At 37.5% G+C, this 45,289-nt stretch carries 52 protein-coding genes and 1 pseudogene (1 of these 53 only partly in view); 24 read left to right on the forward strand and 29 right to left on the reverse strand.

Annotated elements, in window-relative coordinates:
• Positions 1-538, reverse strand: partial view of a leucyl aminopeptidase gene (locus MNY27_RS04190; protein ID WP_346391910.1) — the 5' end (the start) only. Its footprint begins 869 nt before the window's first position; 538 of the gene's 1,407 nt are visible here — the first part of the coding sequence; the start codon lies at positions 536-538; its stop codon lies off the left edge, out of view.
• Positions 539-642: 104 nt separating this feature from the next.
• On the opposite strand from MNY27_RS04190, the gene MNY27_RS04195 reads away from it, so the two are divergent.
• Positions 643-1,545, forward strand: coding sequence for a diguanylate cyclase (locus MNY27_RS04195; protein ID WP_346391911.1), 903 nt, complete (start codon positions 643-645; stop codon positions 1,543-1,545).
• Here MNY27_RS04195 and trpB read toward each other — a convergent pair whose 3' ends face one another.
• Genes trpB through folD form a run of 7 tightly spaced genes read right to left on the reverse strand, consistent with a single transcriptional unit; the run spans position 1,546 to position 6,410 of the window.
• The gene (trpB, locus tag MNY27_RS04200) at positions 1,546-2,742 is read right to left on the reverse strand and encodes a tryptophan synthase subunit beta (RefSeq protein WP_152182959.1); all 1,197 of its coding nucleotides are present in this window, start codon (positions 2,740-2,742) and stop codon (positions 1,546-1,548) included.
• On the reverse strand, positions 2,742-3,293 hold the full coding sequence (locus MNY27_RS04205; protein WP_152182958.1) for an adenine phosphoribosyltransferase: 552 nt from the start codon (positions 3,291-3,293) through the stop codon (positions 2,742-2,744). The genes trpB and MNY27_RS04205 overlap by 1 nt, the downstream gene beginning before the upstream one ends.
• A 10-nt stretch (positions 3,294-3,303) precedes the next feature.
• Positions 3,304-3,636 (reverse strand): hypothetical protein, encoded by a 333-nt coding sequence (locus MNY27_RS04210; RefSeq protein ID WP_152182957.1) that lies wholly within the window; start codon positions 3,634-3,636, stop codon positions 3,304-3,306.
• 2 nt (positions 3,637-3,638) lie between these two features.
• Positions 3,639-4,070, reverse strand: a complete 432-nt coding sequence (gene rpiB, locus MNY27_RS04215) for a ribose 5-phosphate isomerase B (protein WP_152182956.1) — start codon at positions 4,068-4,070, stop codon at positions 3,639-3,641.
• Positions 4,071-4,079: 9 nt separating this feature from the next.
• Positions 4,080-4,757, reverse strand: a complete 678-nt coding sequence (locus tag MNY27_RS04220; protein WP_152182955.1) for a site-2 protease family protein — start codon at positions 4,755-4,757, stop codon at positions 4,080-4,082.
• Entirely contained in the window at positions 4,744-5,553 is an 810-nt protein-coding gene (gene lepB / locus MNY27_RS04225) for a signal peptidase I (RefSeq protein ID WP_152182954.1), read from the reverse strand. The genes MNY27_RS04220 and lepB overlap by 14 nt, the downstream gene beginning before the upstream one ends.
• Positions 5,553-6,410 (reverse strand): bifunctional methylenetetrahydrofolate dehydrogenase/methenyltetrahydrofolate cyclohydrolase FolD, encoded by an 858-nt coding sequence (folD, locus tag MNY27_RS04230; protein WP_152182953.1) that lies wholly within the window; start codon positions 6,408-6,410, stop codon positions 5,553-5,555. Before folD ends, lepB begins: the two co-directional genes overlap by 1 nt.
• Before the next feature lie 60 nt (positions 6,411-6,470).
• Here folD and MNY27_RS04235 point away from each other — a divergent pair, with 60 nt between their 5' ends.
• Positions 6,471-6,821: a cytochrome c gene (locus tag MNY27_RS04235; protein ID WP_152182952.1), complete on the forward strand. Its 351-nt coding sequence runs from the start codon at positions 6,471-6,473 to the stop codon at positions 6,819-6,821.
• On the forward strand, positions 6,811-7,737 hold the full coding sequence (locus tag MNY27_RS04240) for an aldolase/citrate lyase family protein (protein ID WP_152182951.1): 927 nt from the start codon (positions 6,811-6,813) through the stop codon (positions 7,735-7,737). Before MNY27_RS04235 ends, MNY27_RS04240 begins: the two co-directional genes overlap by 11 nt.
• A 1-nt stretch (position 7,738) precedes the next feature.
• On the opposite strand, the gene MNY27_RS04245 is transcribed toward MNY27_RS04240, so the two are convergent.
• The 4 genes from MNY27_RS04245 to MNY27_RS04260 form a co-directional block, all read right to left on the reverse strand.
• The gene (locus tag MNY27_RS04245; protein WP_346391912.1) at positions 7,739-9,037 is read right to left on the reverse strand and encodes a TolC family protein; all 1,299 of its coding nucleotides are present in this window, start codon (positions 9,035-9,037) and stop codon (positions 7,739-7,741) included.
• Positions 9,038-12,184 (reverse strand): efflux RND transporter permease subunit, encoded by a 3,147-nt coding sequence (locus MNY27_RS04250; RefSeq protein WP_346391913.1) that lies wholly within the window; start codon positions 12,182-12,184, stop codon positions 9,038-9,040.
• 3 nt (positions 12,185-12,187) lie between these two features.
• Positions 12,188-13,354, reverse strand: coding sequence for an efflux RND transporter periplasmic adaptor subunit (locus MNY27_RS04255; RefSeq protein WP_152182948.1), 1,167 nt, complete (start codon positions 13,352-13,354; stop codon positions 12,188-12,190).
• 62 nt (positions 13,355-13,416) lie between these two features.
• Positions 13,417-14,295: an energy transducer TonB gene (locus tag MNY27_RS04260; protein ID WP_152182947.1), complete on the reverse strand. Its 879-nt coding sequence runs from the start codon at positions 14,293-14,295 to the stop codon at positions 13,417-13,419.
• A 117-nt stretch (positions 14,296-14,412) separates the two neighbouring features.
• On the opposite strand from MNY27_RS04260, the gene hemL reads away from it, so the two are divergent.
• Genes hemL through MNY27_RS04275 form a run of 3 tightly spaced genes read left to right on the forward strand, consistent with a single transcriptional unit; the run spans position 14,413 to position 16,517 of the window.
• Positions 14,413-15,705, forward strand: coding sequence for a glutamate-1-semialdehyde 2,1-aminomutase (gene hemL / locus MNY27_RS04265; RefSeq protein WP_152182946.1), 1,293 nt, complete (start codon positions 14,413-14,415; stop codon positions 15,703-15,705).
• On the forward strand, positions 15,698-16,027 hold the full coding sequence (locus tag MNY27_RS04270; protein ID WP_152182945.1) for an AtpZ/AtpI family protein: 330 nt from the start codon (positions 15,698-15,700) through the stop codon (positions 16,025-16,027). Before hemL ends, MNY27_RS04270 begins: the two co-directional genes overlap by 8 nt.
• Complete coding sequence (locus MNY27_RS04275; RefSeq protein WP_346391914.1) at positions 15,981-16,517, forward strand: hypothetical protein; 537 nt, start codon at positions 15,981-15,983, stop codon at positions 16,515-16,517. The genes MNY27_RS04270 and MNY27_RS04275 overlap by 47 nt, the downstream gene beginning before the upstream one ends.
• Here the strand turns inward: MNY27_RS04275 and MNY27_RS04280 are convergent.
• Entirely contained in the window at positions 16,514-17,200 is a 687-nt protein-coding gene (locus MNY27_RS04280; RefSeq protein WP_152182944.1) for a hypothetical protein, read from the reverse strand. The genes MNY27_RS04275 and MNY27_RS04280 overlap by 4 nt on opposite strands.
• A 6-nt stretch (positions 17,201-17,206) precedes the next feature.
• A pseudogene (gene rpoD / locus MNY27_RS04285) lies at positions 17,207-19,063 on the reverse strand (RNA polymerase sigma factor RpoD); the annotation flags it as partial.
• A 166-nt stretch (positions 19,064-19,229) separates the two neighbouring features.
• On the opposite strand from rpoD, the gene MNY27_RS04290 reads away from it, so the two are divergent.
• Both MNY27_RS04290 and flgG read left to right on the forward strand, forming a co-directional pair.
• Positions 19,230-20,051, forward strand: coding sequence for a flagellar hook-basal body protein (locus MNY27_RS04290; protein ID WP_346391915.1), 822 nt, complete (start codon positions 19,230-19,232; stop codon positions 20,049-20,051).
• A 23-nt stretch (positions 20,052-20,074) separates the two neighbouring features.
• Complete coding sequence (flgG, locus tag MNY27_RS04295; RefSeq protein ID WP_346391916.1) at positions 20,075-20,863, forward strand: flagellar basal-body rod protein FlgG; 789 nt, start codon at positions 20,075-20,077, stop codon at positions 20,861-20,863.
• 5 nt (positions 20,864-20,868) lie between these two features.
• On the opposite strand, the gene MNY27_RS04300 is transcribed toward flgG, so the two are convergent.
• Complete coding sequence (locus MNY27_RS04300) at positions 20,869-21,873, reverse strand: DUF1566 domain-containing protein (protein ID WP_346391917.1); 1,005 nt, start codon at positions 21,871-21,873, stop codon at positions 20,869-20,871.
• Between the two features lie 221 nt (positions 21,874-22,094).
• Here MNY27_RS04300 and MNY27_RS04305 point away from each other — a divergent pair, with 221 nt between their 5' ends.
• From MNY27_RS04305 to MNY27_RS04350, 10 genes are all read left to right on the forward strand, one after another.
• Positions 22,095-23,342 carry a diguanylate cyclase gene (locus MNY27_RS04305; RefSeq protein ID WP_346391918.1) on the forward strand — a complete coding sequence of 416 codons (1,248 nt, stop codon included), beginning with the start codon at positions 22,095-22,097 and terminating at the stop codon, positions 23,340-23,342.
• Between the two features lie 71 nt (positions 23,343-23,413).
• Positions 23,414-23,920 (forward strand): 3-isopropylmalate dehydratase small subunit, encoded by a 507-nt coding sequence (locus tag MNY27_RS04310; protein ID WP_152182938.1) that lies wholly within the window; start codon positions 23,414-23,416, stop codon positions 23,918-23,920.
• On the forward strand, positions 23,921-24,988 hold the full coding sequence (gene leuB, locus MNY27_RS04315) for a 3-isopropylmalate dehydrogenase (RefSeq protein ID WP_346391919.1): 1,068 nt from the start codon (positions 23,921-23,923) through the stop codon (positions 24,986-24,988).
• A gap of 12 nt (positions 24,989-25,000) precedes the next feature.
• Positions 25,001-25,249: a tetratricopeptide repeat protein gene (locus MNY27_RS04320; protein ID WP_152182936.1), complete on the forward strand. Its 249-nt coding sequence runs from the start codon at positions 25,001-25,003 to the stop codon at positions 25,247-25,249.
• A complete protein-coding gene (locus MNY27_RS04325; RefSeq protein ID WP_152182935.1) occupies positions 25,240-25,575 on the forward strand; it encodes a hypothetical protein in 336 nt (111 codons plus the stop codon). Before MNY27_RS04320 ends, MNY27_RS04325 begins: the two co-directional genes overlap by 10 nt.
• The gene (purU, locus tag MNY27_RS04330) at positions 25,575-26,411 is read left to right on the forward strand and encodes a formyltetrahydrofolate deformylase (protein WP_152182934.1); all 837 of its coding nucleotides are present in this window, start codon (positions 25,575-25,577) and stop codon (positions 26,409-26,411) included. The genes MNY27_RS04325 and purU overlap by 1 nt, the downstream gene beginning before the upstream one ends.
• Entirely contained in the window at positions 26,411-26,878 is a 468-nt protein-coding gene (locus MNY27_RS04335) for a tRNA (cytidine(34)-2'-O)-methyltransferase (RefSeq protein WP_152182933.1), read from the forward strand. The genes purU and MNY27_RS04335 overlap by 1 nt, the downstream gene beginning before the upstream one ends.
• Positions 26,879-26,880: 2 nt before the next feature.
• Entirely contained in the window at positions 26,881-27,027 is a 147-nt protein-coding gene (locus MNY27_RS04340) for a hypothetical protein (RefSeq protein ID WP_188109404.1), read from the forward strand.
• Positions 27,028-27,252: 225 nt separating this feature from the next.
• Positions 27,253-27,909 carry a LexA family transcriptional regulator gene (locus MNY27_RS04345; protein WP_152182932.1) on the forward strand — a complete coding sequence of 219 codons (657 nt, stop codon included), beginning with the start codon at positions 27,253-27,255 and terminating at the stop codon, positions 27,907-27,909.
• A gap of 9 nt (positions 27,910-27,918) precedes the next feature.
• Positions 27,919-29,247 carry an SH3 domain-containing C40 family peptidase gene (locus MNY27_RS04350; protein ID WP_152182931.1) on the forward strand — a complete coding sequence of 443 codons (1,329 nt, stop codon included), beginning with the start codon at positions 27,919-27,921 and terminating at the stop codon, positions 29,245-29,247.
• Here the strand turns inward: MNY27_RS04350 and MNY27_RS04355 are convergent, their stop codons facing one another.
• The 3 genes from MNY27_RS04355 to MNY27_RS04365 form a co-directional block, all read right to left on the reverse strand.
• Entirely contained in the window at positions 29,248-29,553 is a 306-nt protein-coding gene (locus MNY27_RS04355; protein ID WP_152182930.1) for a flagellar basal body protein, read from the reverse strand. It lies immediately after the preceding gene.
• A gap of 38 nt (positions 29,554-29,591) precedes the next feature.
• On the reverse strand, positions 29,592-30,275 hold the full coding sequence (locus MNY27_RS04360) for a hypothetical protein (RefSeq protein WP_152182929.1): 684 nt from the start codon (positions 30,273-30,275) through the stop codon (positions 29,592-29,594).
• A gap of 103 nt (positions 30,276-30,378) precedes the next feature.
• A complete protein-coding gene (locus MNY27_RS04365) occupies positions 30,379-31,578 on the reverse strand; it encodes a tetrahydrodipicolinate N-succinyltransferase N-terminal domain-containing protein (RefSeq protein WP_152182928.1) in 1,200 nt (399 codons plus the stop codon).
• Positions 31,579-31,654: 76 nt separating this feature from the next.
• Between MNY27_RS04365 and MNY27_RS04370 the strand changes: the two genes are divergently transcribed.
• Positions 31,655-32,158, forward strand: a complete 504-nt coding sequence (locus MNY27_RS04370) for an ankyrin repeat domain-containing protein (protein ID WP_152182927.1) — start codon at positions 31,655-31,657, stop codon at positions 32,156-32,158.
• A gap of 15 nt (positions 32,159-32,173) precedes the next feature.
• On the opposite strand, the gene MNY27_RS04375 is transcribed toward MNY27_RS04370, so the two are convergent.
• Genes MNY27_RS04375 through MNY27_RS04390 form a run of 4 tightly spaced genes read right to left on the reverse strand, consistent with a single transcriptional unit; the run spans position 32,174 to position 33,907 of the window.
• Entirely contained in the window at positions 32,174-32,365 is a 192-nt protein-coding gene (locus MNY27_RS04375; RefSeq protein WP_152182926.1) for a hypothetical protein, read from the reverse strand.
• An 8-nt stretch (positions 32,366-32,373) separates the two neighbouring features.
• Positions 32,374-32,985: a DUF6166 domain-containing protein gene (locus MNY27_RS04380; protein WP_152182925.1), complete on the reverse strand. Its 612-nt coding sequence runs from the start codon at positions 32,983-32,985 to the stop codon at positions 32,374-32,376.
• A gap of 12 nt (positions 32,986-32,997) precedes the next feature.
• Complete coding sequence (locus MNY27_RS04385; RefSeq protein WP_281346792.1) at positions 32,998-33,126, reverse strand: hypothetical protein; 129 nt, start codon at positions 33,124-33,126, stop codon at positions 32,998-33,000.
• Positions 33,127-33,175: 49 nt separating this feature from the next.
• Positions 33,176-33,907, reverse strand: coding sequence for a molybdopterin-binding protein (locus MNY27_RS04390; protein ID WP_346391920.1), 732 nt, complete (start codon positions 33,905-33,907; stop codon positions 33,176-33,178).
• A 47-nt stretch (positions 33,908-33,954) separates the two neighbouring features.
• On the opposite strand from MNY27_RS04390, the gene MNY27_RS04395 reads away from it, so the two are divergent.
• Positions 33,955-34,245, forward strand: coding sequence for a hypothetical protein (locus MNY27_RS04395; protein ID WP_152182923.1), 291 nt, complete (start codon positions 33,955-33,957; stop codon positions 34,243-34,245).
• 53 nt (positions 34,246-34,298) lie between these two features.
• The gene (gene adk / locus MNY27_RS04400; RefSeq protein WP_152182922.1) at positions 34,299-34,949 is read left to right on the forward strand and encodes an adenylate kinase; all 651 of its coding nucleotides are present in this window, start codon (positions 34,299-34,301) and stop codon (positions 34,947-34,949) included.
• A gap of 18 nt (positions 34,950-34,967) precedes the next feature.
• On the opposite strand, the gene thiI is transcribed toward adk, so the two are convergent.
• From thiI to aspS, 3 genes are read right to left on the reverse strand one after another with little or no spacing between them, the layout of a single operon-like run.
• The gene (gene thiI / locus MNY27_RS04405) at positions 34,968-36,416 is read right to left on the reverse strand and encodes a tRNA uracil 4-sulfurtransferase ThiI (protein ID WP_346391921.1); all 1,449 of its coding nucleotides are present in this window, start codon (positions 36,414-36,416) and stop codon (positions 34,968-34,970) included.
• 14 nt (positions 36,417-36,430) lie between these two features.
• The gene (locus MNY27_RS04410) at positions 36,431-37,003 is read right to left on the reverse strand and encodes an adenylate kinase (protein ID WP_152182920.1); all 573 of its coding nucleotides are present in this window, start codon (positions 37,001-37,003) and stop codon (positions 36,431-36,433) included.
• A gap of 3 nt (positions 37,004-37,006) precedes the next feature.
• Positions 37,007-38,764, reverse strand: a complete 1,758-nt coding sequence (gene aspS, locus MNY27_RS04415) for an aspartate--tRNA ligase (protein ID WP_152182919.1) — start codon at positions 38,762-38,764, stop codon at positions 37,007-37,009.
• Between the two features lie 89 nt (positions 38,765-38,853).
• Between aspS and MNY27_RS04420 the strand changes: the two genes are divergently transcribed.
• The gene (locus tag MNY27_RS04420; RefSeq protein WP_152182918.1) at positions 38,854-39,708 is read left to right on the forward strand and encodes an NAD(+)/NADH kinase; all 855 of its coding nucleotides are present in this window, start codon (positions 38,854-38,856) and stop codon (positions 39,706-39,708) included.
• Here the strand turns inward: MNY27_RS04420 and MNY27_RS04425 are convergent.
• A complete protein-coding gene (locus MNY27_RS04425; RefSeq protein WP_152182917.1) occupies positions 39,705-40,295 on the reverse strand; it encodes a hypothetical protein in 591 nt (196 codons plus the stop codon). The two genes, MNY27_RS04420 and MNY27_RS04425, sit on opposite strands and share 4 nt — an antisense overlap.
• Positions 40,296-40,354: 59 nt before the next feature.
• On the opposite strand from MNY27_RS04425, the gene MNY27_RS04430 reads away from it, so the two are divergent.
• The gene (locus MNY27_RS04430) at positions 40,355-41,389 is read left to right on the forward strand and encodes a polysaccharide deacetylase family protein (RefSeq protein WP_152182916.1); all 1,035 of its coding nucleotides are present in this window, start codon (positions 40,355-40,357) and stop codon (positions 41,387-41,389) included.
• A 4-nt stretch (positions 41,390-41,393) separates the two neighbouring features.
• Here MNY27_RS04430 and amrB read toward each other — a convergent pair whose 3' ends face one another.
• The 3 genes from amrB to MNY27_RS04445 are packed head-to-tail and all read right to left on the reverse strand — an operon-like array spanning position 41,394 to position 44,135.
• The gene (amrB, locus tag MNY27_RS04435; protein WP_152182915.1) at positions 41,394-42,191 is read right to left on the reverse strand and encodes an AmmeMemoRadiSam system protein B; all 798 of its coding nucleotides are present in this window, start codon (positions 42,189-42,191) and stop codon (positions 41,394-41,396) included.
• Entirely contained in the window at positions 42,188-43,180 is a 993-nt protein-coding gene (amrS, locus tag MNY27_RS04440; protein WP_152182914.1) for an AmmeMemoRadiSam system radical SAM enzyme, read from the reverse strand. Before amrS ends, amrB begins: the two co-directional genes overlap by 4 nt.
• Before the next feature lie 28 nt (positions 43,181-43,208).
• The gene (locus tag MNY27_RS04445) at positions 43,209-44,135 is read right to left on the reverse strand and encodes a 5'-nucleotidase (protein WP_152182913.1); all 927 of its coding nucleotides are present in this window, start codon (positions 44,133-44,135) and stop codon (positions 43,209-43,211) included.
• A gap of 312 nt (positions 44,136-44,447) precedes the next feature.
• Between MNY27_RS04445 and MNY27_RS04450 the strand changes: the two genes are divergently transcribed.
• On the forward strand, positions 44,448-45,017 hold the full coding sequence (locus MNY27_RS04450) for a class I SAM-dependent methyltransferase (protein WP_152182912.1): 570 nt from the start codon (positions 44,448-44,450) through the stop codon (positions 45,015-45,017).
• Positions 45,018-45,289: the final 272 nt, after the last annotated feature.

A 45,289-nucleotide genomic window follows, 5' to 3' on the forward strand; every position in this document is an offset into this window, starting at 1 on the left:
TCTCACGTGCAAGTTTTTTAGCAACTTTCGCCATTACTTCTGGGTACATATCATCTGGTGCAGTATTTACTAAATCACGTGTGAAACATGTAGCTTCTGCAACAATGAGTGCTTCTTCAAAAAGTGCTGAAAGTTCTTCAACATTCTCACATGTAAGATAGAGATTTTTAATCTTTATCTTTTTTGCCTTTGATTTGTAGTTGTTAAACTCATATCCACCTAGAACAAATCCTTCAATGATCGCTTGAATACTGTTTTTATCTACATTAACTGAAATTGATTTGTAGTCATAACTTTTTATTGCTTTTACAGTTGTAGCTGCTGCAGTACGTAGGTTTTCAGCATCATAGTTCTCTAAACCACAAAAAAGAAGTGATTTACCATGCATTGCACAAAGAGAATCCTGTTCTGCTTGAAACCCTGCTTTTTTCAGTGTTTTTTTGAATTTTGCCTTCTCAAGTCTCTCTGCTGTAATCAGTTTCAGAGTAAGATTGTTTTTTGTATCAAATACTTTTTTATTGATAAGTTGTATATTCATCTTTTTTGTTCCATTTAGTAATTTATTTTTTATATAGTAGCAAAATAATAGAAACGAAAGTGATTTAACTTCATAAAAAAATTATTTATGATAAAATCTTTTTTATGATAAATAAACAAATTTTAATAATAGAATTAAATGAGCAAAATTTTGAGGTATTAGACACGATTCTTTCCAAAGTAGGATATGCTTGCAAAGCTATTTTAGATACAGAGAGCTTTAAAAGTCTAGAGCTTCAAGTAGATGAATTTGATTTGATTTTGGTTAACTCTTATATCAACTATGTCGCAGTAGAAGATGTGCTACAGCTTTCTGAGGTGGATATGGTTCTTAAAATACCTGTTGTCTATATGGACAGTTCTAAAGAGCATAGTCGAAAAATGTTAGAAGAGTGCTTTAGTACGGGTGTTTCTGATTATATTAAAAAACCTTTTGACTCAAAAGAGATTATTGCTCGGGTTGATTATCATTGTGAACAGCTTTCTAAGCTGCGTGAGTATAAACTGCGTGTTGATAAACTTGCAAATTTGGCAACAGTTGACCAACTCTCAAAATTAACATCAAAAATGCATATGCAGGCTATTTTACGCCATCAAATAAATTATTTTAATAGATATAAAACAGATACGACACTTATTTATCTCAGTCTTTTAAATATCGACAAACTCATAGGTACCTTTGGACTTGAAAAGGGTGAGAAGGTTATCTCACAGTTTGCAAAGGCTCTTAAGTCATCTATTCGTGAGTCGGATGTACTTGCACGATGGGCAGGGTCTGATTTTATCATTTTACTGACAAATACAAGTGTCTCTGCCTCTGAATTTATTACGAAAAAACTCAAAGCCAAACTTGCAAATGTGGAAGTAATGAAGGGAATTAAACCTGAGTTGGCATTTGGTATAACCTCTTTTACTGAAGATGATGATGTAAAAGAGGTTATAGAGAGAGCAAAATATGCTCTTGGCGAAGCGAAAAAACAGACCTATGGAAAAATCCATATAGTCTAGTTAGTCAAAGTGTAGTAGATCTTTGGCTTGAATCATATCTTTATCTCCACGACCTGAGAGGTTTACGATGATAAGTTTATCTTTGATATTTGGCAGTTTTTTAAGATATGCTACTGCGTGAGATGATTCAAATGCAGGAATGATTCCCTCTTTTTGACTCAGCCATACAAAAGCATCAAGGGCTTCTTGATCTGTGATATAGTCATATGTAACAGATTTATTGTCATGATGAAAAGCATGTTCAGGGCCGATTCCTGGATAATCAAGACCTGCTGATATAGAGTGAGCCTCTAAAATCTGTCCATCTTCATCTTGAAGTAGGTAGCTCATCTGTCCATGCAGTACTCCTGGACGTCCTTTTTGAAGACTACATCCATTTTTATCATCAATCCCAAGTCCACCGGCTTCAATTCCGATACACTCAACACCTTCATCTTCTAAAAAGTGCTGAAACATTCCAATAGCATTAGATCCACCGCCAATACACGCTATTATATGATCAGGCAGACGATTCTCTTTTTCAAGTATTTGAGCACGTGCTTCCCAACCGATGATAGCTTGAAAATCTCTTACCATCATAGGGTAGGGATGTGGTCCTGCAACAGTACCGATAATATAAAAGGTATCTCGTGCATTTGTTACCCAGTGTCTTATTGCATCATTCATTGCATCTTTTAAAGTACGGCTTCCACTCTCTACAGAATTTACCTTTGCACCAAGAAGTTTCATTCTAAAAACATTTAACTCTTGACGCTCAACATCTTTTGCACCCATAAAGATTTCACACTCTAAGTCTAAAAGAGCTGCAATTGTAGCAGTTGCCACACCATGCTGACCGGCACCGGTTTCTGCAATAACTTTTTTATAGCCTAATCTTTTCGCCATAAGTCCTTGGGCGATCACATTATTTACTTTATGAGCACCCGTATGATTCAAATCTTCTCTTTTTAGGTAAACTTTTGCACCAAGCTCTTTAGAGATATTTGCTGCATAGTAAAGTGGAGAAGGACGACCGACATAATCTTTTAGATAATAGTCAACTTCAGCCCAAAAATCTTTATTAAAACGTATTGCATCATACTCCTCACGCAACTTTAAAAGTGCAGGCATAAGAGTTTCTGGGACATAGCGTCCACCGAAAATTCCAAAGTGTCCGCGCTCATCCGGATCAAATTTTGAAGCAGTTGGTATATACATTAATTAACCTCTATAAGTGAATAAACTTGCGTTTTTTCTTTTAATTTTTCGATGCCATCAAGAAATGTCAGCCCTATGACAAAACAGCACTCAACACATGTCGCACCTGTTTGATTGATAAGTGTAGCAGCTGCATTGGCAGTACCACCGGTTGCAATCAAATCATCCATAATAAGCACACGGGCATCTTTTTTCTCACCAAAAGCATCGATATGTACCTCTATCTCATCAAACCCATACTCCAAAGAGTACTTTTCACTAATAGTCGTGTATGGGAGTTTTCCTTTTTTTCGAATAGGAACAAAACCAAGACCAAGCATCTGTGCAAGTGCGGCACCAAAGATAAAACCACGTGCATCAATACCTGCAATGTAGTCTAGATCATACTCTTTGTAACGTTCATACAGGTGCTTCATTAAAGCACCATAAGCCTCTTTATTATTGAGTAGGGTAGTTATATCTTTAAAGATAATTCCAGGTTTTGGAAAATCTTTAATATCACGGATGGAATTTTCTATTATTTGTCTCTCTTTTTGCGTGAGTGTCTTCATCTTTTCTTCCTTAGAGTAGGGCATCAATTCTGCTCTCTAATGCTTTTATTTTGGCATTGAGACGATCAACTTCTTGTCTATGTTTAGAGTTTCTCTGTTTAAGTACTTTAAGTTCATTTCTAAGTTTGGTCAGCTCTTCTGTTAAAATATCAACATTCCCAAGTGCACGTTGGAGTTGAATCTGATATTTACGAATGAGTATCTCAGCCTCTTGAAGCGTGAGCTTCATCAGATCATTACTTCTTTGTTCTTTGTTTGTAATACTTTTAAAGTAAAACATCTTTACAAAGAGATAGATTGAGACAATTGAGAGAAGTGTTAAAAGCGACCATTCCCAAAACATACTTAAATTGCCTCTATCTTCTCGACTCTTTGAATGTGGCGTCCACCCTCAAAGCCATTTGTAAGCCATGCATCAATGATGGACTCAGCAACACCCTTTCCTACAATGCGTTCACCAAAGCAAAGAATATTTGCATCATTATGTTCACGTGCGACCATCGCCGTATAGGCATCGTGGCAAAGTGCAGCACGAATGCCTGCATGACGGTTCGCTGCCATGCTCATACCAATTCCGCTACCACAGATTAAAATCCCTTGAGACTCTTTATCCGCTAGTACTGCAGTTGCCACTTTATGTGCATAGTCAGGGTAGTCAACTCTATCTTTTGTATAAGGGCCAAAATCTTCTACCTCATGGCCTTTTGCACGTAACAGCTCAACAGTCCAGTCCTTAAGCTCAATTCCGGCATGGTCTGTTCCAATATAAAATTTCATTCTCTCTCCTTATGATAGTAATAGACTAATAATAAACTGTACGGGCATAAACAGCACGTATTGACTGAGTGGTGTCATTAAAAGAACAAGTACAATAATCATACCATATCTGTCATATTTATAGTAAAACTCTGCAATAGAGTTTATTTTGTATTTTAACGCAAGATGCATTAAAAAGTGCCCACCGTCAAACTGTGGAATAGGAAGTAGATTGAAAACTCCCAGTACAATATTGATAATAAGCAGTTGATAGATAAAAATATAGAAAAATATATAGAATAATGAGTCTGCACTTGTTGGTGCGCTCATTGCTGTAAGCCCAATAGCTACAAAAGCTCCAAGTGTAAAGTTGTAAACAATTCCTGCTAAATCCACTTGTATGGCAGCATTGTAGCCACCACGCTGGATAACTTTGTACATATCAATCGGTACAGGTTTGGCCCAACCAAATAAAAATCCACCTCCACTACCCATAAGCAGTGGTAAAAAGTAGAGTGCCGCAGGGACAATGATAGTACCAACCAGATCGATATGAGAAAGTGGGTTAATAGTAAGACGTCCTGCATTTTTAGCCGTTGAGTCACCATACATATAGGCAACCCAACCATGCATAATCTCATGACCGATAATGGCAATAGCAAGTGCTAAAATAGCACCTGCAATTTTGAATATATCAAGTAATTCCATAATACTCTTTGTATTCTCTTTCTCTTTCTTGAATCGCTTTTTTCAGGTAAGGTTCTTGTTCTAGATCCATAGGAGTTTTACCCACTCTGTCCCATCTTATCTTCCAGTTCTTATCAATTGAGAAGTAGATAAACCATGGTGTACCCTCAATGTTCTCGTACGGAACGGAACCCCAAAAACGGCTGTCATTAGAGTGGTCACGATTATCACCCATCATAAAGTAGTGATCTTTTTCTACTTTGATAGGGTTCATGTAGAAGATAGGAATTGGAAAATTTCCATCATTGATGATCTTTGCATCATGATGAATACCTGGATGCTTTTTCATATAAGGGTTTTTCACCCAGAGTTTTCCTGCAAAAAGTGCTATTTCATAACCTTTGTAGTGTTCTTTAATCCACTCATCACCTTCATGGAAGTGGATAAAAAGATTTTTCTCTGCTACGAAAAGTTCATCATCAGGTAGAGCAACACAGCGTTTTACAAAGTGCTGTTTGATATTGCCAGGATAGCGAAAAATGACAATATCGCCACGTTTTGGAGTGTCACCATTAAGAATTTTAAGCTCTTTGCTCCATGGAATGACAGGAATCTCTAAAAATGGGATATACGGCATAGGGATTCCGTAAGCAAACTTCTTTGCAAAAAGATGGTCTCCAATGAGTAAAGAGTCTTTCATACTGCCACTAGGAATTCGAAATGCCTGTGCAACAAAGAAGATGATGAAAAGGACAATGATAATGGTCCCTGTCCATGAGTTAGACCATTTGTATGCTTTATGTAAAAAGTTCTTCATTAAGCATTCTTATCTGCATGTAATTTTGCCGCTTTTAGAGTGTTGCTCAAAAGCATTGCAATTGTCATCGGTCCGACACCACCAGGGACAGGTGTAATATAAGAGCATTTTGGTGCAACATTTTCAAAATCGACATCACCGACTAGCTTACCGTTCTCTGTACGATTGATTCCGATATCTATGATGATAGCATCCTCTTTTAGCATATCTTCTTTAATGAGGTTGATAACACCAACACCTACAAAAATGATGTCTGCTTGAAGTGTATGCTTTTTGAGATCATCTGTAAAGATATGGCAGATCTCAACGGTTGCATCTGTATTTAAAAGCAGTGATGCCATAGGTTTTCCTACAATGTTTGAAGCTCCAACTACACAGCAGTTTTTACCCTTTACGTCGATGTTATACTCAGCTAAAAGCTCCATTACACCAAGTGGAGTACATGGAACAAAACCATCAAGGTTTGTAACGAGACGCCCAACATTGTATGGATGGAATCCATCAACATCTTTACTAGGATCAACCAACTCTAAAATTTTTGTAGTATCAATTTGTGGAGGAAGAGGGAGTTGTACCAAGATACCGTCAATGTTTGGATTTTGATTCATCATTGTGATAGTGTTTTCAATTGCTTCTTGTGAGATATCTTCAGGCATCTCATGTGTTACAGAGTAAAAACCAACACGGTCACATGCTTTTTTCTTCATATTTACATAAGCTGCACTTGCAGGGTCCTGTCCGACTAAAATTACTGCTAAACCAGGTGTTCTTCCTGTGTTTTCTTTTAATTTAACAACTTCAGAAGCAACATTTTTTTCTATTTTTTGCGCAAGAGCTTTACCATCAAGAATCTGCATTTAAACCTCATAAATAATATTTTTGATATTATACCTTTTTAAAATAATATTAGGCTAATAATGAAATATATTCTCTTTTTACTTTTAAGTATACCTCTTTTTGCCACAAGCAGTTTTATTACACAGTCTGAATATGCAGAACAACTCTATAAAAATCCACGGGGTATTGCATGTGGGCTCTGTCATGGCAAGAACGGTGAAGGAAAGATCATTGCAAACTATGTCCATAAAAAGAAAAAAAAGAGCTTTATCGGCCCGAAGATAAACAACATCAAATACACAGAGTTCTATAAGGCGCTCACGACACGAAAAAAAGGAATGCCTCGTTATTATCTAACTCCAAAAGAGATAGAAGCACTCTATTTTTATCTGCATGAAAATGATGCAAAAAGGGCAAAAGATGTTCAATGAGATAGAAAAAGCATATGAAGCAAGAGATTTAACTGCTTTGGATGCATTGGCAAAACCGACATTCAGAGAACAAAACAGAAGTAAAAGGTTCACAGCACCATTGATGCTCTCAGCAAATAAGATAAAACATCTTAAAAAGATAGAGTCTTTAGAGTGTGATGCAGTAATCTTGAATCTTGAAGATGGTGTCTCACAGGAGGAGAAACCTTTTGCACTTGTTTTGGCAGCTATCTTTTTAAGCAGGCTCAAAAAATGTGACAAAAAGCTTATAGTACGAGTGAATGCCCTTGATGAAGGAGGCTATGAAGAGATAACCTACTTAAATCAGTTTATGCCTGATGCTATTCGTGTACCAAAGATTAAAAATGAGAAAGAGGTACGGGATATTCTACATCTTTTAAATGATGATATAGAACTGCATCTCTCCATCGAGACAGCTGAGGCTTGGCATAATCTCTCCACTTTGGCAGTCAATAAAAGAGTAACAAGTTTTTATCTCGGCATATTGGATCTTTTTACTGATATGGGACTGCCTCAGAGCATTATCACACTTGAGAATCCGACAATGCACTATATGCTTTCACATTTTCTCATTAGCTCACGTGCTATGGGTGTCAAACCTGTCTCCTTTGTTTTTCAGGAGTACCAGGACCTGGATACATTTGAAAAATGGCTTGAGCTTGAACAGAGTATGGGCTATGATGCAAAAGGATGTATCTCTCCAAAACAGGTGGATTTAGCGAGAAAAACATTTGTCAATAAAGAAGAAGAGATAAAAAGAGCGCAGGTCATTGTCAAACTTTTTGAAATGCATAGAGATGAGAGAATAACCGGTTTTAGTGATGAAGAGTATGGGTTTATTGATGAGCCCATCTACAAAGGGGCTCTAAAACTGCTCGAGAGTGAAGGGAAATAACTTACATCCCTATCACATTATACATTCTTGCCAAAGCATCATAGTAGTTGTAATAGTCAATTACCAAAGATGATTTTGCATCGATGTAGCTTTGACGTGCCTGTTGGAGTTCAATATAGTCAGAAAGACCATTCGCATAACGTTTTTGTGCCTGATTAAACTTCTCTATGGAAGCTCGTAGGAGTGCTTCTGAGAGTTCTACTCTGTCTTTTGATTCATTGAGATTGAGATAGACCTCTGTTACATCTTTTTTTATCTGCAGTTTTAAAAACTCCAGCTTTGCCTCTGATATCTGTTCCTGTATGCGCTTTTCTTCAATGTTGGCACTGCTTGAACCACCTTGGTATAGATTCCAGTCAAGGTTTACAAGTGCTTGCCATTGTGTTTGTGGAAGAATTGTTTTTGGATCACTCAGTTCTTGTCTTGTGTAGTTTACACTTGCATAGAGTGATGGAAAATATTCTGATTGTGCTGTACGTATATTTTGGCTTGATGCTTTGAGTGTAGAGCTAAGCTGTTTTATGCTGTATCTGTGTTCATAAGCATAGGCAACCGAGTCTTTTAAATCCATATCATAAGGTGTCAGCGTTGCAAAGATATCATCAAGATTAAGCTTTTGTTCTTGGATGACATACGGTGTTTCAATATCTGTAATACCAATAACCTTATCAAGGTTCTCATACGCAAGTTTTCTTTTATAGTGGACTTTTTTGAGATCTATCTGTGCTTGGATAACATTGACTTTTGCATCAGAGATATCAATTTTTGTTCGGATACCTGCTGCATAGTATTTCTTTGCACGATAGAGTTGTGATTCGTTAAGTTTGAGATTCTCTTGCGCAACGTTCATGAGTGCCATTGCTCGCAGTACATCATAGTAAGCACTTTTTACTTCTCTGATCTTATCAGATATGCTTTGTAGATTGTTCATACTGTAAGACTCTTGCATATATTTTGAACTCTCAAAACTGCCACCGGTCTTTCCAAAATCATAAATGAGCTGTTTGAGTGAAACAGTTCCCATAAGCAGTGTTTCTTGCTGTTTATAATTTGGAAAGATTGGAATGTCTCCTGAAGATATCTCTCCGGCAGCTGCGTGAATATCTACTTTTGGCAGATAGTAACCAAACATCTTGTCTGTTCGTTTGCGTGAAGCTTCATACTCTTTCATCTTGATTTGTAAATCTGGAGACTTCTCTAGTGCCTGCTTTATAAGCTGATCAAGATTATAGACCTCTTTTGCCTGTAATGATGCAACTATGAAAAGAAGCAGTATAGCTTTTATGACAGTAAATTTCATTTAAAGTGACTCCCTTCTTGCTATTTCATCTTCAATACTGACAAATTTCTCACGCATCGTCTCCAAAAGTACATAAAGAACTGGAACTATGAGTGTTGATATGAAAGTGGCAGCTATCATACCAAACATCAAAACAACACCGATAGATATCTGTGTAATCGCACCGGCACCTGTTGCAAAAGCAAGTGGAAAGATACCGAATAAAAATGACAAAATCGTCATCATGATGGCACGAAAACGGAGTTTTCCTGCATTGATAGCTGCCTCAGTAATGTTGTTGCCTTTCTCACGCAGCTCTTTTGCAAACTCGACAATAAGAATAGCATTTTTGGCAGCAAGAGCTACAAGCAGCACTAGTCCAACCTGTGCAAAGGTATTGAGTGGGATGCCCATGAAAATCAGCCCTGCAACGGCACCTGCGATTACCATAGGCACGGAGAGTAAAATCATCAGCGGTAATATCCAACTTTCATACTGGGCTGCGAGTACCAAAAATACAACAAGTGTTACAAATATGACGACATAAATCTGTGCATTGCCTGCGAGTTTTTCCTGATAACTCATTCCTGACCATTCGTAACCATAGGTGGATGGCAAGACTCTTTGTGCAATCTCTTCCATCGCCTGCATCGCTTCACCTGAAGAGTAGCCAGATGCTGCTTCACCATTTATCTGAATACTTCTGTACATATTATAATGAGAAAGATTTTGTGGACCTATAATCTCTTTTACTTCAATCAGAGCGTTCAGCGGCACCATTTTATTGTTGATGTTTTTTACAAAGAGCTTATCGATATCCTCTTTTGCACTTCTGTACTCTTTGTCAGCTTGAACAAAGACACGGAAAACCTTACCAAACTTTGTAAAATCATTCACATATACAGAACCAAGATAGATCTGCATCGTCGTAAAGAGGTCTGATATATTGACACCTAAAGCATTGGCCTTTTCTCTGTCGATTTTAATATCATACATTGGGTAGTTACTTGAGAAGGTTGTATAGGCATAAGCAATTCGAGGATCTTTGTAAGCTTCTTTTATGATCTCATCTGCATAATGTTTTAAGTTGGTTATATCTCCTGAGAGATAATCCTGCAGTCTAAAATCAAATCCGCCAACTGCACCGATGCCAGGAATTCCCGGAAGATTAAATGCTGCAATATTTGCATCATTTATATCCATAGTAATTTTTTTAATTTTAAAAATAATGGCATCAACACTTTGGTTGGGTTTTGTTCTCTCTTTCCAGTCTTTTAAAGATACAAACATGGCAACTGAAGAGCTGTCAAGTGAAGATGTAATGATATTATATCCATCTACGATGATAACGTTTTCAATCTCATCTATAGTATAGAGTCTTTTTTCTACAATTTTTCTCAGCTTTGTGGTTTGTGAGAGGGAGGTTCCCGACTTTAAATTGACAGATACAATACATACCCCTTTATCTTCTGAAGGTACAAATCCTGTAGGAATAAGTGTAAAAAGATAATAGGTTAGATAAAAAATTCCAACGATCAAGCCAAGCATAATGTAGCGAATTTTGATGAAAAAGGTAATGATTACTTTATATTTATTGGTAATCTTGTCAAAAATATCGTCGAATTTTTGGAAGAAGATAAACTTCTTTTCGCCTTTTTTTCTTCTTTTGATAATGATAGAGCTCAGTGCCGGTGAGAGGGTCAGTGCATTGAGCGAAGAGATCATTACAGAAAAAGAGATAGTCAGGGCAAACTGTTGATAGAGAGAACCAGTGATACCCGGAAGCATAGAAACAGGCACAAAAACAGCAACTAAAACAAGAGTTGTTGAGATAATCGGACCAATAAGCTCAATCATTGCTTTTTTGACAACCTGAGGGACTGTTAAATCAGGCTCTTTTTCTAAAATGACCTCAACATTTTCAACAACCAAGATAACATCATCAACAACAATACCAATGGCCAAGATAAGTCCAAAAAGTGTTAAGAAGTTGATGGAAAAGCCGTTTGCTAAATACATAATGGCAAAAGTACCAATCAGTGAAACCGGTATAGCAACAGAAGCGATAACTGTAGGTCTCCAAGATCCCAAAAATATAAAGATGATGAGAATTACAAGACCAACTGCCATAAAAAGATTGGTTACAACATTGTTAATAGCCACTTTGACATATTTTGTTGTATCGTATGGTACATTCCAGTGAACTCCATCAGGAAAGCGACGCTCAAGTCGCTCCATCGTCTCTTGAAGCTTTTCTCTAATCTCAAGGGCATTTGCATCACCTAGTTGATATACACCGATAAGACCAGCCGGTTTTTTATCTGATATGGCATTCCAATCATAACTCTCACTTCCCAAGATAACACGTGAGACATCACTAAGGTAGACTAAAGAGCCATCATCTTTGCGTTTGAGTACGATATCTTTAAACTCTTTAACATCAGAGAGACGACCTTCTGTTGTAAGGGTAAATTCCTGTTTTTGATTGTCATATGTTGGCATACCCCCAATTTTACCGATGGAAGCCTGCTTGTTTTGGCTCTTAATGGCATTGATTACATCCATAGGAGTAAGAGCGAGGGCTTTTATCTTGTCAGGATTGAGCCAAACACGGATAGAGTACTTTTTCTCTCCCATATTTTCAGCTTTACCAACACCTGGGATACGCTTGATTTCATCAAGAACATTGATATTTACGAAGTTAGATAAAAAAGCTGCATCATACCTCTCATCTCCGGTAATTGTAATAAGACAGACAATAGAAGGGCTTTTCTTATCAACAATAACACCCTGTGCGACAACCTCTGGAGGCAAAGATGCAGTGGCAGTGGCAACTTTGTTCTGTACATCAACTGCACCAATATCGATGTCATAACCAGGTTGAAAGTAGACATTAATGTTCGCACGACCATTTGATGTAGAAGATGAATCCATATAGATAACACCTTTGATTCCATTGAGTTTATCTTCAAGAACACGGGTAACGGTATCTTCAACCACATAGGCATTGGCACCTGTATAAGTAGCACTTACACTGACAGTAGGAGGCGCAACATCCGGATATTCTGAAATTGGTAGAATTTTGAGTGAGACAAGACCGGCTATAATAATGATCAGAGAGATGACAATGGCTAAAATAGGCCGTTTTATAAAAGTTACTGAAAACATTTGTTATCTCTTTTTTGGAATCAGATTGTTTTTTTCTAAAATTGCATTAATACCTTCTTCTTTTGTCGCATCAAGTGCTTCAACTTTTCTGCCTGGTTTTAGTTTCATAAATGCTGAGATGATAACTCTGTCTCCATCTTTTAGGCCTTTTTCTATACTGACATAGTAGCGATTTGAATAACCGGTGCTAATGTCAGCTCTTTTTATAGTGGAGTTATTGTCCACAATATAAACATATTTTCCAAGTTGGTCATTAAAAATTACTTCGGGTGGAATCATTTTAAACTTATGCTGGTCTGTGATGAATACATTGACATATACAAAGGTACCAGGAAGGATTTTTCCTTCTTGGTTGTTAATTGTTGCTCTCATTGTAATCGTGGATGTAAGTGGGTCCACAATATTGTCTGAAAAGTCTACATATCCATCAAGACGAATGTTCCCTAAAGAACTCTCAACCTCAATAAAAGCATCAGGATTCTGTTTGTCACGGTATTTTTGCATAACTCTGACATCATTTTGAGAAGGGGAGAAGTAAGCATAAATCGGATCAATACGCATGATGGTGGTCAGCAGTGTTGACTCACCTTGACCTACAAGGTTGCCAACATCGATCATTCTTGCACTTACGCGTCCAGAGATTGGGGATCTTATGATTGTGTAGTCAAGTTGTATTTTCGCTTCTTTTATCTTTGCTTTGTCACCCTCTATGGCAGCTTTTAAAGAGGCAAGTTTTGCCTGATACTGTTCAAGTGTAGCCCGAGGAGCAAGCCCCTCTTTTACAAGTGGTGTATATCTTGCAACATCGGCTCTTGCCAGTGCGAGCGCTGCTTCATCCTGTGCCTTTTGTGCTTTTGCGGCATTAAGTGCAGCGATATACTGGTCTTGTTCGATCTTAAAGAGCTTTTGTCCTTTTTTTACAGTTTGACCATCCTGAAAATAGACTTTTTCCAAAACACCAGATACACGAGCACGTACTTCCTGGTGTGAACTTGCTTTTGTCTTTCCCGTAAAACGTGTCCAGATAGGCACGCTTTTCGTTTCAATGGTAATTGTTTTTACTTTAAGAGGAGGGAGCTCTTGTTTCTTTGTCTGTGTTGCTTCTTGGGAACAACTGCTTAGAAGCAGAACCGTAGCTATGAACAGGGATGAAAGAGTTTTTCTAGTCATTAAAAAGTAACCTTATAGGAGTAATTATGTTATTATAGCCCAATTCCTCTTTTTTTAAGTTATTAATATCTGGCTAAATTATAAAATACATTGTAGCGAATAAGTGTTGTCTCTTTTGGACGTGGGTATCTGCTGTATGCATACTCTATCGTCTCTTTTGTTGTGTCATCTAAGATATAGTAACCACTTTTTGAGAGAAACTTAAAATCTGTCATATCACCGTTTGGATGAAGTTTAAACTCTATAACATTATGTCTGTTAACATTTAAGTCTCTGGGAATATTAACCCGTGCTACACGGATAAGTACCTGCTGTGTGATACGGCGCATAATCTCTTGATTATCCAAGATATATTGCTGTTGCCCAGGTGAGAGTTTTCCAAACTCTTCTCCATAAAGCTCTTTGATATCTTGGGAGATACTGCTGCCGTTTTGTGTAGACTTTTTCTTTGTCTTACTCTCTTTTTCAGAGACATCTTCATAGAGCCATGCAAGTGCTTCTTTTTTCTTTGGCTCTTTTTTGACAGGTTTTGTAATATTATGATCTTTTTTCTCTGCTAAAAGTGGAATGTATGGCTTTTGAGGCGGTAAAGGTTCTACTTTAGGCTTTGGCGGCTTTTTCTTCGTTACTTTTTTAGGCTTGTTGAGTTTTGGTTTTTTAACAGGTTTGCTTGGTTCGTACTTGACAGCTTTTACAATTTTTTTCAGTTGTGAGCCTTTTGGCATCGGCGGTGCTATTTTTGGCTCGGGAATTTTTTTCTTTGTCAGACCGGATTTTTTGTGCTTAATAGGCATCTCTTTAAGTGAGATTTTTATCTTTTTCTCTTGAGGCTTTAGCTGTTTAGTTGTCGTTGAAAGTGTAGCAAAGAGAATCCACAGCAGTAAAAAGAGTACTAAGTGAATGAGTAAGGCAACAAAAAGAGCAAAGGTAGATCTATTCACAAGCATCCATAATGATTTATTTTCAAGATTATAACAAATCAATATTAACGTAACGTTGGATATAATTAGAAATATAGACTTCTACAAGAAGTTCTAATATCATCTATAAGGTTTTTAATGAATACAGAAGCATCAAAAAAAGCGTTTAATGAAGCACAGGAATTGATTCCGGGGGGTGTTGATTCACCGGTTCGTGCATTTAAAAGTGTAGGGGGAACACCTATTTTTATCGCAGCAGGTGAAGGTGGATATCTTCAAGATATTGATGGAAACAAATATGTGGACTTCGTACAGTCTTGGGGACCGCTTATCTTTGGGCATCGTGATGAGACGATTGAAAATGCTGTTATAGATGCTGTGAAGCATGGTTTGAGTTTTGGAGCACCGACATTAGCAGAGACCGAGCTTGCAAAGCTCGTAGTTGATCTGTTCGATTCAATTGACAAAGTTCGTTTTGTAAGTAGTGGAACAGAGGCTGTAATGAGTGCTATTCGTCTTGCTCGTGGATTTACAGGACGTGATGATATTGTAAAGTTTACGGGGTGTTATCACGGACACTCTGATTCGCTTTTAGTTGAAGCCGGAAGTGGTGCTGCAACATTTGGAAACCCAAGTAGTCCAGGTGTGCCGGCTGACTTTACAAAACATACACTCTTGGCAGAGTATAACAACATTGAAAGCGTGAAGCAGTGTTTTGCAGACTCAAACGATATCGCTTGTGTAATCATCGAGCCGATTGCCGGTAATATGGGACTGGTACCTGCAGATAAAGAGTTCTTACATGAGCTGCGTGAGCTTTGTGATGCCAATGGAGCACTGCTTATCTTTGATGAGGTGATGAGTGGTTTTCGTGCAACACTGCATGGGGCTGAGAGTATTACGGGTGTAAAACCTGACCTTGTAACGCTTGGCAAAGTTATTGGTGGCGGTATGCCGGTTGGTGCTTTTGGAGGTCGTCGTGACATCATGGCAAAACTCTCTCCTGAAGGTCCGGTTTATCAAGCAGGAACACTCTCTGGAAATCCAGTTGCAATGGCAGCAGGATATGCAGCACTGACAAAGCTCAAGCAGAATGCAAAAATCATCGATGTTTTAAACACTCGTGCAAAGAGACTTGTAGAAGGTATGCGTGAGGCTGCAGGTGAGCATGGTATTGCAATGCAGATAGATACACGTGGGTCTATGTTTGGGTTTTTCTTCAATGAAAATCCGGTCAAAAACTTTCATGATGCAACAACATGTGATGCAGAACTATTTGCGAAGTTTCATGCAGGAATGCTTGATGAAGGTTTCTACTTCGCCTGCTCACTTTATGAGACAGGTTTCATCTCAACTGCTACAACAGATACTATGATTGAAGATACTATTGAAGCAAGTAAGCGAGTATTTAAGGCAATAACAAATGGCTGAGAATGAACAAGAGGAACACAAGCCTCGTGTAAAACCTATTATAGAAGCAGCAGACAGCCTCTCTTTAGGAATCTCCATGGTTGTTGCTGTCATCATTGGTGTTGGAATAGGGTGGCTTTTAAAAAATGTTACAGGTGTAGCGTGGACTTTTTGGATAGGTGTATTCATTGGAATTGCAGCAGCGATTTTAAATGTTTACAAGGCCTACTCAAAGCAGTACAAAGAGTTCGAGGAGCTCTCCAAGCAGCCTCGTTATGCTATCAAGAAAAAGATAGATGATGATGAAGATGATGATGAGGATTATGGTGAAAAAAGCTATTAGTCTATTTGTAATTCTTCAGGCTGTCATCTTGATCTCTTACTTTTTTTCATCAAAAGTATTTGCTAATGTTGAGACAGCCTTTTTATCTGCACTTTTTATCATCATAGGCGCTTCGTATGCTTACAAAAGAATGGTTTTGGCAAAAGTAGAATCTGGTGAGTATGTAGAGGAGAGAGATCTCCTTGACAAAATAGAAGACCCTCATGAACTGTATGATGATATAGAGATAAATGATGCTCCACCAGAAGAGTTAAACCTTAAAGAGATAGTCAAAGAAGAAAAAGCAAAAGTCAAACCGCTCAATGTGAAAAATATGAAGTATGGTGTAAAGGGTGGGATTTCACTCTTTCGACTTGTTCCGTATCTTTTTTTAGTTCTTGGATTTATCGCACTCAAAAACAATAATATTTTGGAGTTATGGTATTATCTGCCATCTCTTTTTATAGGTATTATAGCAGGCTCTTTCATCTCAAAAGAGATTTTTGCTTAAGAAGTTATCATCGGAAGGTTGATGGTAACTTGTTTATCGTTGATATCGATATAGAAGTTACTGTTTTTGGCAAGAATTTCCAGTTCATTTGCTCTGTTTTCATCTGAATGCTCTGCTTTTACAGCAATAGAGAAGATACTGTATTTTTTATCTTCAAATTTAATATGCTCCCCAATTCTGAAAAATACTCTTGTTAGTATCGTATCATTGGCTTTAAAGTACTCATAAATTTTATTAAGCAGTTTTATGAGATTGTTCGAGTTTACAATAACATCAGGAATGGTCGGGTCAAAATCTTTTTTAAATAAAATATCAGAGTTGATGGAGTTTGTAGCAATACAAAGATCGATGATAGTAAAGATATTTGTAAGTTCACCATTTGGTTTTGTAGTATTGAGTTTGTATGATGGAGCCTGATAGAGCTTTATTCCGATCTGTTCTTCATCTTCGTAGCCGACAGTAAGACCAAAGAATTTGTAACGGCCATACTCTAGTTCAATAAATGTTGTCTTAAAACCAAAGTTGATACTTGCATAGGTTTTTGCTAGTTCAAAGAGTTCATGTGCAGTAGTGGAGCCTAGTAAGAATTGTGCTTCAGAGTTAAGTGAAACTATCTTTCCGTTACTGTTAAAGAGTATGAAAGGGTTGTAGTCATACTCTATCCACTGCTGCTCTAGTGTCATTTGCGTTTACTCTTCTATATAGTTTTTCAGTCTACGACCAACTTTAGGGTGCTTGAGCTTTTTAATCGCAGATGATTCAATCTGACGAACTCTCTCACGTGTAACGCTGAGCTCTTTACCAATCTCTTCTAAGGTTCTGTCACTCTCATCATCCATAATTCCAAAGCGGAGTTTGATAACGGCTTTTTCACGCTCATTGAGTTGCTCTAAGACCTGTTCAATTTGGATGCGTAGGTCATCTTTAAGAATTGCATCTGATGGAGAGAGTGAAGTTTTATCTTCGATAAAATCACCAAAACGACCATCTTCCTCACTACCGATAGGTGCTTCAAGAGAAATCGGCTCTTTTGTTATTTTGATAACGTTCTTAACTTTTTCAACTGAGAGACCGACCTCCTGTGCAATTGTTTCAACATCCGGCTCTTTACCATGCTCTTGGAGGTGTTTACGCATGATTTTATTGATACGGTTAATTGTCTCAATCATATGAATAGGAATACGAATCGTACGAGCCTGGTCAGCAATAGCACGACTGATAGCCTGACGAATCCACCATGTAGCGTAAGTTGAGAACTTATATCCTTTTTGGTATTCAAATTTATCAACAGCTTTCATCAGACCGATGTTTCCTTCTTGGATTAGGTCAAGGAAAGGAAGCCCACGGTTTGTGTAACGTTTTGCGATAGATACAACAAGACGCAGGTTAGATTTTGCCATCTTTGTTTTAGAGATTTCAGAGATATTCTTTCCACGCTTAATCTGTTCTAAAATATCAGCAAGTTTTTCAGGTTCCATATCAAAAGAGTTTTTTGATGCCTCTTTTGTCTGAACAAGTTTTTTAATCTCCATATATGTTGAAACCATTGTCGCTTCTGGAACCATATTTGCGATATCTTCTTTTGTAAGGTCCTGAATCTTCTCAACAAGTACTTTATGGTTTGCTTTGAGTGTTGCATTAAAGAGTGGAAGTTTGTACTCAAGACGTTTTAGCTCTTTGTCATATCCTTCATCAGATTTGAGTGCAGTCTCCATAGCTTTTACAAGTTCATTGATAAGCTTTGAAGTTGGACCCAAATCAAGAAGCTTCTCTTTTAAAACAGCTTTTTTGTATGTTACAGTTAAGTAGTAGTGTACTATCTCTTCTGTAAGCTCTTGGCTGTCAAGATTTTCAGGAGCTTTATCAAGTGCTTTCATCCAATCTTTTTTAGCTTTTTCAAGGGCTTTGAAGCTTGTTGTGACTTTTTCTACTCTGCTTTTGTCTTTTGCAGAGAGTGCTTTTTCTTCACCATCATCACTATCATCACCGTCATCATCATCTTTTTCGTCTTCAAATGATTTAAAAAGCTCTTTAACACGTCTTTCACGGTTGATAAGCGGCTCTTTATAGTCTAAGATAAAATCAATGAGATACGGAACAGAACAGATAGCATCAATGATAATGCTCTCACCGGCTTCAATCTTTTTAGAGATCTCAATCTCTTCTTCTTTTGTAAGCAGTGGAATTTGCCCCATCTCACGCAGGTACATACGAACAGGAGAGTCTGAACGAGACCACTCAAGAAGTTCATGCTCTTTTAAGATGTCAAACTTGTCCGTTTCATTGTCTTCAAGCATCTTTCTCTGTGCATCACGACGAGCTTCTGCTTCTTGATCGTTGAGTTTTTTTGCATGTTCACTTGCTGTATAGAGACATTTATTGTATTTATTTGCAAGTTTTAAAATATTTTTTGCCTGTGCGGCTGTAGGTTGCTTTTCAAAAAGGTCAATGATTGATTCATAAGTGACACAATCTTTTGACTTATGTTCCTGGAAAAAGGTCTCCAGGGCTTTGTTGAGTTCTTTTGCTGTCATATCGGAGGTTGCTCCATTGCTTTTAAGGTTTTTAAAAGGTGGATTATACCGAAATTATCTTAAAAAGCTCTTGTTTTTATTTTATATGATGTTATCTATAAAGTTATATGTTGGCTCTTGCTTAACTGGAACACCCTTTGCTTTTAGTCTTGAAAATAATGCAAAACAGAGGTGATAGATGCAAACAGGCTATTATAGTTCTGCTGCTGGAATGGTGACTCAGTTTAACAGACTTGACACCATTGCGAACAATCTGGCAAATGTAAATACAAACGGTTATAAAGAAGATAATCTCATTATTGGTGATTTTATGCGTCTTTATCAACAAAAAAGAGATGAACTGCCAAATGAGAACAATACAAAAGAGGCTGCAAAGTTTTTAAACAGGACTATGACAAAAGCTCCTCAGGTTGTAGATGAGTATACAAACTTTTCAGTCGGTAATCTGCAAAAGACTTCAAATCCTCTCGATGTGGCACTCTCACGTGAGAATCTTTTTTTCGCTGTAAAAACTCCAGAAGGTGTCCGTCTGACACGTGATGGTTCCTTTTCACTGGATGATGAAGGAAAACTTGTTACAAAGCAAGGATACGAAGTCCTTGGCGATGATTACTTTAAAAGTAAAGAGGGTATCAGTTTCTCTACAGTTGACAGTGTGATAGATATTGACAAGAATGGTCAGATTTATACAAATGTACCGGGTTCCGTAACACTTACACAGAATAAAAAACTCTTTATAGCCAATGTGGATAATCTTCGTTATCTCAAAAAAGAGGGAGATAATCTCTACAGACTGGATGATATGAAGCGTTTGGAGATAAGCGAAGAGAGTGGTGCTGTTAACCAAGGCTTTTTGGAGAAGAGCAATGTCAATGCTGTAAAGATGATGACACAGCTCATAGAGACAAACAGACTTGTTGGTATGTATCAAAAAGCGATGGATACACAGATGAATGAGATGAACAGAGATGCAATTGAAAAAATTGCTAAAAAAGCATAAAGTAAAGGGAGAATAACAAAGCCATGATGCAATCACTATATACTGCTTCAACAGGAATGTTGGGAATGCAGACACAGATCGATACAACAGCTAATAATATCGCCAATGTAAATACTATCGGGTTTAAAAAAGGACGTGCAGAGTTCGCAGACTTAATGTACCATGTAATGGAATATGCAGGGACTTCTACAAGTGATACTACAAAGTCTCCAACAGGAATCGAAGTAGGGCTTGGTGTACGTTCAACTGCTATCAATAAAATCTTTTCAGAAGGAAGTCTGAAGCAGACGGATAATCAGCTTGACATTGCCATTACCGGACGTGGTTTTTTCAAGCTTGAACTTCCTGATGGAACAGAAGTCTATACAAAAAATGGTGCTTTTAAACTCGATCAAGACGGTGCAATAGTAAATAGTGACGGCTATTATCTCATCCCTCAAATCGTTGTTCCACCTGATGCAACAAGTATCAGTATCGGTACAGATGGGACAGTTACTGTTGTCCAACCCGGTCAAACACAAGCCACTCAAATCGGTCAGATTCAGACAACAAACTTTATCAATCCTGCAGGATTGCACTCTATGGGAGATAATATTTACCTAGAGACGGATGCTTCAGGACAGCCAGTTGAGAGTATTCCAGGTGTTGACGGACTCGGAACATTGCGTCAGGGTTTTGTTGAACTCTCTAATGTGGAACTTGTTGTTGAACTTACAGACCTGATCACTGGACAACGTGCATATGATGCCAACTCAAAAATCATTACAACAAGTGATGAAATGCTTCAAACGACAAATAATCTGAAGCGATAAGCTTCCTACTTAATCTCTCTGAATACAAGTTTGTCATTAATAATTTCAAACTTGATATCAGGGTCTCTTATGATCTTCTTACTCTCTTTTACCGTATGGTTTTTATAATAAAAATAATTTTTATCTTTGTCATATTTCTGTGAGCGCAGTGTAAACTCTATCTTATGGTCATTTCGCTTGACAACATGTTTTATGATTGGTTTTCCGTATTTTAGATCAACTGCAAATTCATAGGCCTCTCTATATTTGTAATGTTCATGTTTTGTAAGATATTTTACAAGTTGATGCAAGGAGAGCTCTGTAGGGTAGTTTTTTCTGGAGATACAACGCACATAGGTCTTCCCGTTTTTATCATACCAGCCACTTTTGTCTTTGTTTATATAGACATATTTTGCAAATTGCGGATGCTGTTTGTCAATAGTTGATGACCAGTAAATCGTTCCAGAATAGTCCAGATAGCTGTTGTATTTTCGCAGTTCAAGCAACTCCTGCTCGGTTGGCAGGCGAAACTCATTTAATGTGATATCTCGATTTACAAAGACAGAGAGTTTTTTACAGTATTTTTCAGCACTTTTCCAATTCATTTGTGATTGTTTGTTCTTTACCATATCTTGCCAAAAAGCACCGTTTATATATTTTACACTTTTTATCTCATGCCAATAAATATAGCCTTGAGAGATGTTCTTCTTGCGCTTAAGAGCGATGCTCAGGTGTCTGTCTTCTTTCAGCGTTATCCACCCTTTATGAGTATAGTGCTTTGGTGCCGTGAGCTCTATGTGATATTTTCCAGCTTTAAGCCAAATACCATTTTTATATTTTGGTTTAATGTTGAGAATACGGATACGTGTTGCATTTGGAGATTCTATGAAAAGTTGAAATTCACTTCGCTCTTTTTCAAGTTTACTATGCTCTATATTCCCTTTTGATGTTTTGGCAATACCGTTTTGAAGCCCATAAACTTTGACTCTCTCTCCTTTTTTAAATGGATTTTGGTCAGTAGTTACAAACATATATGTAAAAGGAGGCTCTTTAATGGGTTTTCCTTCTATTATGATGGAAGCTGGCTTTTGTGATAGTACACAAGCGGAGAAATAAAGTATAAAAAGAGTAAAAAAAATTGTTTTTATCAATTGAAAACTTTCATTATAATTATTTTTTAAGGCTGATTATAACACATCTTATGATATTATATGAAAAATTTTAAATATTTTGATAGGGACAACAAAAAAAGATGTTGCAGTTTTACAATAATCTCAGTATCGCAAAAAAGCTCAATTTTATGAACCTTTCTGCAGCAATTATTGCAGGGGTTATCGCAATCATCTTTATTGTTCTTTATCAATATATCGATGGCACAAAAATTGTCAAATATCAAAATCGAACATTTGCCAAAGTCCTGGCAAAAAACATTGTTCCGGCAATGTTGTTTAAAGACACAAAAAACATTCAAGACTCCCTCTCTTCACTGAAACATGCCAAAAACATACTCGAAGCGTATGCTTTGGGAAAAAACGGAGAGCTGCTTGGTATGTATGTCAAGAGTGAGCCATACAAAGAAAACAAACTGATTAAAACTCTTAAGCTTCAAGAAAAACAGTTCTGGAAAGGTTTGGAACTATACACAGTAATGCCGGTGATTGCCGATGAGAAAACGATTGGTTATCTTGTCCTTATACACTCTATGGATAAATTCATTGAACATCTTTTAACACAGACTTTTGTCATCACATTGATTATTATTATTGCGATTCTTCTTACTTCACGCTATTATAAAATACTAAGTCGTAAAATACTTATTCCGGTTTCCGAACTTAATAAAAGCACAACAAAAATCATTAATACAAAAATGCTTGACACACATGTAAAGGTTTACAATAGCGATGAGATAGGTGAACTTGCCAAAAATTTCAATATGATGATGTCTGAGCTCTCGAACTATCAAAAAGAGCTAACAAAGCAAAAAGACCTGCTTTCATATAAAGCGAACCATGATGAACTCACCGACCTGCCAAATAGAGCACTATTTAATGACAGACTGAGTGTAGCGATGAAAAAGGCGGATAGAAATGAGAATGCCATTGCAGTCTTTTTCCTGGATATCGACTTTTTTAAACAGATCAATGATCAATATGGTCATGATGTAGGTGATGCGATTTTAAAACGTTTTGCAGAGCGTCTGCAAGAGTGTCTGCGTGCTGCTGATACTTTGGCACGCATAGGTGGTGATGAGTTTATGATTATCTTAGAAGAGAACAAAGAACTGACAACTTCTAAAACTGTTGCCCACAAAATCATTACTGCAATGCAAGAGCCTATAGAGCTCGGAGAATCTTCACTGAGTATCAGTACAAGTATTGGTATCGCTATCTACCCTAAAGATGCAAAAGATGCTGAGGAGTTGATAAAAAATGCTGATATGGCAATGTACAGAGCCAAAGAAGTAGGCCGCAATAATTTTAAATTTTTCAGTGAGAATTAAAGGCTTTATAAAACTACAATCACTTTTTGGATATAATCGCAAAATTATTTAGTAAAACATTAGGATTTTATATGCAAAAAGCAAACATAAACGGTAAAGTTTGGAGATTTGGAAAAGACATCGACACAGACTTAATCATAGCTGCACGTTACTTAAATACTTCGGTTCCGGAGGAGTTAGCAAAACATGTTATGGAAGATGCCGACCCAGAGTTTGTAAACAAGATGACTCCAGGTGATATTATCGTTGCTGATGAGAACTTTGGTTGTGGTTCAAGCCGTGAACATGCACCAATCGCTCTTAAGGCTGCGGGTGTTGCAGCAATTGTTGCACCGACATTTGCACGAATTTTTTATAGAAATGCTTTCAATATGGGACTGCCTATTTTTGAGCTTAAAGAGGCAAGTGAAATTAAAGAGGGCGATGAGATCAGCATCGATATGAATGCGGGAACAATTACAAATAAAACAACGGGTAAAACATATAATTTTACTCCGATTCCTGAATTTATGCAGGAACTGATAGATGCAGGCGGACTTATGAACTTTGCACAAAATGAGATAGAAGGTAAAAAATAGATGAAATCATATAAAATAGCACTTATTAAAGGGGACGGAATTGGTCCTGAGATTATTGATGAAGCAGTGAAAGTACTTGATGCGGTAGCTTCATACAGTGGTTTTCATTTTAATTATGAAGAGTTACTGATGGGTGGAATCGCTTACGATATCACAGGTGATCCATTGCCACAAGAGACAATCTCTGGTTCATTAAACTCTGATGCTGTACTTTTTGGAGCTATCGGTGGAGAAAAGTGGGATAATCTTCCACGTGAAAAGCGTCCTGAAAGCGGACTTTTACGTTTTAGAAAAGAGCTTGGTGTTTATGCAAATCTACGTCCTGCTGTGGTTTATGATGAACTTGCAAATGCATCGTCACTCAAGCCTGAAATCGTTAAAGGTGTTGATTTAATGGTAGTGCGTGAGCTTATCGGTGGGATCTATTTTGGTGAGCCAAAAGGCCGTACTGAAGATAAAGGCTGGAATACAATGGTTTACACTCGTGAAGAGATTATTCGTATTGCACATCAGGCGTTTAAAATTGCGATGACTCGTAACAAACGTGTTTGCTCTATTGACAAGGCGAATGTTCTTGATGTTTCGCAACTGTGGCGTGAGACTGTTGAGGAGGTAGCCAAAGAGTACCCAGAAGTTGAACTTTCACATATGTATGTAGATAATGCTGCAATGCAGTTGATTCGTGACCCAAAACAGTTTGATGTAATGCTTACTGGAAATATCTTTGGAGATATCTTAAGCGATGAGGCTTCTATGCTTTCCGGTTCTATCGGTCTTTTACCATCAGCTTCTGTCGGTGCTAAAATCGGTGTTTATGAGCCGATTCATGGTTCAGCTCCTGATATTGCTGGTCAAGGGATTGCAAACCCGATTGCTACTATCTCTTCAGCTTCTATGATGCTTCGTTATGCACTTGGTGAAAATGATGCGGCAGATAAGATTGATGCAGCGATTAAACGTGCTCTTAGTGAAGGGTATAGAACTCAGGACTTGGCACAGTTTGATGCTAAAGAGATTTGCTCAACAAGTGAAATGGGTTCAATTATTGCAAACTACATAGAGAAGTAGAAGGCTTTTTTAATGCAGACACTCACTTTGGCAAACATCTATGAACTGCAAGGTTTAAAAGAAGAAGCATTAGAGATTTATAAGGAGATCTTGAAAAAAGACCCAAATAACTCTGATGCAAAGATTGCCATAAGAAGATTGTCTGGTATGCGCAAAAAATTCTTACGGGTTAACACTCAGATGAAAGAGTTCTTTGTCAAGATGGATACAGATGTAGAGTTTAAAGAGTTTGAAAGGTGGTTACTAAAAGCATGGAATTAAAAGATGTAATACTCTCAACATTAGCTGAGATGGAAGATGACACCCAAAATACGCAGCAGCCCTCTGCCGAAGAAATTAAAGATACATTTGTACCAAAACAAGAAGAGTCTCTTATAAAAGAAGAGAGTGTGAGCCCGTCAAACATAGAGAGTGAACTTATCTATCTCAATTCTATACGGGAACGTCTTTTAGTGCTTTTTGAAGGTTTTCAGGCACCAAATAATGTCAATATTGAAGCAAAGATAGATATGACACTTAACTTTTTAGAATATACACTTGCAACGATTGATGCAAGAGTTGAAAAGTTAGAAAAAGGAAATATATAGTGAGTCAATACCGTGTTTTAATAGATGCAAATGATGAAAAAGGTTTGGTTCATAAGATTTCAAGTGTTTTTTATAACTATGACCTCAATATCCTCTCAAACAGCGAATTTGTTGATAAAGAGAGCAATAAATTTTTTATGCGTTCTGTTGTTGATGGCAATGTAGACAAAAATGAGCTGACAGCCGCGATTCGTGATGTTTTGCCAATAAGTTCGAGTATAAAAGTCATTGAACCGAAAAAGAAAAATATTATTCTTATGGTGACAAAAGAGCTGCATGCACTTGGTGATATCCTTATCCGCCATGAAGCAGGGGAATTGGATGCAAATATTTTAGCTGTAGTATCGAACTATGACAAGCTTGAGTCCTTAGTGAAAAAGTTTGATATCCCTTACATTACAATCTCACATGAAGGCTTGGAACGTGCTGAGCATGAGAGCAAAATTATAGAGTGTATTAACGGTTTTTCTGATGTTGATTATATTGTACTTGCTAAGTATATGCGTATTTTAACACCGCGATTTGTTGAAGAATATGAGGGAAAAATAATCAACATTCATCATTCGTTCTTACCTGCATTTATCGGTGCAAATCCGTATAAACAGGCATATGACAGGGGTGTTAAAATTATCGGGGCAACTGCACACTTTGTTAACAACAATCTTGATGAGGGTCCGATTATCGCACAAGATGTTAAACACATTGACCATGCATACTCTTGGAGAGATATGCAAAGACTCGGACGTGATGTTGAAAAGGTTGTTCTCTCACGTGCACTTAAACTTGCCCTTGAAGACAGAATCTTTGTCTATGCAAACAGAACGGTCATCTTTTAATGTTTAACCTTGTTTTGGTTCATCCAAAAATTCCTAACAATACGGGAGCAATAGGCAGACTCTGTGTCAATGCCGGAGCTTCACTACATCTTATCAAACCGATTGGTTTTGATATCGATGAAAAAGCTGTTCGCCGTGCGGGACTTGACTACTGGGATAAGCTTGATTTACATGTATGGGAATCTTTGGATGAGTTTTTTGAAAAAAATGAGATAACAGATAATGCCTATTTTGCAACGACAAAAACAGATAGACCTTATTTTGATGCTGCATTTAAAGAGGGTGATTTTATCTTCTTTGGCAGTGAAACAGCAGGTATCCCTGAAGAGATTTTAAATCGATACAAATCGCAAAATATTACCATTCCAATGACAAAAGACGGTAGAAGTCTAAACTTGGCAATATCTACAGGTATTGTACTCTATGATGCTATCCGTCAAAATTACACTACATTTAAGAAGGCATAATAATGAACTCATTTGTTGATACGATAATGCTTATACTTTTTTTCTTATTTATGATCTTTATCTTCGGTGGATATCACAAGACAAAATCAGCCGAGCGTGAGGCAGAACGGGAAAAAGAAGAGAATCGTAAAAAAGAACAGGATTCTTAAAAAAGTTTTTCTGCCCATAACTCCATTTTACTTTCAAATCTTTCAAAGAGTGTTTCTGCATTTTTAATAATAAGTGACATTTTGTATCCTTTATTCTTTGTAATTGTAAAAATATTACATAAAAACAGATTTTTTTGAAAAAATATGACAAATTGTCAAATAATTATTGATTTTCTTTCAAAATTTAACTATACTTTGATATATTTACTGAAAAAAGGGGTCAAAATGAATAGTTTTTCAGATATTGTTGAAGAGATTAAAAGTATCATCTCTCCTGAGTTTGCGCCAAAAAAAGTTTTTGACAAAGATGTAGCAGAGGTTCTTGGCATCTCACAAATGAATTTTGCAACAATGAAAAAACGTAATAAAATACCTTTTACAGAGTTGCTTGATTTTTGTGCCAAGAGAAGCATATCTATTAACTGGATGCTTTATGGACAGTCACCTGAGAGTTTGGTAGAAGCTACAAATAACTATATGATAAGATATTTCAGCGATATCAATGCAAGTGCTGGTGGTGGAGCTGATAGTGAGTTTGAAGCCATAGAAGAGCTGGAAATTCCTGAACAGTTTGTATTTATGCTTGGAGGAGAGCGTGAGCTTAAAAATATTGAAGCGATTAATGTCTCTGGGGACTCAATGGAGCCTACTTTTAGTTATAATGACATTGTATTTATAAACAGAGCAAAAACTGATCTAAATCGTGGTGGTATTTTTACCATTCGAACAGAAGCCGGACTCTTCATCAAACGTGTACAAAAAAGAATGGACGGAATGATAGATGTTATCTCTGATAACTCTGTCTATCCTACACAGGTGTTAAATCCGAATGAAATAGAAGTGATTGGCAGAGTCATCAGTAGATTTGGGGATGTTGATTAAAGGGAAAGATTGAAGTATATCTATTTTATTGGTTTAGCACTCCTTTTTGTAGCATGTACATCTAAAAGTGAACCAAAACCTGATGAGAACCTCACACAGGAAGTAAAACAGGAAGTGTTGGAAGATTTACTCTCTGTAGATCAGAATATCTCAAGCTATGTAAATGGCTTAGATGCGCACTATATCGCAAAACTTGAAGATTATGAAGCATCTTATTTTAAGCCATGGAATATTGATAAAATCGATATCTCTGTTCATGAAGCGATGTGGGCATACCGTGCTTTTAGAATTGACAACAGTTACGGAGAAAACCTGCAGCCATTAGAGGCCTCTTTTTTCAAAGATATCTATGCACGATCCAATTTTAAAGATTTTGCAAAACTCAATAAACCTGCCATTACACTCAAAGCTCTTGATATCCGAGCATTTCCAAGTGAGAAGCCACTCTTGATGGACCCCAAAAAAGCAGGGGAGGGTTTTCCGTTTGATTATCTGCAAAACTCCAGTATAGCTCCCAACAAACCTGTTTTGGTTTCACACTATTCACGAGATAAGGAGTGGGTTTTTATACAGGCTAGTTTTGCATATGGTTGGGTAAAAGCACGTGATATAGTCTTTATCCCAAAAAAATATGCAAAACTCTATCAGGCTGCACAAAAAGAGTTTTTTATAAAAGAGGGAGCAGCTGTTTATGACAGTGAAGGTAATTTTCTTTTTCGTTCGCGTATAGGAATGATGCTTCCAGAAATTGATGATGCATTTTCTGATTATAAACTTTTAACTGTTTCGAACTATAAAAACAATCAAGCATACTATATAGAGTCAAAGATATCAAAAGAGCTATTGCATAAAGGAGTTTTGAAGTTCAATCCTCCAAATATTACCATGATTTTCAATGAAGTCTCAAAAGTAAAATATGGTTGGGGAGGGATGTATGGTCAACGGGACTGCTCTTCGATACTACGTGATTTTTATGCACCTTTTGGTCTTTGGCTGCCACGAAACTCCTATGAGCAAAGTAAAATAGGCAAAATCATCTCTTTGGAAAATCTAAATGATGAAGAAAAGATTGCAAAGATTAAAGAGAGTGCCATTCCTTTTGAGACACTGCTTTATAAAAAAGGGCACATTCTTCTTTACGTTGGAGTAAAAGAGGGTAAAGTGATTGTTTTTCATAATACATGGGGTGTAAAAACAAAAAAAGATGGAGTAGAAGGGCGTTTTATCGTAGGAAAACCTATCTTTAGTACTTTAGAGCTAGGAAGCAATTTAGAAGATTATGATCCAGATGCTTCCATTCTCCGTAATCTCAAGAGTATGAATATACTCACCCACTAGTTAGGCTTTTATATCTAAGAGTGAGCCAAACATTTCATCTTGAGTTTTGATAGCAGCAACATTTGCTTCTGCTACACCACCGATTGTAATTTGGTCAGGCAGCTCTTTGGCTAAATCTGTCTGGCTTTTTGTAGAACCGTTATCATCGGCTAGTCTCGTTGTTGCACGAACAGAGGTCTTTTCATCAACCATACGTGTATTAGTAGGGATAAAACCGTCTGTATTTACATTGGCAATATTATTTGCATTTGTATTCATAAATACTTGATTTGCCTGTAGGGACGACACATTGTTTGAAATACTCATAGTCAACTCCTCATCTATTTACAATTATAGCATAAATGCTAATGCATTGGAATTGTTGCTTGCGATGCTTGTTGTGACTGCATTTGATTAATGTTCATGTTCATATTTGACATGCCTGCGTTCATATTATTATGTACATTATCTCTTGTAGCCGTTGCTTGTGCATCAGTTAAAGTCATTGCGTATTGTGCAAGTTTTTGTGTTGCTATAAGGTTTTTAGATTGAATTTCTTGCGTCTCTACTATTCTGTCTGCCATGATACCTATCTCTTTTGCCATCAGTAAAATTCTGTCTGCCATAACACCAATATCATCTGAGAGTCTTAAAATTGTTTTTGATGTAGTCTGAATTGTATTGTTGTAACTCTCATTCGCATTATCAGCTTGGTGGGAAGCAAGGTAGGTAACAGTTTTTGCCAAAACTACACTTTGCAAAGAAAGCTCTTCAAGTTTATTAAGTGCTTTTTGTGCATCCCCTTTTGATTCAAAGCTTTCTTTTGTCTGACTCTCTAAAAAGCTAGATATTTTAGCTTCATAAGACTCTAATTTTTTGCTGTATGCTTGTAACTTATTGTCACTTTGTGCCATCTGTTCCATTTTTTCTTTAGAATAGTTGTGAATATCATAAGCATCCTCTACAGCAGTGTTTAAAAATTGTGTATATGTCTCTGCCCCAAAGAGTAGTGAAGAAACCAAAATTGATATGCTAATGAGTTTTTTCATTGTAAGTCCTTTTATTTTTTGTTTGTAGTGAAAGTATTGTATAAAATAGTTAGTAGAGTGTTAGTAGTAAAAAGAGCCACTCACAAAGAGCAGCTCAAAGGTATTAGTGAAGTTCAGCGTTAAGTTTTACTTCTCTTGTGGAACGAGAAGCCGTGATCTCACCTGTTAAAGAGTTTTGTCTGAAGTGAAGACCATTAAGGCCTGCGAGCTGTTTTCCTTTGAAGATTTCACCTTCGATAGACACACCACTGTTTACCTCTTTGATCTTCTCTAGTTCAGCAGAGTAGATACCGATTTTTGTTCCTTCGAGTATTGCAAGACCTGCATCAATGATACATGCATCACCTAAAGGAATACCACATACAGAATTTGCTCCTAATAGGCAGTTCTTACCAACACTGATTGGATTTCCATCAGTTCCAGAAAGTACACCAAGGATTGAAGCACCACCACCAACATCACTACCATCACCAACGATAGCAGATGAAGAGATACGCCCTTCAACCATACTTACACCAGTAGTTCCGGCATTGAAGTTGATGTATGAAGCACCCGGCATTACAGTAGTTCCCGCTGCCAGTTGTGCACCAAAACGAACTTTAGCAGTATCTAAAATACGTGTATTGTCCGCTGGGATGATGTGCTGTAGGAATCTTGGAAATTTATCTACAAAGTCAATATGTGGATACTCACCAGAGAGTTTTAACTCAATCTCAAACTCACGCAGGTAATCAAGCTCAATTGGCTGACCGTTCGACCATGCAACATTTGGTAATGCTCCAAATGCACCGTTTAGGTTGATCTCACGCAGACCAACTTTAGCCTGAGAAATCGCATAAAGTTTAAGATATGTCGCTTCTACAGACTCTAAAGCTGCATCTTCGAAGATGAAACATACTTTGAACTCACCCTCGAATGAACCGTTATTTACGATTTGAGAATAAAGAGCTGATACAACCTGAATATTTTTGTGTGCATCACCGTATGCTTCATCACTGTAAGGAGTAAATGCATTAAGACATGATTTTAAAAACTCTAAGTTGATGTTACAAACAACTTCATTTTGAGAGAAGTCTACCTCTATACCTTGTTCTGCAAGTGCTCTTATGAAAATTGCCGCACTACCAAAGTTCTCATCCCAGTTGATAAGTGGATATGTAGCCTGAAGAGATTTATCTACGTTTAATTGACCTAAATCTACACGACAGATACCAAATGCTAAAGGGTCTTTATAATTTGGTGTATCTGTTTTTATATTTTCTATGAGTGCTTTAAAAGCATCAGTTGTTTGAATGACTTCCATTGAATTCTCGCTTAATTAATTTGTTATGCGAATTATACATAAAAACAACTAATAAAAATTTTACTATACTGTCATTATGAATAAATGGCTGGAACTTTTAAAAAATAACGACTATCTTGGTATTAAAAAATATATTAAAAACGGTGCAGACCTGCAAGAGACAAACGAGGCAGGGGAATCTGTACTTGCATGTGCTTTACGTGCAGGATGCGATGAAGAGGTACTTACTCTGCTTATTGAGAGCGGAGCAGATATCTTTGACTTTGATGATGAGGGTGTGAGTATCTTCGATATGGCGATCACTTATGATAACCGATGGATGGTTGCATATCTGCTTGAAAAAGGCTTGGATGTTAACAAGACAAATAGAAAAAGTGGCTTTACAGCTTTAATGGCTGCTGCATGCTATGGAAGAGTAGAGATAGCAAAGCTCTTGCTTGAAAAAGGTGCAAATCAACATGCTAAAGACACAAAAGGTTTTACAGCTATTGACTTTGCAAGAAAAATGAATAAAAAATCTGTTTTAGAACTTCTTGATTATGATCCTGAAGCTCCACAAAACACAAACTATGCAAGATAGTAGATAAAGCGAAAGCTATTCGAAAAACTTTGCCTGTTTTGAGTTGTCAAGTGGTTTACGTTTCTCTTTTATAAGCCACTCCTGCAGAAGTGATTCTATAACTTTGGAGAGACTCATCTTGTAGCGCTCACGTGAGTATCGCATCGCATCATCCCATGTTTCTCTGTCTATCAGCAGACTTCTTGTTACTTCATCTTTTGGTTTCATTTTTGTCCTTATGATGCTTGCAGAAGCTCTATAAAACTTCTGTAGCTGTCAACTATTTTTTGATTTTTACGATTTTGGATGTAGAATTCTATGGCTTTTTTCCCAAGACGTGGTATTTCATTTTTAACAGCCCAGCTACTTACAGTCCCTTCCGGTACTTCAAGGATTTCTGCGAGTTGCTTTTGTGTGATATCTAGCTCTTTACAGATATCTTTTACAACATTTGATTTACTCTTTTTGGCTTTTTTTATGTTGTTGGCAGCTTTGACTTTTACTTTTGGCTCATTACGTTTCTCTTTAGGAAGTTCACAATGCTTCTCTATCCACTCCAGTACATCAGAAGCACTCAAAACCCAGTCTCTTGTATGTAGACCTCTGACTACATCACGCATAAACTGCTCGGCATATTTTTCTGCTAACTCTTGAGAGCTGAGTTGAAAGAGCATAGAAAAAGCCAGTTGATTAGACCCAAGAGAGCTGTTGCCCCAGTCAAACCCGCTTTTAGAAGTAGGATAGATATCAAAACGTGTTGGAAGTTCAAGTTCACCATAGGTTACAAATTTATTGCCTAAAAGTGTTCTGTGCCCTTTAAAGACATGGTTGTTCATTGCAATTGCCATGAGTTTTCTCGCTTATATTTTAAAAGTATAGTGGTGTTCTTTTTCATTGTTTAGATCTTCTTTTGGAGGAAGGTAAACAATACGATAAACAACATATATAAAAGAGATAAGCAATAAAAGTACCAATAACCAAATCAACATGGTAAAATTCCTTGACTTTTGATAGTCTATATATCGACATTATCCATTATTATTTTAAATTATAATCAATTTTTTTATTTTGGAGCTCTTTTTTAAAGAGTTCAAAGTAGTGTTCTATCTCCTCTTTATTCTCTCCGCTAAGAGAGAGCTCTACATTTGGTTTGCCGTCGATAAACATAGGTAAAGATGAGAGCTCAATGTTCTTTGGTAGTTGTTGCATCAAAGAGATGAGTGACTCTTCACTTGTTTTTGCAAAGAGCGTGTATCTATACTTTTTCTTACTGTTTGAGAAGTGTTTTTCTATTGCTTCTGTAATCATTGGATGTGCCATAGACGGAAAACCGGGCACAAAGAAGAAACGTCTATCGAGTGAAAAACCAGACATATTGTTAACTGGATTAAAAAGCAGTTCTACATCCGGCGGTAAATCTGCCATACGGATACGATGTGGGTAGGCACCATCACCAAACTGTTTAATGATATCTTTTTTAAATTTTTCATGCGTGATAAGTGGAGAGTTTCTAAAAACCTTTGCAGCAATCTCACGCGTGAGATCATCAGGTGTTGAGCCTATACCGCCAAAAGAGAACATAACAGCCTCTTTATCCGCTTTTATCATCTCATAGGTTCTTGTAATGAGTTCTACATCATCTTTAATGACAAAAGAGGCAAATAGTTCGTGATTGTATTTTGCAAGTTTATTTTTGACAAATTCAAAGTGTTTGTCCTGCCGTCTACCGTTTAATATCTCTGTTCCGATTATTACTACATAAAAATTCATAGACAAATTATAGTATAATTCTAAAAAATAAATAAAGGTGTAGATATATGTCACACATGAAAAAATTAGAAGATTTGATAGCAAATGGAGTTATTCCTGACATCAATGATCGTTTAGATGAGATCTTTGAAGAGATCGCTGATAATAAAGAAGCAAGCGAAGATGCGAAAGAGGAGATCGAAGAGCTCCGTGAGTTCAAAGCTGATCTTGAAGATGTTTTAGCGGATATAAAAGAGGGTGAGATGGACGAAGAAGAAGCAAAAGAGCTTATCGAAGATATCGAGATGGCACAACGCGGCAGTGATGATGAAGATTTTGGCTTTGTAGAAGAAGATTAATTTAAACTCAAAATACTATAATTGCAAGAAAAAATAGAGGACATTACAATACTATGAGAATTATACTTTTAGGTGCTCCAGGTGCAGGAAAAGGTACACAGGCACAATTTTTGACGAAAAAATACAACATCCCTCAAATCTCTACTGGAGATATGTTAAGAGCGGCTATCAAGGCTGGAACTGAGCTTGGTAAACAGGCAAAAGCTGCAATGGATGCAGGTAAACTGGTAACGGATGAGATTATCATCGGTCTTGTAAAAGATCGTATAGCACAGGATGACTGTAAAAATGGTTACCTTTTAGATGGTTTCCCTCGTACACTGCCACAAGCTGATGCTGTGACAAATGCAGGTATTGAGATTGATGCGGTCATTGAGATTGATGTACCAGATGAAGAGATTGTAAAACGTATGAGCGGTCGTCGTGCACACCTTGCAAGCGGTAGAACATATCACATAGTTTACAATCCGCCAAAAATAGAAGGTAAAGATGATATTACGGGTGAAGATTTAGTTCAACGTGATGACGATAAAGAAGAAGTTGTAAAAGACAGACTTAAAGTCTATCACGAACAAACAGAGCCTTTAATCGACTACTACAAAGCGCAAGCGGCTAAAAATCCAAATATCAAATATATCAGAGTAGATGGTACTGCTGATATCAAAGATGTTGAAGAAGCTATCGTTTCTGGGCTCGAAAAATAGTAAGAAGAAGAGTATTTTTTACTCTTCTTTCGGTCTATAAACCTTCACATTTTCAGCTTCATCTGCATCACGCAGATATTGTGCATGGAGCTGGCTCATAATCCCTTTATCACAGTAGAGTAGATACTCTTTATCTTTTGGTAGTTTTTTAAACTCTTTTTTAAGCTTGTGAAACGGAATTTTAAGTGTTTCACACGGTAGTTCGATACACTCCTCTTCAGGACGGATATCAATGACCGTATAGTTTCCATTTTTGATATCATCTATTACTTCAATCGGTGCTTGATTAGAGATATCTTCTACAATCTCATCAATGCTAAGGTGTTGAGCATCTTTTACAGCTTTGTCTAAAACTTCGTAGTTGAATTTCTGTGCAACTTTCTCCATACGCTTAAATGAACCATGTGTGATAGGGTTTTGAGAAATAACACCACAGTACTCTGGCATATTTTCTGCAAAATGACGTGTGCCTATCTCATTAGCGATGTTGATAATCTCCGGTTTATTAACCGTTGCAAGTGGGCGAAGAACAAGTTTGTTGGTCACTTGGTCTATGAGAGCTAGGTTACGCAGTGTTTGGCTTGAAACCTGTGCAACGCTCTCACCTGTTACAAGTGCATCTATCTCCATTGTATCTGCAATCTTTTCAGAAGCTATAAGCATAAGACGTTTGAGTGTTACACCCATATATGTCGGTGGAGTAGAGCGAAAAATCTCTTCTATGACATCATCAAAAGGAACAGAGATAAATTTTACTTTATGCGATGAACCAAACTTATTCCAGAGATAAAGTGCAACCTGTTTAACACCTATCTCGTGAGCCATACCACCAAGATTAAAGAAGATAAAGTGTGTTTTTATACCACGCTTCATTGTAAGGTAGGAAGCTACCGTAGAGTCAAATCCACCTGACATGAGTGAGAGAATATCTCCCTGTGTACCGATAGGAAAGCCGCTAAGACCTTTGTACTTTGTTGTGATGATATTGAGCTGGTCTTGAATGAGTTCCATCTGCAGCGTGATATCAGGGTTTTTAAGCTGTACACCTTTTGCCTCAGAGTTAGCTAGCAGATGTCCACCAACCGTTCTCTCGATATCGATTGATTTAAATTCATGTTTTCCTGAGCGTTTGACTCTTACAACAAAGGTTTTATCTTTGAGTGAGTCGGCAAAAAGCTCACGTACCTTTGTTTTTATCTTATCAAGACTGTCCATACCGTTGAACTGTAAAACCTCAAGAATCTGTTCAATTCCGGGAGTATTTAAAAGTTTTTCACGTACTTCCGGCAGGAACTCTTTTGGTGTAAAGACCTCTATCTTGTCAGAGTATTTTACTACTTTTATATCTTTGTTTACGCGCTCTAGTATGGTAAGGAGATTGTTATAGAGCTGTCCTGTCATCTGGCGTTTGGCAGAAGAGCCTTTTATCATAATCTCCGGAAAAAGTTTGAGTATAAATTTTTGCAAAAAAGTGCCTTGCTTTATAGTTTTGAGCTGATGAAAGTTTCCATCTCACTTACTATCTCTTCGATAGTTCCCTCACCGGAGATAACTTTTAAGATGCCTTTTTCAGTATAGAAATCACGAATCTCCTGAAGTGGTTCTGTATAGACCTTCATACGGTTGTTAAAGACCTTTTCATCATCATCTGCACCACGTGCGCGTCCAAGAACACGCTCTCTTGCTGTTTCCTCACTCACTCTTACTTCAATGACACTGACAAGCTCTACATCATTATGATTTTGCAGATATTTGTCTAGTTCCATCATCTGCTCTATACTTCGAGGGTATCCATCGATGATAACAACATCTGTCGGTGCAGATTTGATGGCACTGACAATTGTCTCAATTACGATGTTAATAGGAACAATCAAACCTTTAGAGATGTAGCTATCTATCTCCTGACCGCGTTCACTGCCGCTTGCGACTTCAGCGCGGAGCATATCTCCGGTAGAGTAGTGTGAAATGTTGTCATGATTTTTTGCGATAAGTTCTGCGTCGGTAGTTTTACCAGAGCCGGGAGCTCCGATAATTAAAAAGAGTTTTTTACTCATGGTTTACGCTTTTGTCTGCTCACGCAGTCTGATATGAAGGTCACGCAGCTGCTGGTTATCAACCGGTGAAGGTGCATGTGTAAGTACACAAGAAGCTTTTTGTGTTTTAGGGAATGCGATAACATCACGGATGCTTGCTGTTTTAGAGATAAGCATCATAAGTCTGTCAAATCCAAGTGCAAAACCACCGTGTGGAGGCGCACCAAATTTCAGTGCATCAAGTAAGAAACCAAACTTCTCTTGAGCTTCCTCTTCATCGATACCAAGGAGTTTAAATACACTTTCTTGAATATCTTCTTTATGGATACGAATAGACCCACCACCAAGCTCAACACCGTTAAGAACGATATCATAAGCGATAGACTCTATCTCTTCGACATCTTCTTTATCAAGATTTTTTGGCATAGTAAATGGATGGTGCAGTGCTTTTACGCGACCATCTTCAACTTCAAACATTGGAAAATCAACAACCCATACAAACTCGTATGCATCTTTATCAATTAAGTTCATTTTCTCATGCTCTGCGATGAAGATTCTAAAGCGTCCCATATAGTCAAGTACAGTTTTCTTATCACCTGCACCAAAGAAGACTACATCACCTACTTCAAGTTCAGTTCTCTCAATGATGAGTTGGATGTCTTCTTCGCTGAAGAACTTCGTAAGCGGACCTTTGAGACCATCCTCTTTCATCTGGAAGTATCCAAGACCATGCGCACCAAACTTACGTACAAAGTCTTCAAAACCTTTCATCTCACGCTTAGAGAATGCCAAATCAGCACCTGGAACACGTAGCGCTTTAATGCGGTTGATATGTGGGTTTTTAGCGATGTTTGTAAAGATCTCATTGTCACAACGCTCAAAGATATCGATAACATCTACCATCTTAAGGTCATATCTTAAGTCTGGTTTGTCTGAACCATACCACTCCATAGCATCTCTGTAAGAGATACGTTTAAATGGAGGCTTGATGTCTACATCACACGCTTTAAACATTGCTTCAAGAAGGTCCTCTGCTACTTTAATGACATCCTCTTGGTCACAGAAGCTCATCTCAACATCTATCTGAGTAAATTCAGGCTGTCTGTCAGCACGTAGATCTTCATCACGGAAACATTTTGCGATCTGGAAATATCTGTCAAATCCACCAACCATTAAAAGCTGTTTGAAAAGCTGTGGAGATTGTGGCAGTGCATAAAACTCGCCATTATGCACACGTGAAGGTACAAGGTAATCACGTGCTCCCTCTGGAGTAGATTTTGTAAGTATAGGCGTTTCAACTTCTAAGAAACCGTTTGCATCCAAGATGTTTCTAGCTGCGATCGCTGCTTTTGAACGAAGACGGAAAGACTCGTACATTGATGGGTCACGAAGCTCTAAATAACGATACTTCAGTGTTGTCTCTTCACCAACTTTTTTATCACCGATAACAAATGGAAGCGGAGCTGATTTGTTCTCAATGATGAGCTCACGTACAACGATCTCAATAGCACCTGTTTTAAGGCGTGGATTTGTTAAACCTTCTCCACGGAGACGTACTGTCCCTTTTGCTATTAAAACATACTCATCTCTTACACTGTCTGCTACTTTGTGTGCTTCAGGAGAGTCCTCAGGGTCACAAGTAAGCTGGATAAGTCCAGTTTTATCACGTAAATCTATGAAGATAATTCCACCGTGGTCACGATAGCTATTTGCCCAACCAGTCAGAGTTACCTCTGTGCCAACATCTTTTTCACTTAAATCTGTACAGTAATGACTTCTCAAGGTTAAAGTCCTATTTAAAAATTTTTGCGATTATATCCAAGATTTGCTTATAAAATAGTATAATTAAAGAAAAAGATACAGGAAATCCCGTGAAATCGCATACAATCAAGAGAGTCGGCGTCATTTTAAGACCATCATCACCTGAATTAAAAGAGAGTTATTTTAAACTTGAAAAGATTTTTACAAAACATAATATTGAAGTAACGATAGAGAGTATCAGTGGTGCGATGATAGGGATAATGGGGATGGACTTTGATAATCTCTGCCAAAAGTGTGATGTTTTGGTAACGCTTGGAGGTGATGGTACGCTCATCTCTGTGGTACGGCGTTCATTTAAGCATGATGTGCCTGTATTTGGTGTCTATGCAGGGAATCTTGGATTTTTAGCAGACATCAACATCGACGAACTGGAAGATTTTGTTGCGCATTTGGTAAAAGGGGAGTACAGAGTAGATGAGAGAGCAATCTTAGAGGCAAAATTTCAAGAACATGACAATGAAGTGACTCTGTATGCTTTTAATGATATCGTCATTACACGTCCATCGGTTTCAAATATGATTCATATTGAAACACTTGTTGATTCCAAAGCGTTTAATACCTACTATGGGGATGGTGTTATTGTCTCCACACCGACAGGCTCAACGGCTTACAACCTCTCCGCAGGAGGTCCAGTGCTTTTTCCTCTGACAAATGTTTTTGCTCTTACGCCAATCTGTCCACACTCTCTCACGCAGCGTCCTGTGGTACTTCCCGGAAAATTTTCCATTGAGATGAAAACACCGCAAGACAGAGCGCTTGTCATTATAGATGGTCAAGACAAGCATGAGCTTGAAGCTGGGGAGAGTATACACATCCAACTGGCACGTAAAACTGTTAAACTTATTCACAGAGAAGAGTTTAACTACTTTGATGTACTCAAAGAGAAGTTAAACTGGGGAGATTAGTCTATGTTGATATGAGAAGAGCTCTGAGAGTTTTTCTTGATCATATTTTTGATCTGCGTGATAGAGTAGGCTTTTTGTGACTCATTTTCACCAAGCAGATCAAAACGAATTTCAATAGTGAGCTTTCCTAGTGCTTCTGAAAGTCTTTCTGCATCATTTGAAAATGTTCCATCTTTTGAGATTTGTGAGACAACATTTAAAAAGTTTGTGTACTCATTTAAAACACCCGGTGAAGCAAAGATGGCAAGTCTGTGTGTTACAAACTGCAGTTTTGTAATGTCTACTTCATCAAAACTACTCTGTGTTGCCATCTCTTCCATCAAATCAAGCAGTTTTTCGTAAGTTTGTGCTTTTAAATCTAAAAATTTTATACTTTGTTCTTTTTCTATCTCTACGGCTGTCTGCTTGTTTAAAAGCAGGGCGGTGATAAAGACAGTAGCGATGGTACCTAAAATGATAAGTACTATCTCTTGGGTAAAAGGTGTAGAGTCTGTTACTCTATAGGCATAACGCAGATAGGCATAGCCTGCTATAAGTGTTAAAAATGTAAGCATCAGGTAAGAAAATTGTTTGGTAATCGTTGACATCACTATAAGCCTTTATATTTGGTAAAATTATATCAAAAAAATAAAGATATAATAGTGTTATGAAAATAGTTTACAGTTTCTTTGTTTTTATCTTTTTTACTTTTTCTCTCTTCGCAAAAGAGAATCATGCTGTGGTTTTGCAATATCACAGATTTGATGAGTCCAAATACCCATCTACAAGTATCTCAATGGAGCTTTTTGCAAAACAGATGGAGCATTTGGTGCAAAATCATTACAATGTTTGGCCACTCTCAAAGATTGTCCGTTATCTGCAACAAAAGAGGGCTCTTCCTGAAAAAACCGTTGCAATTACGATAGATGATGCTTATAAAAGTGCTTATATAAAAGCATATCCACTACTTAAAAAATTGCATCTTCCTTTTACACTTTTTGTAAATTCGCTACCGGTTATGCATCACTCAGAGAACTATTTGACTTGGGATGAGCTGCGTGAGATGGGACAAAATGGTGCAGAGTTCGCAAATCACAGCTATTCGCATCCCTATCTTATGCGTAAGAGGTTGAAAAATGTAGACGATTATGAAGCATATGTTAAAACAGAGGTAGAAAAATGTGAGGAAAAGTTGAAAAAAGAACTTGGAAGTTTGGTTGCAAATGAGCCAAAAATGTTCGCTTATCCTTTTGGCGAGTATGACACAGAACTGTTGCAGATTATCAAAGGTTTAGACTATGTCGGTGTGGCACAAAACTCTGCACCTATTTCTAGTGAAAGTAACTTTATGGAACTGACACGCTTTCCTATGTCTGGAGGTTTTGGTGCAATGGAACAGTTTAAACTAAAAGTAGATACCTTGCCTTTGCCTCTAGAGTCCGTTAAAAATGAAGATACGTTGGTAGATGAGAGTAATAATCCTCCCTCTTTAACACTGAGACTCAAAAAACCGCTTAAAGCGTTGCAATGTTTTACAGCTGATGGTAAAAAGATACAAATGGAGTGGCTGAGTGATACAGAAATAACTGTTCAGGCAACAGAACCTCTGCTATACCCGCGAAATCATTACACCTGTACTGCACCTGCACAAGATGGAAGATGGTACTGGTACAGCCATCTGTGGGTTATTTTAGAACAATAGAGAACTAAACAAACGCAGCGCTCATATAGCCAACGACCTGAGATTTATCCCCACTTGCATCGGCACTCGTTCTGTAATCAAGCAGGGTAGGTTTGAGACCATTTTCTTTTGCTGCAAGCAGGATGGCTTCTACACCTATTTTTCCGCAGGCTTCACACCCTTCATGCAACTCCTCCGGATTTAATCTTGCAACTGCATCAAGGCATATACTGTCAAGTCTGTTTGCTTTTTGGATGTCATAGTAATGGCTTAGATCAGTACTGATAACCACTACTGTACCACTGTCTTCTAAAAGATAGTTAATGACCTTTGCCAAGCGTAGAGGCTTCTCGTTGCCATAGACAAACTCAACCACAGAAGCATCCGGAAGATAGTATTTTATAAATGGCATCTGGACCTCTGTAGAGTGTTCTTCATGAGCATCTCTTTGAAATCGTAAACCAAACTCCTCCACCATTTCATTTGCAAGAGATTTGTCTATCTTTAGGTCTCCAAGTGGTGTCTCAAATGTATCAAAGAGTGAGACAGATGTAGACTCTACATAGACTCTGTGACTTGGACCAATGACAACAACACGCTTTGCATTTGTATTTTTTAAAAGTCGAAAAGCGATGTTTGCTGTAAAAGCAGAGTAAACATAGCCTGCGTGAGGTACGATGATAGCACGAGGGCTCAGTTCAAGTATGTTTTTATCTTCTTTGGCATTGTCTATGATCTCATTGTAGTGAGTGAACATTTTTACTATTTCATCTTGGCTTGCCGGATAAAACTGCCCGGCAACCGCATCTTTTCTTATGCTCATCTCCAAACTCCTTCTAAGGCTCTGTTACATTTTGGACAGTGTCCGTCAACCAAACTGTTTTGTGCAATGGCATAACCTGTTCTGTCTATGAGCAGAGTATTGCAGTCAGGGCAGTAGGTGTCTCCATGTACAGGAACATTACCCAGATAAACATAGAGAATCCCTGCTTCTTTTGCAATGCGTTTTGCACGTTCTAAAGTATGGAGTTTTGTGTACTCGTGATCTTGCATCTTATAATCAGGATGAAAGGCACTGAGATGCCAAGGTACATGCACACCCAATTCGTTTGCGATGAAGCTGGCCATCGCTTTTAAGTCTGCATCCGAATCATTGTCACCCTCAATGAGCAGTGTTGTTACTTCTACCCAAATACCTTCACGCACCATGCCTCGAAGCGTATCTTTTACAGCTTCAAGTCCACCTTTGAGAATTTTTTTATAATAAGCTTCATCCCAGCTTTTAAGGTCAACATTGGCAGCGTCAAGCCATGAAGCCATATCTTTTACCACCTCCGGAGATTCAAATCCGTTGGTAACAAAGATATTTTTGAGACCTTTTTCTCTGGCAAGAACGCCGATGTCTTTGGCATAGGGGTAAAAGATGGTCGGTTCATTGTAGGTGTAAGCGATAGATGCCGCACCTCTCTCTTGAGCCATCTCTACCATTCTTTCAGGTGAGATAGTAACACTTGTATCAACATAGTGTTCTTGTGATATCTGCCAGTTCTGACAAAACGGACACTTGAAGTTACACCCGACAGTTCCCAAGGAGAGGGCAGTAGTGCCCGGTAAGAGGTGATAGAGTGGTTTTTTCTCAACCGGGTCGAGATTGAGTGCAGATGGATGACCGTAAACTAAAGTTTTGAGTTCACCATCTTCATTTTTGTTGACACCGCAAACACCCACTTGCCCCTCTTTGAGTTGGCAGTAGTGTTGACATAGCAGACAGACGATTTTTTCTTTTTGAGGTACTGTTTTGAAGTATTTCATCTTTCCCTCCTCTCATTAGTACATTATACTACAGTTTGTTCGAAATACCAAAAGGTATATGAACCATAGGGATATTACCTTTGTTAGACGTTAGGTGACTTTTTTGATCATCAAAGAAGATATGAGGCTGTAATCTAGAGAGGATTCTGTCTTTTTCCATACCGCCTAGAAAAAAGATCTCATTCGCACTAACTCCCCAATCTTCCAATGTTGTAATGACTCGCTCATGTGCAGGTGCATTGCGAGCCGTGACGATAGAAGTTCTGAGAATGCGTTTGTAGTTTTTGTCTTTTTCGAACTCTGCGTCTTCTAGTTGTTGTAAAAAAGAGAGCTTTTTGAACAGATCTGCTAATGGTCCTGACTGATGAGGAATGTGTGAATTTGCAACTTCATAGGCATGAAAGTCCGGAAGCTCACCATTTTGGAAAATCGACTCGGCTTCATCATCAGCGATGACACCATCAAAGTCAAAAGCTATTCTGAGTTCTTCATCACCTTCATCATTCACTACTTCACTTGGCAGAACTACACCGGCTGGGTATCCTGCATCTATGGCACTTTGAACATCTGAGGCATTGGCAGAGAGAAAGAGTGATGCATTAAAAGCAGGTACATACTCGTAAGGTGATTTTCCTTCCATAAATGCAGCTCTGGAGATATCTAAGCCATAATGGTAAATGGAGCGAAATACCCGCTTACCCGTAACAGCCGAGTTTCTCGAGAGCAATACAACTTCTACCGGCAACTCTTTGTTGAACCTCTTGTTAATATGTAGAAATCTTTTAATAAAGGGAAAAGCGACACCTTTCTCAAGTACCTTGTCTAAGTTTTTTTCTTGAAACTCTTTATAGGCTTTTGGTCCTTTTTCCACAAAAACTCTATGTGATTCTGAGAGATCAAAAAGTGCACTGGAAGAGACGGCGATGACGAGCTTTTTTTCTATGGGGTATGGCATATTATTCCTTGGTAAGCTAGATTATGATTATTTATATGTTTTTGTTGCTGCAATTTGGAATTTAGACAATTTTATAATCAGCGTTTTTGAAATTGGAATGTCCCCACTTTCATAGACAACATTTTATATGACTATTGCTGAATAAGGAATAATATCTGACATAAAAAATGTATTGCTATTTATATGTCAGGTTTACATATTTCTCTAATTTTTGTCTGAATTTATTATTTTGAATAAATGATGTGTTATTAAGTTTTAGATACACTTTGATAATAAAGTTATAAATAGATTAGTAAGTATAAAGGGTGGTAGATGATACCTTTTAATTATCTTGGATTTTTCTTTAAACACTTCGGTACTCTGATATATCAAAAGAAGGTTTTAGAGGAACTGTGTATATTTTTAAAACCACTCCCCAGCCAAGCATCTGTTTTAGATATTGGGGCAGGGACAGGGATAATGAGTGAATTCGCTCATAAATGCAATAGTGAATTAAAATATGTAGCAGTAGACCCAGCAGACGGGATGCTTAAATATGCCCCGGCATATGTGCAAACGTATATAGCAACAGCAGAAGAGTTGCCATTTGAAGATAACAGTTTTGACATGATTCTTATGGGAGAGTCACTTCACCATTTTTCTAACCCTGAACTTGCGATGAAAGAGGCTGTAAGGGTTCTAAAGAAAAATGGAAAACTTTTTATTTATGATTTTGATGTGAGTACCTTTCGAGGTAAAGCTGTCTGTTGGATGGAAAAAACGCTAGGTGAACCTGCTAATTTTTATGCGCCATACGAACTGAAAAAGATACTAGAGAGGCATGGTTTTACTGTAGAAATAAAACATTATCAATGGCGGTATACTGTGGAGGCTTGTTTATAGTTTTATTACTTCAACTATCACCCTCCCCATAACGGTTGAGTACAAAAATATGTTCTCTATCTTTATTTTGTTAGGTGTTTTATACAACATCATGTACCATATATTTACCCTTATGGATTTGAGCTATGACATTTTGTTTTATTTTTGTAGAGGTAGTGTAAAATAATTTCTGTAAATTCCAAATCAACTATGATTATAAAAAAGAAAAAGGATCATAGAAATGGAATTACAAGGAAAAAAGATAGAGTTTGATTTAGAGGAGTTTGTACCTC

This window comes from Sulfurimonas sp. NWX79 (genome assembly GCF_039667035.1).
GTDB lineage: Bacteria > Campylobacterota > Campylobacteria > Campylobacterales > Sulfurimonadaceae > Sulfurimonas > Sulfurimonas indica.

Coding starts and splice junctions, on each gene's coding strand:
- MNY27_RS04195 (WP_346391911.1), top strand. CDS start 643: ATGATAAATAAACAAATTTTAATAATAGAATTAAATGAGCAAAATTTT.
- trpB (WP_152182959.1), bottom strand. CDS start 2,742: ATGTATATACCAACTGCTTCAAAATTTGATCCGGATGAGCGCGGACAC.
- MNY27_RS04205 (WP_152182958.1), bottom strand. CDS start 3,293: ATGAAGACACTCACGCAAAAAGAGAGACAAATAATAGAAAATTCCATC.
- MNY27_RS04210 (WP_152182957.1), bottom strand. CDS start 3,636: ATGTTTTGGGAATGGTCGCTTTTAACACTTCTCTCAATTGTCTCAATC.
- rpiB (WP_152182956.1), bottom strand. CDS start 4,070: ATGAAATTTTATATTGGAACAGACCATGCCGGAATTGAGCTTAAGGAC.
- MNY27_RS04220 (WP_152182955.1), bottom strand. CDS start 4,757: ATGGAATTACTTGATATATTCAAAATTGCAGGTGCTATTTTAGCACTT.
- lepB (WP_152182954.1), bottom strand. CDS start 5,553: ATGAAGAACTTTTTACATAAAGCATACAAATGGTCTAACTCATGGACA.
- folD (WP_152182953.1), bottom strand. CDS start 6,410: ATGCAGATTCTTGATGGTAAAGCTCTTGCGCAAAAAATAGAAAAAAAT.
- MNY27_RS04235 (WP_152182952.1), top strand. CDS start 6,471: ATGAAATATATTCTCTTTTTACTTTTAAGTATACCTCTTTTTGCCACA.
- MNY27_RS04240 (WP_152182951.1), top strand. CDS start 6,811: ATGTTCAATGAGATAGAAAAAGCATATGAAGCAAGAGATTTAACTGCT.
- MNY27_RS04245 (WP_346391912.1), bottom strand. CDS start 9,037: ATGAAATTTACTGTCATAAAAGCTATACTGCTTCTTTTCATAGTTGCA.
- MNY27_RS04250 (WP_346391913.1), bottom strand. CDS start 12,184: ATGTTTTCAGTAACTTTTATAAAACGGCCTATTTTAGCCATTGTCATC.
- MNY27_RS04255 (WP_152182948.1), bottom strand. CDS start 13,354: ATGACTAGAAAAACTCTTTCATCCCTGTTCATAGCTACGGTTCTGCTT.
- hemL (WP_152182946.1), top strand. CDS start 14,413: ATGAATACAGAAGCATCAAAAAAAGCGTTTAATGAAGCACAGGAATTG.
- MNY27_RS04270 (WP_152182945.1), top strand. CDS start 15,698: ATGGCTGAGAATGAACAAGAGGAACACAAGCCTCGTGTAAAACCTATT.
- MNY27_RS04275 (WP_346391914.1), top strand. CDS start 15,981: ATGATGATGAAGATGATGATGAGGATTATGGTGAAAAAAGCTATTAGT.
- MNY27_RS04280 (WP_152182944.1), bottom strand. CDS start 17,200: ATGACACTAGAGCAGCAGTGGATAGAGTATGACTACAACCCTTTCATA.
- MNY27_RS04290 (WP_346391915.1), top strand. CDS start 19,230: ATGCAAACAGGCTATTATAGTTCTGCTGCTGGAATGGTGACTCAGTTT.
- flgG (WP_346391916.1), top strand. CDS start 20,075: ATGATGCAATCACTATATACTGCTTCAACAGGAATGTTGGGAATGCAG.
- MNY27_RS04300 (WP_346391917.1), bottom strand. CDS start 21,873: ATGTTTGTAACTACTGACCAAAATCCATTTAAAAAAGGAGAGAGAGTC.
- MNY27_RS04305 (WP_346391918.1), top strand. CDS start 22,095: ATGTTGCAGTTTTACAATAATCTCAGTATCGCAAAAAAGCTCAATTTT.
- MNY27_RS04310 (WP_152182938.1), top strand. CDS start 23,414: ATGCAAAAAGCAAACATAAACGGTAAAGTTTGGAGATTTGGAAAAGAC.
- leuB (WP_346391919.1), top strand. CDS start 23,921: ATGAAATCATATAAAATAGCACTTATTAAAGGGGACGGAATTGGTCCT.
- MNY27_RS04320 (WP_152182936.1), top strand. CDS start 25,001: ATGCAGACACTCACTTTGGCAAACATCTATGAACTGCAAGGTTTAAAA.
- MNY27_RS04325 (WP_152182935.1), top strand. CDS start 25,240: ATGGAATTAAAAGATGTAATACTCTCAACATTAGCTGAGATGGAAGAT.
- MNY27_RS04335 (WP_152182933.1), top strand. CDS start 26,411: ATGTTTAACCTTGTTTTGGTTCATCCAAAAATTCCTAACAATACGGGA.
- MNY27_RS04340 (WP_188109404.1), top strand. CDS start 26,881: ATGAACTCATTTGTTGATACGATAATGCTTATACTTTTTTTCTTATTT.
- MNY27_RS04345 (WP_152182932.1), top strand. CDS start 27,253: ATGAATAGTTTTTCAGATATTGTTGAAGAGATTAAAAGTATCATCTCT.
- MNY27_RS04355 (WP_152182930.1), bottom strand. CDS start 29,553: ATGAGTATTTCAAACAATGTGTCGTCCCTACAGGCAAATCAAGTATTT.
- MNY27_RS04360 (WP_152182929.1), bottom strand. CDS start 30,275: ATGAAAAAACTCATTAGCATATCAATTTTGGTTTCTTCACTACTCTTT.
- MNY27_RS04365 (WP_152182928.1), bottom strand. CDS start 31,578: ATGGAAGTCATTCAAACAACTGATGCTTTTAAAGCACTCATAGAAAAT.
- MNY27_RS04370 (WP_152182927.1), top strand. CDS start 31,655: ATGAATAAATGGCTGGAACTTTTAAAAAATAACGACTATCTTGGTATT.
- MNY27_RS04375 (WP_152182926.1), bottom strand. CDS start 32,365: ATGAAACCAAAAGATGAAGTAACAAGAAGTCTGCTGATAGACAGAGAA.
- MNY27_RS04380 (WP_152182925.1), bottom strand. CDS start 32,985: ATGGCAATTGCAATGAACAACCATGTCTTTAAAGGGCACAGAACACTT.
- MNY27_RS04385 (WP_281346792.1), bottom strand. CDS start 33,126: ATGTTGATTTGGTTATTGGTACTTTTATTGCTTATCTCTTTTATATAT.
- MNY27_RS04390 (WP_346391920.1), bottom strand. CDS start 33,907: ATGAATTTTTATGTAGTAATAATCGGAACAGAGATATTAAACGGTAGA.
- MNY27_RS04395 (WP_152182923.1), top strand. CDS start 33,955: ATGTCACACATGAAAAAATTAGAAGATTTGATAGCAAATGGAGTTATT.
- adk (WP_152182922.1), top strand. CDS start 34,299: ATGAGAATTATACTTTTAGGTGCTCCAGGTGCAGGAAAAGGTACACAG.
- MNY27_RS04410 (WP_152182920.1), bottom strand. CDS start 37,003: ATGAGTAAAAAACTCTTTTTAATTATCGGAGCTCCCGGCTCTGGTAAA.
- MNY27_RS04425 (WP_152182917.1), bottom strand. CDS start 40,295: ATGTCAACGATTACCAAACAATTTTCTTACCTGATGCTTACATTTTTA.
- MNY27_RS04430 (WP_152182916.1), top strand. CDS start 40,355: ATGAAAATAGTTTACAGTTTCTTTGTTTTTATCTTTTTTACTTTTTCT.
- amrB (WP_152182915.1), bottom strand. CDS start 42,191: ATGAGCATAAGAAAAGATGCGGTTGCCGGGCAGTTTTATCCGGCAAGC.
- amrS (WP_152182914.1), bottom strand. CDS start 43,180: ATGAAATACTTCAAAACAGTACCTCAAAAAGAAAAAATCGTCTGTCTG.
- MNY27_RS04445 (WP_152182913.1), bottom strand. CDS start 44,135: ATGCCATACCCCATAGAAAAAAAGCTCGTCATCGCCGTCTCTTCCAGT.
- MNY27_RS04450 (WP_152182912.1), top strand. CDS start 44,448: ATGATACCTTTTAATTATCTTGGATTTTTCTTTAAACACTTCGGTACT.